The sequence below is a fragment of the Chryseobacterium polytrichastri genome (genome assembly GCF_900142445.1).
GTDB classification, from domain to species: Bacteria; Bacteroidota; Bacteroidia; order Flavobacteriales; family Weeksellaceae; genus Chryseobacterium; species Chryseobacterium polytrichastri.
The window spans coordinates 115,344-173,014 of the sequence record NZ_FRAV01000005.1; the positions used below are offsets into that span (position 1 = coordinate 115,344).

A 57,671-nucleotide genomic window follows, 5' to 3' on the forward strand; every position below is an offset into this window, starting at 1 on the left:
CAAGATTGGTTTGCGTTGTGGTCAGAAAGTGCAGGGGTTCCGGTTCCGTAATTTTGATCTTTTTTAAATTATTGAGAAATATAATTTGTCAATTTTATATTTAGCTATCAGCTAGTCCAAGTTTTCAAGCTTGTGTCTTAATCACACAATAGTAAGGACGCTCGTGCTAGCCTTTGTGGGTTTTTAAACTGAAAAGCAACATTCAAAAAAAACAACTATATTCATTCCACTTATTTTGTGTAGTTTAGTTCTCTTGAAACCGAACGAAACAAATATTTTCAACCCGGTAGAATTAAGAAAAACACCACCATGAAAATCCAGCGAGAAGATATTCACATAATAAGCCGCCACAGCAATCTGACAGAGCAGGCAATTGAAAGAGTACTGAAAGAAAATGTTTACAATGATAAAGAAATGTGGAAAAAATTCCTTCGACTGTTCTTTATCACTCTTGGTATTGGGTTTACTACTGCGGGAATTATTTTCTTTTTTGCGTATAATTGGGCAGATCTGAACAAATTTGCTAAACTCAGATTAACAGAAATGCTCATCATTGTAACTACCGTCGTTGTTTTACTCCCAAAAATAAAAAGCAGCACCCGAAATATTATCCTCACAGGTTCATCTTTTTTGGTCGGGGTTTTATTTGCGGTATTCGGACAAATTTATCAGACAGGCGCCAATGCCTATGATTTCTTTTTAGCCTGGACCCTTTTTATCACCTTATGGGTGGTTGTTTCCAACTTTGCCCCGTTGTGGTTATTGTATATTGTTTTAATCAACACCACATTTATTTTATATACAGAGCAAGTTGTCAAAGATTGGCCCCCTATATTGATCATTACGTTACTTTTTCTATTCAATACAGCAATACTTCTTATTTTCATTTTTCTGGAAATGGATAAAAAAATTGAAAACGTCCCCAAATGGTTTACCTATATTTTGGCATTAGGCTCTGTTACCTTTGCGACTGCGGGAGTGAGTTTCGGGCTTCTTGATGAAGATCAATCTATATTTCCTGTTTTAGCTTTAATTGTTATATTAATGTATGGTCTCGGAATCTGGTATGGAATCAAATCAAAAAGCGGATTTTATCTTTCTGTGATTCCATTGAGTATTATTATCATGATTTCAGCCTCAATCCTCAAAAAATCTGAAGGAGCAGAGATGCTTTTACCAGTAAGCCTTTTTATCATTGTAAGTGTTACGTTGGTCATTATGAAATTAGTTAACCTTCAAAAAAAATGGAAGAATGAGAAATAAAGAAGAAATAAAAGAACTTTTGAACCACTTTCAGACAGAAAATAAAGACGTGACATTTGATGAAAAAACCATCTTTTCCGCTTATCAAAAAAATGATGACCATCAATCTTTAGCAGTAAAAATCCTGTCTATTTTTGGTGGTGCTTTAGCGAGTCTTGCTTTTGTAGGTTTCCTTTTTATCACAGGATTATATGACTCTACCGCGGCTTTATTCATATTGGGCACCCTTCTAATTTTGGGAGGAATGTTCATCAACAAAATATATAATACAACCATTTTTGATACTGTAAGTGTTTCATCTTATACCATTGGGTTTATCATTTTAACACTCGCTTTGTTTAAGATGGAAATGACCGAAAACACAGTAAGCCTTATTTGTATTTTGATTGCAGCGGTTTCATTAATAATTGCTCGGAGCTATATCATTGCTTTTGCTTCTGTATTGATTATCAATGGGGCCATTATATCGCTGATCACATTAAATAAAAACTTGGATTTCATTCATGTATATCTTTCTTTGCTTGCCCTGATTGTCACTGCCGTCTTTGTGAAAGAAGCAAAAATAATATCTCTGCATCCCGTATATTCAAAATTATACAACCCAGTTCGTATCGGGTTAGTTATTTCATTTTTGGCAGCATTCGTTTTCATTTTCCTAGACCACGAATTTATTGAGGAATCCAGAGAATATATTTGGGTACCATCCGTCGTTATTATTCTGGCCATTCTATATGTGCTATCTCATCTTTTTCAAGTTTTACATATTTCTGAAATGAAACAAAAAATAGGAATTTATATCGTTAGTATGTTAGTATTGCTCCCCACTGTTTTATCTCCTGCTATTTCTGGAGCTATCTTAATTATTCTGTTGAGCTTTTTAGTGAATTATAAGACCAGTTTGGTGATTGGGATTATCGCATTCATTTATTTTGTTTCACAGTATTATTATGACCTTCATTTTACATTACTTACCAAATCAATCCTTTTATTTTCATCCGGTATATTATTTCTGGGACTCTATTTATTAACTCATAAAAAACTGACATCAAATGAAAAAATATAAGTGGATTATTATAGTATTGAATCTCATTATTTTGTTGGTGTATTTCAACTATTCCGTAATAAAAAAAGAAGAGCTTCTGAGAGAAGGACAACTGGTTCTTTTAAAGCTAGCTCCTGTTGATCCGCGTTCTTTAATGCAAGGTGATTACATGAATTTACGGTATGAAATATCAGAAGGCAGATATTCACAAAATATTCCGAAAAGAGGATATTGCATCGTTAAGCTTGATCATAATGGAGTTGCCCATAAAGTAAGATTTCAAAAAGAGACAACCCCTCTCAATAAAGGTGAATACGCTATTGAATACACATCACCAGACCAATGGAGTGTTAATATTGGTGCAGAATCTTTCTTTTTTCAGGAAGGGCAAGCCAAAAAGTATGAAAACGCTAGATATGGTGGGGTAAGAATTGATCAAAACGGAAACAGTCTGTTAGTTGGTCTTTATGATGATCAATTGAAAAATATAAAGTAAAAGAGCATCATCCCCAATTTATTTTATATTTTTAACTTTTAATATGCACACAGTAACATGAAAAAAGCCTTTGAATTCCTTAACAATTTAAAAGAAAACAACAATCGGGAATGGTTTGCTCAGCATAAGGCAGAATACGATTCGATTGTCAAAGAAAACAAAGTTTTTTTCAACAAAATTTACACCGAACTTCAGGAATACGATCATTTAAAAGGGATTCATATCTTCAGAATTTACAGAGATCTTCGTTTTTCCAAAGATCAGTCTACGCCTTATAAAACCAATTTCGGAGTTGGATATTCCCGTTCAAAACCAATGTTAAGAGGTGGATATTATATTCAGCTAGAACCCAACAATAGTTTTGTGGGAGGAGGATTTTGGGGTCCTGACACCAAAGATTTACTCCGCATCCGAAAAGAATTTGAACTCAATACAACAGCAATAGATAAAATCATATCCAACGAGACTTTCATACAATACTTCGGAAACATTGAAGGTGATGCTGTAAAAACGGCTCCCCGAGGTTTTGATAAAAATCATCCTGCTATAGATTTAATCCGAAAAAAGCAATATGTAGTCATGAGAAAATTTACTGATAAGGAAGTTTTATCCGAAAGTTTTCAAAAGGAAGTAGTTCTTACCTTATTAGCAATGCGTCCTTTTTTTGATTATATGAGTGAAGTACTGACAACCGATTTAAATGGAGAGTCTTTGTTTTAAAATTAAGATAGCCTGTTATCAAAAACTTTTCGATTTTGAGAATAGCTTTTTGTTATATTTATGCTCCTTAAAATAAACCAATGAATGCAACATTTGACACCCTAATTCTTTACGTTAAAAACGTTGAGTTACTTAAAAATTTCTATGTTGAAAACTTTAATCTAAAAGTGATTGAAGAAGATTCTATTTGGGTTCTTTTAAATGCAGGAAACGTACATATTGGCTTTCATAAAATTGGAGATCAGTATTTGGATAAAATAGAAGCTGGTCATACCTTCGATAATAATACAAAAATTGTTTTTACCATTGATGTAGATATAGAATTGGCAAGAAACGAATTCCTGTCAAAAAATATTCAGATGAGAGAGATCAAAACATTCGACAATTACGATTTTTGGCTGTGCGACGGAACCGATCCTGAAGGAAATGTTTTTCAATTAAAAAGTAGAAAATAATACCGATTGATCATAGCAAATCAATGAAAAAATAAAGTATCCAATGAGGTTCAAAATAGTCATTCTTCTATTCACTTTTTCGATCTTAAAAATTTTTGCGACAGGTCAGGAGCCTGATAAAATTATTATTAACAACAAGGAGTATGATTTGCTAAATAATCCTTTGGAAAAATATTTTCAGAACCATCCAGAATATCATCCCATCTACGGGCCCAAACTTTCCGAATTCCAAAAATATCGCAATGGAGAAAGAATGCTCTCTTTTTCTACCTCAAACTCTCGTGATTATATTGCAACATTTACCATTGAAAAAAATATTTTGAGTGTTGTTGATATTAAAATTCAGGATCTCAATTCAGAAAACGAAGACTATATTTCTGTATACAAGCAGCTTTTTGGAGATCAAAAAATAGTTCTTGATTATTCCGGAATACTGGTCATACCCACTGGTGATTTAATAGAAACTGCAAATTTTGGATATTCATATTTATTTACTCAGTATAAATTAATGACCATCAATAAAGACAACGTCGTGAAGGAAAAAGAATTAAATAAAGATGAATTTATGAAGTTCAGATTTACTCAATTCAGAGAATACAAAAAATCAGAAGACTACAAAATTGAGCTGAAAAATTATCTTAAAAATTGGGAAGCCGAAAAAAAATCAGAGCTATCACCAGAAAACATTAAAAAAATGTCAAAAAAAGAAATGGCTCAATTAAAAAAAGAATATGCACAACCTCCTACTGAAGATCATATTGATGGATATTTTTTCGTGTCCCAAAACCCAGATTTCATCATTGTAGATTATTAAAATATCTGATCTTTACTGCCTCAGAAGTTTCATAATTATTTCTATTAAAATATTTTAACACCCACTTTCTTTGTACGTATTCAAAAATAATATACATTTGCAATTATAATTAAATGAATATTCATTTAATTATAAACCACTCGTAATAAATCGAATATGCGAAATAGAGATCCACACAAAGAAAATATAATAAAACAAAAGGCCATTGAAATCATTGTAAAAGATGGATTGGATGGATTTACTATCAATAAATTAGCAAAAGCCTGTAATATTTCTGTCGGCACTCCTTATGTATATTATAAAGACAAGGATGACCTTATTGTTCAACTGGTTATTGAAGAAGGAAACAAAATGGAAGCGCTCATTAATGAAGGATTCGATCCAAACTCTTCATTGGAAGAAGGACTTCGCGTGCAATGGACCAACAGATATCATTATGCCATCAAAAATCCACTACTGATGCCTTTCTTTGAGCAAATTAATAATTCTCATTACAGTCAGCAATTTGTAAAAATGTTTAATGAAAAACCGGGATTGTTTATGAGTGAATTCAAGAATAATCTTTTAGAATTTATTTCCAATACCGTACAACGTGGAGAAATAGAAGAAACCCCATTTGAAATTTACTGGTCCATTGCGTTCGCTCCCTTAAATACGTTATTACGTTTTCATCAACAGGGAAAAAATGTAAACGGACTTCCTTTTGTTTTAACCGATGAAATACTATGGAGCACCTTCGCCAAGGTTTGTAAGGCATTAAAAAAGTAAAAATAGAATAATACGTAATACAATGATACATTCATTTTTAATGATCGGCCAATCTAATATGGCTGGTCGTGGCTTTCTACAGGAAGTTTCCCCTATTCATGACGAAAAGATAAAAATGCTGAGAAACGGAAGATGGCAAACAATGTCGGAACCCATTAATTGTGACCGATCTACTTCTGGAATTAGTCTGGCAGCATCTTTCGCTTCTTCATGGCGTTTGTTCCATAATCAGGAAGACGATATTGCCTTAATTCCGTGTGCTGATGGCGGAACAAGCTTAGACGATTGGAGTATTGAAGGTCCGTTATTTCATAATGCTGTTTTTCAAGCAAAAGCGGCACAAAAAATAAGTACACTAAGCGGAATTCTGTGGCATCAGGGAGAAAATGACAGCAATGGGAAAAAGCATCAATCCTACATAGAAAAGTTTGCCTTACTTATAAAAACTTTGAGAGAAGAACTTCATGTCCCGCATATTCCTCTGATCGTTGGTGGATTGGGTGATTTTTTACAATACGGAATGTATGGTCAATATTTTAATGAACATCATGAAGTCAGTAAAGTATTGTTAGAATTTGCCCAAAATCATGATAACTGCTACTTTGCTTCTGCTGAAGCTTTAACAGCTAATCCGGACAACATTCATTTTGATGCAGTTTCTCAGAGAAAATTTGGGATCAGATATTTTAAAGCATTTCAGCAAAAAGCTCATATCCTCGGAACAGTGAAGGATGAAGATAAAATCATAGAACAAATTAATAACCGTCCTTTAACCAAAAACGAAAAATCCGAACTGCTTCAATATCAATTTGCTATGGGAACGATAAGTGCAGATGAATTTCAGAATCAGTTTGCAGAAATTAATAAAGGATCATAAAGGAACTATATCGCAATTAAAATAACCAACATTTTACTAACATCTTATCAATACCCTATAAATTTTTATTAACAAGTTACTAACAATTCAATATCCATTATAAATACAGAATTATCTATCCTAGTTAAATAAAACACATAATATCATTAACTAAATAGAACATTTTGACACAACAAAAAAGTTATCCACAATTCTATAGAATTACTTCCAATTGTGGATAACTTTAATAAACACTAAAAACTTCCAAGTATTTCACTTACAAAGTTTCCTATTTTATATTCATTAATTTAACGACCTTTAAACACACCTTACATCAAGATCTATAATAATGAATAAAATATTTCTATTAACTTTCGTATTTGCTTATATTCAGTTTTTCGCCCAACATAAAATAGAGCTTTCTTATGCTAATCAATATGATGATTTTATTGAAATCAATTTATATATAGACAAGCCATCCAGTAAATTTGATCTGATTAATTTTGACACCTTAACGGTTACTGATAATACCCAGAAAGTACTTAAAGAAAATAAAGAATATCCAATTAATTACAACTATAATAATGGAGATACTAAGGTAAAACGCTATTACATTCCGGCTCATCAATTTAAGACCGTAGATATAAAAGGGGTCATGAAATATTTTAAGCCCTCAAAAGACAATGACTCCTATTTTGATTTGGGCACCCTCAATGAAATAAAGCGAAATACCAATCTTGTGGATAAAAAAATAAACGCAAAAAATCCTGAACTTTATTTTAGCATTGTAGATTCCACCACAATTAATAAAATTTTTCCAGACTTTAGCTATACAATAAGTGATGACGAAGAGTATAAAAAAATTGATTTCAAATCCTACGACCTCATCTACGCTTATCGATATAATGATAAACAAAAATTGATCTATTTCATCAATGACAATCCTGATCCCGGCTACAACAATTTATCAATAGGTGATAAAAAAACCGGAATCACCTACAAATTTATTAAACTAAAAAAAGGAATGACTCCAACCGAAAAAGACCAAATCCGAATTGAACTGATGATAGAAAATGAAAAATCTATTCAGAGAATTCCTTTTGAACTCAAAAACATTGTTATTGAAAAGAAATAAAATCTATGGCAAAAGAAATACAGATCCTCACTCAATTTATTGAAGGAAACCTTTCCCCAGAAGAATTTGAAGAACAACTTTTCACCAATCCAATTCTTGAAACATTTCTTTCATCATCGGTTATCAACTGGAAAGGAACCTACCTTGAAGGCACAACCGTATTCTTATATTTAGCCGAGCAAGATTACAATAGTCCGACAGGCATATTAAATGCTCAAGGTACCATAGAACTCTTTTTTAAAAAGTCAGGAATTGAAGTAACGCCTTCAAATAAATATGCAGAAGAGTATAATTTAATATCAATGCTAAGTCCAAAATACATTGATGCCGACTCTGAATTTATTGAGAAATATATTTTACCTTCAGATAAAACGCTATCAAAAACAGAACAAAAGCAATTGATTAAAAATCGATATTCAGAACTTTTTAAGTTTCAATCTAAACCTCCAAAGTGGATACAAAATCCGCAGTGGCCGATACAAAATGGCAAGCCTTTATTTTTTCTGACTCAAGTAGATATTAAAGATTGTGAGTTTTTCCATGATAACGGAAGTATTTACTTATTTCTAAATCCAGAAACCAAAGTAGTTGAAACAATACAGCAGTTTTATTAATATTGTTCCTAAAAGCACTTCTGCAAAAGGGTTCCCGTAAGGTCATCAAAACAATTCGTTTTACTTTTGATTCTCAATTTTTAGATAATTAAATATAAAACAATGAAAAAACTACTATTGGCTTTTACACTCTTTATTTTTGGAATTTCACTTTCTCAAACCCTTCCAAAATTTGAAAATGACACCTTAACGACCTCAACAGGTTTTAAAGTATATGAAGGTTTAGATTTGAAAATAGGAACCGGTTCTATGAACGATGGTGATTTTAAGTTTATCCGAACCAATGCCTCTTCCCTATTCAATTACAGTTCTACAACAGGTTATCAAGGTCTTGCCAATCAGGCTAACTCTTTCAGAAGAAGTAATTCAGGACTCACTTTTAAGGTGAAAAAAGTAATGCCCAGAGGAAATAAAAAGAATGGATACGTATATTATGTAAAAATCGGAAGTGGATTGATCAACTATGAAATGGACATTGAAAACGCCATAAAATATGGTGAAATTATTATTCCTGATGAGTTCATGCCCAAAGAAAAATCTCAGATTCAAAATTCTGAAACAAAATATGATAAACTGAAGAAGATAAAAGAACTGAAAGATGCGGGAGTTTTATCAGATGAAGAATTCCAAAAGGAAAAAGATAAAATCATGGATGAAAAATAATCAACACACAAATGCTCTATTCTATGGAGCATTTTTTATTTTTACATTAAAATAACCAACTTTTGAATGAAAAAAATATCATCACTGCTATTTTTCTTAGCCCTACTTTATATAAATGCCCAAAATATCACTAAAAAAGAAACATTCGAAAAATGTAGAGAAACATATTCACGAAAAATATGTAAAACAGATACAGACAAAGATGGTATTATAGATAAAGAGGATAAGTGCCCTGACATTCCTGGATTACATATATTCCAAGGTTGTCCTGATACAGATGGAGATAATATTCCAGATAAAGATGATAAATGTATAGAGGTAGCTGGACCTATTGAAAATAATGGCTGCCCTTGGCCTGACAAGGATGGTGACGGACTAAGAGATATTGATGATCAATGCCCAGATATAGCTGGCAATATTGAAAATAATGGCTGTCCATGGCCAGATCAAGACAATGACGGAATTCCTGATAAAGATGATCACTGTCCTAATAAAGAAGGAATATCAGAATATAACGGATGCCCACGCCCTATACAAATATTACATGTAGTCCCAAAGAAAAATATTTAAATATTATGAAAAAAAATGACTTCTGTACTATCGACAGAAGTCATTTTTTATTGAATCGATGCCTATTACAGAAATCGTTTAATTCTTTATTAATTTTACAGAATGTTGATTTCCTTTTTTAGTTTCAACCTGAATGATATAATTTCCTTTTATAAGGTTTCGAATATCTATGTGGTCGTTAAATCTTGAAGATCCAGTTTGAACAATTTTACCCGATAAATCAAAAATTTTAAAGTTAAAAGTTTCATTATCAGACTTCCCGTTTTGGATGGTAATACTATTACCTGCAGGGTTTGGATAAAGTGTCAATATATTATTTTGATCTTTATTTGATACAGAATCCGTACCTAAATATGAGGAATCAATAAACTTAGACAAATAGGACTTGCTACCATATGTCACACTATCACCACTATATGAAAGAACAAGTGAACCATTATTTAGATTAAATAGTTTTTTAATAAAATCAGCTCTCATTGAAGTATTTGGAGGAGTAGCCATAAATACCTGAAATCCAGTATTTGAAATGGTATAATCTATACTTCCATTGGGATTAAATCTCGTTACAAATAATTGTTGTAAAAAATTGGCAGTTCCGTTGAATAAATTAGTTATACTCCCCATTACTACTATTTTTGAATTAGGCAATACCGTTATCTGGCTCAAATCCAATTGATTTGCAGTCAAAAAGAAATAATTAGACGTTCTTCCGTTATTGGCAAAATTGGAGATCATTGCCCCGTCTGAAATTTGGATTTTTGACAAAAAGAAAGTATCAGAGGAAGAAGAAGACTGATGCAAAATTAAAATAGAATTGTCTGAATAATTATATTCAAAACTTTTAATTCTACTCCCTTGATTATTAGGCATCAATAAAGTTCCGCTATTACCGAATGTTGAATCATACGCTCCGTCAGGAAATCTTCTTTCTATATAAGACTCTTGCATGCTTGTTAATGGATTAACTCTGGATCCAGCCATTACTAATTTCCCATCATTCTGAATATAGAACTTATACAATGTGAAAGAAGGTAATGATAATTTCCCATTGGTACCAAAACTAGTATCAACCATTCCGTTGGAATTAATTTTTGTTAGATAATACCCAGCATTATACGCATACAGATAGCTATTGCCATTATTATCAACTACCATATCATATACTGATCCATTTTGACCCACTGATTGGGTGGTAAATCCATTTGTCCCAAAACTGGGATCCAGAGTTCCGTCAAGATTAATTCTTGTAATAAATAAATCGTATAAACTATGAGTAGGAGTAGCATTCACTCTTCCATAAATAATTATTTTATCATTATGCAAAACAATTTTTTTTACCGCTTCGCTTTTTTCCAATGAATTAGCCCCCATATCATGGTTTTTCGTACCAAAAGCAAGATCTATGTTCCCATTTTGATTTACTTTTCTAATGGTGATGGAACCTGTTGAAGTTGCAGTAATAAATTGACCATCGGGAAGCATTACAGCATCTGAAGTTTCGTAATAATTATCATAATTAGAATAACCACCTGTTCCAAATGACGAATCTAACGTAATGCTTTGTGCATTAAAAAAATGTATTAAAATCAAGAATAGTAAAAAATAAATTTTTCTCATTATATAATATTTTGAATTTCTTAAAATGCTGCAAATATACAACCCTTGCCTTTTAAATAGCACACCTATTTACTTTGACATAAGTGATTTTTCATATTCTTCAAAGAAACACATTCTCTTTCAATTGGCTTTTTGTAAATTGGTCCACCACTTTAAATCCATTATATGACAGACATTCTGAAAAATAAGGAAGAACTTTCCAGAAAAGAAAAGACTCACGAAATTCTCAAAAAAGAAGGTATCAAAATCAATGTTAATCTTCCTTACATTGAGTCGGAAGAGGAAACGACCCTTCGAACTCCTAAAGAAGTTGCAACAAGAGCGGCAATCTTGTCTATTACCAACTTAGTTTCTTTTGACAGTATAGATTCGGAAGAAGCCATCAGCTATCTTGAAGAGTGCAATCTTTGGGAACATACAACATCTGATGAAAAAGACTTTCTACAAAATCCTACCGAAGACAAAAAATTTCAGGAAACCTGGAAATCTGAATGCATCTGGGTTTTACTCTGGGCACTACAGCTTGTCGAAAATATTCCTTTTCCGAATGAATTATGTGATTTAAATGATATTGCTCTTGACAAATATCCTATTGGTGGAGATAACGATCCGAATGAGTTTATCAAAACCAACAATCAACTTCGTTCAAAAGCTGAAATACTAGATACGAATGATCTTTATTACAGATATCATTGGGCTTGTGTGGATGCCCGATTAAACAATTTGGAGATGACAACCATAGATTCAGGAATTCTATATGAAAGACAGTATGCACTCAATTGGCTTGTGAATTATATGGGGCAGGAATGGGATGATGTTTCTTGTGATACTTAATCTATTTCAGAGATGACACAGCAAGAACTTATTGACCAATTCATCAACCTGTCTGAAGGAAAACTCGTTGCCGAGGAATGGATAAGCTGGTTTACTACCCATAAAGATTCCGTAGAAAAAATATGTGGGAGAACGGCCTTTCTTAAAATAAAACCTAAAGACAGTTTCAGTGGGGTCAGGAATTTATACATCGGACAACTGGCAGCTTTTGACTGGCTCACATCTAAAGAAATAAAAGTCTCTTTATCTGATCTCTATAAAAAAGGATGGGAAAAAGAATTTGATGATTTCTGTAAAGCAGAGAAACAAAAAGAAAAATTACTCCAGAAGGAGGTGGAGAATAAATTCGGATATTTAAAAGATAATTATCCCAAATTTTTCAAACAATTAACCAAATCTTATAGTAATTCCGATGTTATTGAAGCAGGCGAAAAACAGGAGGCTATTCAAAATACAGAGAAAGAACTTTCCATACAACTTCCTGAAGATCTCGCAACATGGTATCAAAATGTATCAACCTTACGGCTTGAAGGGATAGACATTGATTTTAAAGAATTAACCACCGAAACGATTCAAAAGAAACAATATCTGATCCTAGGTGAATTTTGGTTGTATGGTGATGGAGATCAATTATTGTTTAATTTGGAAAATCAAAGCATCTATATTTTCGCCCACGAAAACCAACCTCCTAAAGCTATAAAAATAGCAAATTCATTCACCGATTTTGTGGAGAAAAAAATGGTAACTTATTTAAAAGAATACGAATCTTAAATTCTTTAAGCAACTTATAAAACCAATAACTACAATGCAACATATATATAAAATACTTTTTACAGTATTCTTAACAATTTTTGTAAACCAAAACTTTTATTCTCAAAATATAAATTTAGAAGAATATGAAATTTATATCGAAAACACTTTGATTGCTAAACAAGACTTTGCCAAAAATGGACAGAATTTAAATGAGGTTCAGGTAAAAACAATTGAATTCAAACCAATAACAAATGGGTTTAAAAAGGCCTATTACCTAAATGGAAAATTATATTCAAGCGGGAAGATTGAAAATCTAAAAGAAAATGGAATTTGGGAATACTGGCATCCAAATGGTCAGAAAGCCCGCAAAGGAGAATTTATAAATGGAAAACCAAATGGAACTCATGAATACTGGTATGAAAACGGAAAGATCCGTGGCATAGGAAACTGGAAAGATGGAGTCTACGATGGCAGATGGGAAATGTATAATGAGGATGGAAAAGAGAAAACAATTCAAAATTATAAAGCCGGAAAGCAAATTCTTTAAATTAGTACTTCTTAAAAATAAAACTTATCCGAATTCAACAAATAATAACTTAGAGAAAATCTAATAAATCCTATCAAAATTCATTTCCCAATTCAAAAAACTTCCCGAAATTAGCAGCCTGTGCGTTAGATAAAAAATTTATGAATTAAAAGAACAATTAAAACAAACATACAGTAAAACTTAACATAAGTTTTCTTCGGGGCAGGGCGCAATTCCCTACCGGCGGTTACAGTCCGCGACTCCTTTTTAACGAAAGGACTGATTTGGTGAAACTCCAAAACCGACAGTTACAGTCTGGATGAGAGAAGAAAATGAAACAATCAATAAGACTATTTTGATAGACTTGTTGTGTTGTCTTTCATTTCCATGTACCGAAGTGTATTTTAACTTTCAACAGTAAAATAACATGGAAAAATTATTAGAAAAATTCGGAGCTACCTCCCAAGAACGTGTAGAAAATGCACTTTTAAAATTACAAAAAGGAAAAGGCATCCTTTTAGTAGATGATGAAAACCGTGAAAACGAAGGCGACATCATCTTCCCTGCCTCCACCATTACAGAAAAAGACATGGCACTTTTGATCCGCGAATGCAGCGGCATCGTTTGTTTATGCATCTCGGAAGAAAAAAGTAAACATCTTAATCTTCGCCCAATGGTGGAAAGCAACAACTCAAAAAATCAAACAGCTTTTACCATTACCATTGAAGCCAAAGAAGGCGTAGAATCTGGTGTTTCAGCGAAAGACCGTGTAACAACAATCAAAACAGCGATTGCTGAAAATGCATTGGCAGAACACATTGCAAGTCCGGGACACGTTTTCCCTTTAATCGCCAGAAAAGATGGTGTTTTTGAAAGACGTGGACACACCGAAGGAAGTGTAGATTTGGTAAAACTAGCCAATCTTGGGGATGATGCTGTGCTTTGTGAATTAACGAACGAAGACGGTTCTATGGCAAGACTTCCAGAGATCGTAGATTTTGCAGCAAAAAGAGAAATGACCGTCGTTACGATTGAGGACATTTATTCTTACCGTAAAATGATGATCAGTCAGAACTAAATTTTTAAATAGATAACGCACATAAAATTTCCGCTTGAGTTTTACTTGAGCGGATTTTTATTGTTGAATTCATAAATATTATAGCTAAAGAATTTAACACTATTTCAGCTAAACTCTCAAAAGAAATACAGACTTAATTCATCAAACAATTCTCTTTTAAACATTTCATTAAAAATAAGTTACCCCTAAATAAAATATATTTTCGATAGGGCATTTTAATTATCTTTAAAGAAATTTTTAACTATGAAAACATCTGTACTTTTTTTGTTGGCAACCTTTAGTGTTTGTTCAGCACAAACAACCATTACCAAAGCATTTAATGATCCTATCATCGGTGACTTTGCAAATAATTATAATGTAATCGGAACGGTAGACAATTCTGTAACAGGCTCAAATGCTATCTTTTCTAACAGCAGTTTAACCCAAGGTTCTGCTGCCTCGGCTAATTATTCGGCACCTACTTCCGGTGAAATCAGTACCTATCCGGGAACAACGATTAAAATGGTGAATGGCAGCAATACGATATACTATAAAGCAACGGCTTCTAAATTGGAAATCACGGGTCTTATTACGCCAGATGCCACCTTGAATTTCACAACAAATAACGGAACATTTATTTCTTATCCTGCTGCTTTTGGATATTCAGAACCTGATACGGCATCCGGAACATTTACTTCCACCGCAGCCTCCGGAACATTTAGCGGAACGATCAATATTTCCGCCGATGCAAGTGGAACATTAATCGTAGGAGCAAAGACCTATACCAATGTATTAAGAATTAAATCTGTTCAGAATTTTAATTTGTCTGTAGCAGGAGTTCCGGTTCCTGTAGGAACAGTTACTAATACTGCTTACACCTATTACGACAGTTCTCATAAATTCCCTTTACTTTCTTCAACAACTGCAAATATAAACGTACCACTTTTAAGCATTAATCAAACTACGGTAGGCGCGCAGGCTTTAAATGAAGCTTTCCTAGCCGTAAATGATCATACAGTTAAAAAAGAAGCTCTTAAAATATATCCTAATCCAGCACAGGATTTTATTGAATTAAAAGGAGAAACAGGAAATTATTCAACCGTTTCTATCTATAGTCTGGACGGAAAACTGATCAAAACATCGGATCTAAAATCCGGAAAAGTGCAGATCTCTGAACTTCCTACAGCCAATTACTTCATACAAGCTTCCGGAAAAGATGCAAAGACAGAAATCGTGAAGTTTATCAAAAAATAAAAGTTTTAATGATTAATAATTGAATGATATAAACACAGCATTCATCATAACAAAAAAGCTCCAAAGCCTTTCGACTTTGGAGCTTACTTTATACAAGCAGACCTATTTCTGAATTTTAGAACAGTCTATTTCTTAATTATTTTAGCAAAAGTTGTATTACCTCTTAACAGATAATTCCCTGATGGAAACTCACTAAGATCAATACTATTATTTCCTTTACTTAAAGTCATATTTTTAATGATTCTTCCTGTGCTGTCATACAAATAAGCTGTTTCGTTGGCTGTAGATTCAACAGTTATTAATCCCGTTGTTGGGTTAGGATAAGCAGAAGTTTTTAATTTTGTTGAAGTTTCTAAAGTTGATAAACTTGCGCTGCAACTTGCATTATAAGTATCTCCAGTAATATTAAATCCTTTGTTTACCAATTGAGCTCTTGCCATAATTGCTTGTGGTGTAGAATAAGTTATTCCTGCTGCTTCTATGACTCCAATTGCAGATCCTAAGTTTGATAATGTAGGATTATTGCTGAGAGCAATTAGAAATTTATTATAATTAATACATGATAAACCAGAATTGTTAAATCCGAAATACACATAGGCCGAAGGAACATTTTGAAAGCTGATATTCCAGGTAGAAATATCCTGATCAAAAAGTGAAGCACCATTAAACATCCTAAAACTCTCAGCCCCCCAAACTTTACTAACATCCCAGTTTCCAATAGGCTGATTAAATGATGATGCATTGGTAAACATTTGACCAAAACTTATTACTTTACTGGTGTTCCAATTATTAAGAGGCTGATTAAAGGATGTAGCATTAGAGAACATATTACGGAAATTCGTTGCATTGCTTGTATTCCATGAATTTAATGGCTGGTTGAACGCTACCGCATCCTGAAACATTGAAATGAAATTGGTTCCGGACGAGGTATTCCAGGCAGAAATATTTTGATTAAAAGCTGATGCGTAAGAAAACATATCCCGAAAATCTGTTACTTTTGCTGTATTCCAAGTTCCAATAGGCTGATTAAACAACTTTGCTCTGCTAAACATACTGTTCATATTTGTAATGTTGCTTGTGTTCCAGTTAGCAAATGACGGATTACCAATCAAAGATGGGCAATGAATGAACATTTCAGATAAATTATTAATTTGTGTTAGATTAGGAGCATCTGTAGCGGTTACATCAAGGTTTGGACAGCTTGAAAATCCTTTATCAAATTGCTGAAGCCAAAGGATATCTCCCCATTGACTCACTTCGAAGAGTTTTGGATTTCCAGCAGCAATCATATTTGCGCTACCTCTAAATCCATAAAATAATCCACTCCCATTTGATGCTTTTACTCTGTAAGTTGCCTGAATAGGATTTGTATTTAAAGAAGTACCAAAAGAAATCACCGCAGGACTGCCGCTACTTGATGTTACAGAACTAAGTGCCCCATTATGCTGAGGATATCCTACTTCTTCCCAGGCAATGGTATAGCTGGTTCCGGTACCTCCAAAAGATATTGCATTATCAACGGTACCCGTGATATTAGGTTTCCATACCGTAATAAATTCATTCTGCGCATAAGAAATGAAAAATAGAAAAAGAAAAATGGTTACTAGTTGTTTTTTATACATAATTTCAAGGTTAAAATTTGATTTAATAAGATCATAACTTCCCGGGATTCTGTTTCTTATTTCTAATACAAAGATATAGACGCATAGCGACAGAACTTGTCGTATTAAAATTTAATTTGATTATTTTACAAATTTATTTTCTTCCTATAAATCAAATTCAAACGTCATTGAATACTATTTTTCTATGATCAGATTTATATTTTGAATGCTCAGATAATTTTTTCAATAACACAAAACCCTTTCGCTTAATAATGCCATATATCCAAAAAGTAAATCCGCTCAGAATATTTCTGAGCGGATTTTTTATTTAAGTTTAAACTCAATTTAAAAAGTAGCTGCCGGCGCTGTTGAGTTATTTAATTTCTTTTCTAGATCTGTTTTTTTACCTTTTGAGAAATCATAGCTTACTCCTAACACAAACATAGATTTATTATTCATAATTTGTCCTACTCGTGAATAATTAACCAAACTTTCTGGTAAACTTTTGGTTTTATATTGGGAAGGCATCCCGATCCAGTACATCCCTGTTGACAACGTCCATTCTTTCTTTTTATAACTTACAAATATATGGTTCTGATTCTCATTAAGGTTGAGAAATGCTCCACTCAATGTATACACCGGAATATTGATCTGATACTGCATCGAAAATGATTTATATTCAGACGATACTACAAAATTATTTCCTATATAATTATTCTTAATCAAAGCGCCACTGCTTGTTCTCACAGTTTCTGATGCAGGGGCAATCACTGCTTTTATAACAAGAAGGCTACTTCCAAAAGGTTTATAAGAACCTGTTAGCTGAACACCATACTGTTGAGAACTTTTTGCATTTTCATACGTAAGGGCATAATTACCCAACGCCTCATCTAAAACATAGAATTGATTGATCGTACGCTGCGTATTCCAGTAAAAAAGATTCGCGTTAAAATCAAAATGTTTATTATTAAAAGAATAGATTAAGTTATTTCCAAACGTCTGCTGAGAAGTAAGAAAAGGATTTCCACGCTGTACAATATTCGGTGCCAACTGAACAACGTTGCTACTTAAAGCCGAACTTCCCGGACTTTTTGGTTTATAACTGCTTGTAAAACGAAGGCTCTGATTATTTTTCAGTTGGTACCCCAAAACAAGCTTGGGAACAAAAGACCATTCATCAAAAGTATTTTCGGCACTTTTATTATGAATATTCATTAGCCCGGCCCCAATACGATAGCTGAATTTCTTTATTTTTCCGGCAAATTCAGAATACACATACTGCTCCAGATAATTAACACTGTATTCCGAAAAACCCGATAAATTCTGCAAATCATTAGAAATAGAAGTATTAGAAACACGATATCCTGATGAAAGTTTACCTACTTCGAAATCATGAGTATAAGCCAACTCTCCTACTACTCCGGTTTGTTTTGCTTTAAGATTCATATCATTATCAAAAACAGATTGCCCTGAAGAAATAATCCATTCTTTAGCAAACTCGGAAGTGTCAGTCGTAAAATGGTTAGCCACAACATTTAAACTCAACTCATCTTTTTTACTTATATTTTTTGAAAAATATAGATCTAATGTGGGCGTTACATATTCTGTACTACCATTTTTAAGTATTTGATGTTCCTCCGAAAAATTATCTTTTGTAAAAATACTTCCTCCGTTACCATTTACAAAACTGTTGAAAATATCCATATTCAGTTTTGCCTGAAAGGCATAATTATCGGGAACCTGACGCGTGTAACGTAAGGCTATGTTTTGAAAGGTATATCCAAAATGGTCTTTTTTGTTTTCATCCGAACGGTAATGCTCTCCGCCCAACTGATAATCATAAATACTCTGAACTCTTCTGTCATCATAATCCCTAAGATTGATAGAATATTCTAACCCGAAATTATTCTTTCCTTTGGTATAATTAGCATATGCCGAACCGTTTATAAAGCCTGTGGTAAAAGCACTCGTAAGATCAGCACCGAAAACATATCCTGTTTCTGCCGAACGGGTCAACAGGTTAATTACAGTATCTGCTCTTGTAGCCCATCTCGCAGGTGGAATATCATAATATTCTACTTTAATAACTTCACTTGGCTGAACACTTCGGATCTGCATATCCGTAGCTTCAATTCCATTGATCAAAAACAAGGTAGTTCCTCCTTTGATGCTTTTAAGCGTATTGGAAATAGGATCAAGCTGTAATTCCGGTAATGTTTTTAGAAGGTCTTTTGCATAACGGGCCTTTTCCAAAGCCTCCTTATCGAAAGTATACACTGCTTTGTCTGCAAATTGCTTTTTACGCTGAGCCTTCAGAATAACTTCTTGAATCTCTCCCGTCTTTGTATCGTTTATTGTATCATTTTTTGCATTTTCCTGTGAGAAGACAAAAACTCCACAAAGGAAAAATACAGAACATATAGCTTTTTTCATATATAAATCTAAGTAACATCTATAAAACAGCCGACAGCCGCAGTTTATTACATCACAAACTTAAGTTTTTTTATTATTCTATAAATTTATTCATTAAAAATATTTTCCCTTCTTATTTCCTTTGTCTATAGACTTTTTTTAGATAATTTAGTTTTTCAAAATCATTAGGAAATGAAGAGGTTTTTATTTTTTACAATTCTATTTTTATCTGTTAAAATGTGGGCATGTAAATGTGAAGCTCAAAACATACAACAATCATTTAAAAATGCTGATTTTGTTTTCATTGGAGATATACAATCTGTTAAACAAACGCCATCGGGCTTCAAAACATTACAAAATTTTATAAGCACCGTAAAAATTGAAAAAGTTTTTAAATCGGAAAACTATGATGGCTTTTATGTAGATCAGGCGACTCTTTTTACTTCACAAATTCGTTCTTGTGATTATCCCTTTATTGAAAAAGGGAGATATTTAATTTTTGGATATATTGATTCCGATACTGGATTTATATACTCCGAACATTGTTTGGCAACCAAAGAAATGAGTTTTGTAACTCAGGAAGATTTTAAATTACTTGAAAAATTAAATGCAGATTTCACGCAAGAATTAAAAGTAAAAAATGCAAAACCTCAAGAACTTATAGAATTATTAGATGAACCTAATACTCCTAATCAGAAAATCAACACCTTAGATAGAGAATTAAGTACCAGCCAATCAGAAAATAAGAATCTAAAAATTGTGATCATTGTTATTTCAATGGTCTTTATTTTAGTATTAGCTTTTTTAATTTTAAAGAAGAAGAAAAAATAACTCAGGTTTAAATTTTCTTATAAGAATCAATATTATATTACTATTTTTAACCAAAATTAAAAATTAAACTCACAGTTTATTGATTTTTTGCTCGCTTTTTGCTTCCGTTTCCATACACCAACTCACAGAATGTATAATCAAAATATAAAGTCATGAAAAAATACCTCATCGTTATTCTTTGCTTTCTTCTTTCGAAAGTGGAGGCACAAGAATCTGGCTCGGTTTCTTCAGACAAAATGAATATCATTAAAACCAACGTTACGGGATATGTGTTCAGAAACATTAATTTGTCTTATGAAAGATCAATTAACCAATGGTTTTCCATTAATGTAGGTTTTGGAACCATGCCTGAGGGAAAAGTTCCTTTCATCAATTCATTTTTAAATGATGAGGACGAAAAGAGATTTCAAAATTTAAGAGTAAAAGCAACCAATTTTACCATAGAGCCTCGCTTTTATATCGGAAAAGGTTTTGGAAAGGGATTCTATATTGCCCCCTATTATAGATATTCAAAAGTAACTTCCAATACTTTCGATTTTTATTATGATTATAACGCTGCCAATGCTGTGACGTTTCAAATTCCTCTTAAAGGATCAGGAAGTACCAACGGAAACAGCGGAGGTGTTATGGTGGGTGCTCAGTTTTTCCTTAATAAAAGTGAAAGTTTAGTCTTAGATTTTTGGATTGCAGGAGGCCATTATGGAAGCGGAAAAGGTGATTTCATTCTTACAAGTGATTATATCCTAACGCCAGAAATGCAGAACCAACTAAAAAAAGAAATTGAAAATTTAGATATTCCATTTGTAGATTACACCATAGAAACCAATGAAAGAGGCGCCAAAATAAAAGTAGACGGACCTTGGGCCGGTTTCAGAAGTGGATTGTCTTTGGGGTATAGGTTTTAAAAAATTACAGTCAACATTCCTGAGCAGATTTTTATATCTTTAAAAAGAATATACTATATTCGGATTAATAATTTGACATGAAAATCCTTATCATAGAAGACCATAAAGATCTTGCAACCAATATTACAGACTATCTGAAGAAAGAAGATTACGTTTGTGAGGTGGCTTCTAATACGCGAGAAGCTTTAGAAAAGATTGAACTTTTTGAATATGACTGTATTCTTCTAGACCTTATGCTTCCTGACGGAAATGGCTTAGAGATTTTACAACAGATCAAAAAAGATTCTCCATCAGCCAGCGTAATTATTGTTTCTGCAAAAAATTCTTTAGACACAAAATTAGCCGGATTAGATGATGGCGCAGATGATTATATCACAAAACCATTTTCTCTGCCCGAGCTTCATTCAAGAATTAAAGCGGTGGTAAGAAGAAAAACACCCGAAGCTAACCGCATCCTGAGTTTCAATGAAATTACAATTGATCTGCAATCTAAGGAATGTAAAATCAATGATCAATTGCTAAATCTTACCAAAAAAGAGCTCAACATACTGATCTATTTTATTAATAATCAAAACAGGATGCTTTCTAAACAAGCCATCGCAAGTCATCTTTGGGGAGACTACACCTATAGCATTGATAATGTAGACTTTGTATATCAACATCTTAAAAACTTAAGAAAGAAAATAATAGACGGAGGGGGAAAAGATTACCTACAAACTGTCTACGGATTGGGGTATAAATGGATCGACAAATAGAAATTACACTTCAGATTTACCTTGGAATAACATATGAAAATGCTAGTCTAATATCTTTAAAATGAATTTAAGCTTCCGTTTTGCAAGAGCATTTACCATTTTGGTATTTTTCGTCCTCATCACAGGCTTTACAATTTTGTATTTTGCTTTTGAAAGGGCGACCATGCGTTCTGCCATTGTAAAACTGGAAGATCTCAATACGTATATCACGCATAGGCTTGAAAAAGATTCTGCTTATGATTATCTTAAATTTCACCGTCAAACGCAGGTTAAAATTCTTCCACCCGACACCAAGATTACCAAGGAAAAAATAATTGAAGAAAAATACACCTGGAATAAAAGCATCCAGTCTTATATCAACCGAATTTCTGTAACCTCCTACCCTGTTATTCATCAAAAAAAATATTCCATTACAAGTATAAGGTATATCACCATTATTGAGAACCAATTTATCATGAGTATCATTATGGTCGTAGCCTGGATCATGGTTTTTCTTATCATCCTTACCATTATTGTGAGTGTTTTGGTATCAAAAAAAATTCTTAATCCTTTTTATCATGCAATGGAAGAGATCAAAAAGTTTAGCCTAAAGGACGATCGTTCCATGGATCTTATGAAAACAGAAACCGAAGAATTCAAATCATTGAATAAGTTTCTCCTGAAAATGTCTGAAAGCTCAAAGAAAGACTATCATCTATTGGAAGAACTCTCAGAAAATACCTCCCACGAATTGCAAACTCCATTAGCTTCTATTAAAGGAAAAATAGAATTATTAATGGACAGTGAACTTTCAGAAAATCAATTGATCACTCTTTCATCTATGAATGACGAGCTCGACAGGCTTTCGTCCATCAATCAATCTTTGATTCTTCTCGCAAAATTAGAACACTTTGAAAAAAATGAATCTCAACGGATTAATTTCTCTGAATTATTAAAAGAAAGACTCCAATATTTTGAAGATCTCTTTGAAATTCAAAACCTTAGTTTAGTTAAAGAAATTCATGAGGATGTGTATCTTAATTTTGATGAAAATCTCGCTTCTATTGTTATTAACAACCTTATTAATAACTCCAAAAGACATAATATAAAGAATGGAAAGATTCTGGTAACCCTTACAGAGAATTTTTTTCAGATCTCAAATACAGGAAATCCACCCTCAATCCCAACAGAAGAATTGTTCAAAAGATTCAAACGTGGAAACCCCAATCAAAATTCCATTGGCATCGGTTTGGCGCTCGTGAAGAAAATTTTGGAGATTTATGACTATGAAATTTCGTATCATTTTGAGGACAACTTGCATACCATAAGAATCAATTTAACAAAATAAAACACTGAAAATCAAAATATTAATATCAAAAACTTCATTTCTTTAAAAACTTCAGAATTTCTTCAGAATTTATGTATTGTTTAGGCACAAGTAAAAACGCCTATGAAAAAAATAGTTCTAATTTTAGCATTTACGACCTTCCAATATGCTTATAGCCAAGACAGCATAAGAGTCGAAAAAATAGAAGAAGTTCCAACTGAAAAAAATCCATTAGATATTGGAGATCTTAAAATCAACCTGAATAAAAAAGGCGATCAATGGTTAAAATTTGGTATTTCCAGTCAGATCTGGCTTCGCAGTATTGATAACAATCCTGGAACGGCAGTCAATGGTGTTGCTCAGAATCAAACATACGATGTAGGAATAAGAAGAATGAGATTGACCATTCAAAGCCAGCTCACCCCATTTTATTCTGTTTTTTTGCAGATGGGAATCAATAATCAAAATTTCATTTCCGGAGGTGGAACGGGAACAGGAAGTAATGGAGCAGGAAAAAAAGCACCTTTCTTTTTTCATGATGCTTATAATGAATTGGCAATTATCCCAAGAAATGATTTTCAGACAGGAAAACCCAATAAAAATAACCTTTACATAGGAGCGGGACTTCATTCATGGAATGGAGTAAGCCGGTTGACCAATACAAGTACAACCAAAATGCTTGCAGGTGATATTCCTATTTTTAATTTCCCTACGATTGAAATAGCTGATCAGTTTTCAAGACAGCTTGGTATTTTTGTTCATGGAGAATTTGATAGAGTTAATTATCGTTTCAGTGTTAATAAACCTTTTGCAACCAGTACAAAACCCACTGTTGGCGGGCCTGCTGTAGATAACAATCAAAGTGGAAAACTATCGTATGCAGGATATGCCTATTATCAATTTTTCAATAAAGAAGTTACCAGCACCTCATTTTTAGCCGGAAATAATTTAGCTGCAAAAAAAGTTTTGAACCTTGGAGCCGGTTTTTACACCAATAAAGACGCTGCCCAATCTCAACCTTCACAAAATGTTTTTGAATCTCACGATGTCAATATTCTCGGAGCAGATGTATATTCTGAACTTCCATTAGGTGATAAAAGTAAAGAAATGGGACTTACGCTTTATTCTGTTTTCTACAACTATAACTACGGCCCAAATTACCTGAGAGTAAGCGGGATCATGAACCCCGGAACTGTGGATGCCGGATTCACAGGCGAAAGAGCGTTGGAAGGCGCAGGAAATAATAGGGTTTTAATGGGAACCGGAAATATTTGGTTTTCACAGTTAGGCTTTGTCCTTCCAAAATTCAGTAAGATCGTGAAAGTACAACCCTTCTTTAATTATGCTCTTAAAGATATGAAAGCATTAAACCAAAGCGGAAGCTATTACGACATCGGGGCCAATCTTTTTTTATACGGTCAAAATGCAAGAATTGTCGCCCAATACAGCAGCAGACCTTTATATGATACAGCTTCAAAAAGAATTTTTGACAGAAAAGGAGAATTTTTACTGTCTCTTCAAATTGTACTTTAAAAAATTTAATATCTTACCCATATGAATACTAATACTACTCAAATTACAACTGCCCAACGAATAAAAGCCATCATTGGAGGTTCCATAGGAAATCTCGTAGAATGGTACGATTGGTATGCGTACGCTGCCTTCGCTATTTATTTTTCCAATTCGTTTTTTCCGGATTCAGATCTTAATGCACAATTAATGAATACGGCAGGAATTTTTGCCGTTGGCTTTTTAATGCGTCCCATCGGAGGATGGATGTTCGGAAGTATCGCCGATAAAATCGGAAGAAAAAGAGCAATGACGCTTTCTGTTTTACTGATGTCATTTGGTTCTTTACTTATTGCATTAACGCCAACGTATAAAACGATAGGTATTTTAGCGCCTGCCCTCCTTCTTATCGCAAGGCTATTACAAGGATTAAGTGTTGGAGGAGAATACGGTGTTTCTGCAACCTACCTCAGCGAAATGGCAACAGAAGACCGAAGAGGGTTTTATTCAAGTTTCCAATATGTAACGTTGATTGGAGGTCAATTAATTGCTTTAGGAATTCAGTTGATTTTACAAAAATTATTATTAACAGAAGCTCAACTCGAAGATTGGGGCTGGAGAATCCCTTTCGTTATTGGAGCTATTTTATCCGTAATTGCTTTATATCTAAGAGCTAATCTTCATGAAACTGAAGCTTTTGAAAATAAAAAGGAGGTTAACGATAAGAAAAAAGGAAGTATCACAGAACTTTTAAAACATCCAAAAGCTTTATTAACGGTTGTAGGACTAACACTAGGTGGAACATTAGCATTTTATACGTACACCACTTACATGCAAAAGTTCTTGATCAATACTGTTCATCTTACCAAAGAACAATCTACGCTCATTTCATTTGTTTCCTTGTTTATATTTGCTTGTCTGCAACCTGTTTTTGGAGGATTATCTGATAGAATCGGAAGAAGACCTTTGCTTCTAGGTTTTGGAATTTTGGGAACAATATGTACTGTACCATTACTAACAGCTTTAAGTCATACAACTTCTATGTGGACCGCTTTTTTTCTTATTATGGCTGCTCTGATTATTGTAAGCGGATACACTTCTATTAATGCAATTGTAAAGGCTGAACTTTTCCCTTCTGAAGTACGTGCTTTAGGTGTGGGATTACCGTACGCTTTAACAGTAGCGATATTTGGAGGAAGTGCAGAATATATTGCACTATGGCTGAAAAAATTAGGAATAGAGCATTACTTCTATTGGTATATTACTGCGTGTATACTCTTCTCTTTATTGGTATATGTAAGAATGAAAGACACCAAAGAAACTTCAAAATTAAATGAGGACTAAGAAACATTGAACCTCTTATAAAGAAAAACGCGTTTCAGAAATCCTGAACCGCGTTTTATATTTTTTAGGCATATGCCTGTCTGAATTTTACAATAAGCTCATCCAGGTGGTGACGTTGTACATAAATAGTTTTCACATCCTCATATCTTGGGGATTTATAGAAAACTTCATGAAAGTCCATACTACCATTACCTACTTTTACAACTTTCTGTACTTCGATATTCAATTTTTTCAACTCGTCTCTAAAGACCTGAAATTCTTCTTGGATATTATTCATCTATATTTTTGGATTTAATTAAAAAATTATAACTTTATATTAAACATCCCCTACTTTTTAAAGGATAAGTTTAAATATTTAATAAATTTAGTGAATATTTCAATACAAACGTTAGGTATTCACCATTTTTTTATTAATTTCAATAGGATGCAAAAACTATACCTAACTATCTAGTTATTAATTAATTGTTAACGAATTATTAATTAATAGTGAACAAATTGATTCGAAAACATTTTTTCTAAGGAAATAAAATTCTTCTTTAAAAGAGAATTTATTAGGATACAATTATTATTAATTCTACTTTATTCAAGTAAAAAAATCTACATAATCTTTAAAAAATACTAAAACGCTGAAACACTGAACCATTGAAAACAAATCACTTACGCCAAATATTTAACTAAAAAATAATCTAAATAATTTTTAAGTTTCATAAGTTTCATTACATTTGCGCAAACCTAATTGATGAAAAAAATCATTTATTATTTAACTTTCCTTTTCACATTCACTTTATTTTCAGCGCAAGATTCTTTACAGTCAAAAAAAATAATTACAAAAGACACTAAATTCGGACTTGCATTAAGCGGAGGTGGGGCAAAAGGCTTTGCTCATATAGGAATTCTAAAAGTAATAGATTCTTTAGGTATAAAAGTAGATTATATTACCGGAACCAGTATGGGAGGTATTTTAGGAGGTCTATATGCCATGGGATATAGCGGAGACAGCCTAAAAGAAGTTGTATATAATACAAAATGGAAAAGAGTTTTAAGCAATAAAATTCCTTACAACAAAGTAAACATCAGTGAAAAAGATGAATACAACAAATACATTATAGAGTTCCCAATGACAAATGGATTACCGTCCTTGCCAGGCTCTTATATAGAAGGACAATATATGTCTGAAGTATTGAACACCCTTACCTTTCCGGCTAAACACATCAATGATTTCAGCAAGCTTCCTATCCCGGTTGAACTTACCTCATCGGATATTATCAACGGAGGACTTATTATGCAGAAAAAAGGATCTTTAGCTTTGGCAATACGTGCTACTCTTGCTATACCTGCTGCTTTTGCACCGGTGTATATAGACGGAAACTTGCTCGTAGATGGAGGACTCGACAGGAATTTCCCAGTAAAAGAAGTAAAAGACATGGGAGCAGACTATATTATGGGTGGTTATACAGGATTTAGGCTTTTCACAAAAAAAGAGATTGAAAACCCTATGAAAATGATTTATCAGACACATGCCTTTCGCTCTGTTCAGGATTTTAATGAACAAAAAAAAATGTCTGATATCTTAGTAGACTTCGTAACTCCTCTTAATAAGTACACAACAAAAGATTTTAAAAACTATAAAGAAATCATTAAAATAGGTGAAGATGAAGCCAAGAAACATCTTCCCGAATTCATTGCTTTAGCCAATGAACAGCGTAGATTAGGAATTGTGTATGAGCACAAAATGATTCAAGAAGTAAAAAAGCCAACCATACAATTTACTTACAGTGAAGATAATGGAACTCCTTTAACCAACCCTTCAGAAATCCAAAGTATCAGAGACCTTATGAGATTAAAAGAAGGTGAATACTACGACGCAAAAAGTGCCAATGAAGCCATTGACAGGATTTTTGGTATGAGACAATATGAAAAAGTATATTATACTTATACCGATGCAGGGGAAGGACTTATCATGAACATCTTCATCAAAAGAGTAAAAAATAGCGCACTTAAGCTTGCACTCCATTATGATACGGAACAATCAGTAGGTATTATTGTGAATTATACATACAGAAGTATTGAGCATAAATTTCGGGCCTTAGCAACGGTGGATATTTCTGAACGATTCAAAGGGCGTATTCAGTTTCAAAAATTCCTGGACAATGATTTTCGCTGGTGGATCAGTGCAGAAGCAAGCACGTCTCATCTGAAGAGTAATGACTTCATCCTCCGATTAACGAATGATTATAATGAATTAGATAACGCTCGTATCTCAGATTATATTTACAGAAATTCTAACATAAATACGGCCATCAACTACACCCTTGCCCCTAATGCTATGGCCTCAATGGGAATTGAGTATAATACGGAAAGAATTAATCGTTCAATAGACAGAATAGGCCAAATAATATCGGGTACTAATGACAGAAAGGTATATCAGCATAATAATTTTGATATGTTTTTTAAATTCAACCAAAATAGTTTAAACGAAAAATATTATCCAACTTCTGGTAATAATCTACAAATATTATCTACCTATTATTTTGGACATCAGTATAATCTATATGATTTACAAAAAGTGCAACCCGCATTATACGATTATTTGAATCCAAGTGACCCTGCTTATTTCAGACCAAAAAATATGATAAGCTTGGTGATCAATGAAAATTTCGTATTCCCTGTTAATAAAAGACTTTCTGTAAAAGCTAATGCATTTTTAGGTACGTTTTTCTCATCCAGAAATACGGGTGAAGATCAGGAGCAGATTCCTTATCTTTTTTTCAATCAAAAATATAATCTTGGAGGCAGTGAATATAATTTCAGTGGCCTCAACCCTGAGTTTAACGGATTCAGACAAAAAGAATTCCCTGTAAATTCTTTTGCTAAGCTAGGTCTAGATGTACAATATAAGTTGTATAAACACCTTTATCTTACTCCTTCTTTTCATTATGGTAGAGTAAGTGATGAACTTTCTTCTTTTAAAAATGGAGCTGATATCTTAGGCTATGGCCTTAACCTTGGATACGAATCAATCTTAGGTCCCATTAATATTAATGTATCTAAAAATGATGCGATTAATTTTTGGAGAGTTTATTTTAGTATAGGTTTTAAATTCTAACATAAACATCGTTAATCATCAACAGTTTATTTTATCACCTAATATATTTTAAATAAATAACATAAATAATCCCTAATATTTCATTCAACTCATTTTTTGAATCAATTTGCTGAATCTGTTATTGTATACAAAATTCAATTTTACACTCTTCTTTATACATGATAAAAAAATATAAAATAAGTTTTCTTTTTACTTTTCTAGTTCTCTTTTTCCATGCCCAGACGAAAATCAAAGAAACAGGTAATGATGATCGAAAAACAAAGCAAAAAGATTTACAGGAAATTAAAATCACAGGAAAGCCAAGAAAAAGCTTATCAAAAAAAGACAATCCTGCTTATAAAGTATTACAGGGCATCTGGAAAAATAAAGAAAGGAATAACATTCAGTCTTTAGACTATTATGATTACAGAAGATATACCTCCGTTAACATAGGAATAAATAACGTAGACAGCGTTATTGCTAAAAAAATCTTAGGAAATGATTATGCAGCACTGCGTAAAGCATCGATAGAAGGAGATCAGTCAGAAGAAAAAATTACCATTCCTATATTCCTCAATGAACTTAGTGAAAGGATTTATGGGCACAAAAACGAGGAAAAAACAGATATAGAAGGAGAAAGAAAATCAGGTTTAAATGAAGTAGGAAGAGGTTTTGGTGTAGAAAGATTCAGTCAAACTTTCACAACGATCAATCCGTACGAAGATGACATTCAAATTTTAGACAAAACCTTTGTAAGTCCGCTTTCAACAAGAGGCTATGGCGTATACAATTATATATTAAAAGATTCTATCACCGAAGCAGATCAAAAAATTTATATCATCCATTTTTTTCCAAAAAACCCGGAAGATCTTTTATTCCAAGGGCATTTTAACGTTGCAGATAAAGCATTTGCCATTACTGAGATTCTGATGAAAACAACCAAGCAGATCAATATGAGTCTGGTTCGTGATCTGTCTATTGAAAAATATTATTCGGAAACAAATGATGGAATTTACCTTCCCGAAAAAAGTATATATGAAGGAAATTTCACCCTAATTTCCAAGAGAAAAGATGAAATGGGAGCCTATGTAAAAAAAGAGGTCAATGAATACGAATACCAGCTCAATCAACCTAAAGAAGCATCTTTTTATAAAGAAAAAACAGTGCAAACCCGTTCAGGTCAATTCGAAAAGAATGATGAATACTGGCAAAAATCTTTAGGACTAAGCAAAAACACACAGGAAACGTTGCAACTCATAAGAGGATTAAAATCAAATGCAAGAGTACATGGTATCACCAGTGTAGTGAATGTTTTTTCTACAGGATATCTAGATCTTTTTAAAGGATTACAGGCTGGATCAATATGGAATACAGTATCTAATAATGATGTTGAAGGCCTAAGGTTGCGCATGGGTTTCAGGACTTTTATTACCGAGGATGATAAATTCAGATTAACTTTTTACGGAGCATACGGAAATAGAGATCATAAATTTAAATATGGTGCAGAGGGAATTTATCTACTAAGCTCGCAACCAAGAATTGTTATCGGTGCTTCCCATCTTAGAGATAACTTACAGTTATCAGGTAAATTACTGGATCCAAATGACCTGTTGCCAAGAAACAAAACTTCATTTATTACCCGTGGTAAAAATTACGATCTTTCGAATGTGATGAGAAATACCGTTAATGTTGATTTAGCCTTCGATAAAAATTTACATTTAAATATTTCCGGAGTGCATCAACAAATACAGTCGGCAGATCCTCATGCATTTTCTATGGATTATGTTCTTCCCAATACCTCTGAGATTCACAATAAACTTACTGATTTCACAACGAATGTAACCCTAATTTATACGCCGGGCAGAAATGTATACGGATATGGAGCAGAGCAAAAATTTGGAAAACTACCTTATACCACAATCTTGCTGAAATATACCAAAGGATATAAAGGCATATTAAATAGTGATTTTGATTACAATAAACTTCAATTCTCCGTTGAGAAAAACTTCTTTTTAAGCAATTTCGGTCGTTTAACCGCATCTGTAGAAATGGGGAAAACATTTAATACGGTACCTATTTCTCTCTTAAGTCCGGTTCCGGCCAATCAAAGTATATCCGTAGTTTCTAAAACTTTTTCACTGCTTAACTACTATAATTTTGTTACAGACTCTTATATTATGGGAAATCTGGAACATCATTTTAACGGATTTATTTTGAATAGAATTCCTTTACTTAATAAACTAAAATTAAGAAGCTTTATTTTTTACCGATTTGCCTATGGAAGTATCTCACAAAATAATATAGATATCAACAGATCTTCCATAATTTATGCTGCTCCTAATAAAATGTATAGTGAATACGGTTTTGGAATTGAAAATATCGGCTATGGAAACCTACGTCCGTTTAGAGTAGATTTTATCTGGAGAAGTAAAATTGGCGAGGTGTTTGGTATCACGCCGCCGAACTTTGGAGTGAGATTTGGTTTTTCACCTGGATTCTAAATAAACTTTAAACGTCTATTTTTACTAATCATATTTTTTACCACAAAAGGTAACAAAAGATTTTTGACACTTTAGCTATTTTAAGTTTAATACAAAACTGCTGATAAGAACACATAAGTTAAAAAATGTCATGATAATGAGCGAAGTAGAAATAGTACCCTTTTGCAAACTTTGTTTTCAAAATGTCCAAACTTTAAAGGCTTAAACAATAGCTTTCGCTCCTTTTGTGGTTAAATTTTTAATTATTTTAAACACAGGCTCATATTTAACTTTATCTCTATTTCCCCATCTATTATAGAAATAAAGCCAATGAAAAACTCAAAATTATTTCTTTTATTGATCATGGTATCTATTTCTGGAGTATGCTTTGCACAGAAAAACGATGAGGTAAAAGTGACGATTAAAGACAAGAATGGAAAAAGGTCAGCAGAAATTCTTCCTCATTTTATTCAGTTCGGAATCATGTCTAAAAACCACCAAGACTTCCGAAAAAAATATAACGTAGATGTGGTCTATCAAAACTGCGTGATCAGCCCTACACTTTCAAAACAGGCAGAAAAAAATAATTTAGCCTTAGCAAAAGAGCTAACCCAGAAATATGGTGAAGCCTGGAAAAAAGACTTAGGAATTATCCCTTATGGATTATAAAATCAATTTGTTCATCAACTATTTAGCATAAAAAAGATACTTTTTAAAAGTATCTTTTTTATTTTTTAAACAATCAATTATTTTAGTTTAATTATTTTGAACCGTCTCACTCTCCTCTACTTCATGTCTTAGTTGAGCTTTATAAAGGGTAGAATAATATCCGTTTTGATCTAATAATTCAAGGTGCTTGCCTTCCTCCACAATCTTACCATGTTCCATCACAATAATTTTATCTGCTTTTTCAATGGTTGATAATCTGTGGGCAATAATAATAGAGGTTCTGTTTTTAGTAATTTTCTCGGTTGCTCTCTGAATCAATTTTTCACTTTCGTGGTCAATAGAAGAGGTTGCTTCATCAAGAATTAAAATTTTAGGATCAGATAAATACGCTCTTAAGAAAGATAACAATTGTCTTTGTCCTAAGGAAATAGACGAGCCTCTTTCGCTCACCACATATTCGTATCCTCCAGGAAGGCTTTCAATAAAATCATCCACTTCAATTTCTTTGGCGCCTGCTTTTATTTTTTCTAATGTAATGCTATCATCTCCAAAAGCAAGGTTTTCAAAAATACTTCCGTGGAATAAGAAAACATCCTGCAACACCACTCCGATATGACTTCTTAAATTATATAATTCATAATCTTTAAGTTCCACATCATCAATAAAGATCTCTCCGGAATTAATATCATACAATCTTGTGATCAAGCTGATAATCGTAGATTTCCCCGCTCCGGTGGCTCCAACAATGGCTACCGTCTCTCCCGGATTTACTTTAAAATCAATTCCTTTAAGAACTTCCTGTTTTTCATCGTAGGCAAAACGAACTTCTTTGAATTCAATTTTACCATCAAAATGATCTTTTTCTACTTTTCCGTTGTTCGGCATGGCATAGTCTTCATCCATCAAGCCCAATACTCTTTCAGCCCCTACAATTCCACGCTGGATATTGTTGAAACGGTCTGCGATTTGTCTCAAAGGACGAATCAACATCGAAATATATTGAATAAAAGCGATAACTACCCCGGCACTAATCGTGATATACCCTCCATAAAACAGAATAAACCCAATGAAAAGTGAGGAAATAAGTTCAACCACAGGAAAGAATAATGAGAAAATAAAAACAGTTCTCAACAACGCTCCTTTCAGGGTAATATTAATATCATCAAACTTTTTATATTCAGCCTTCTGTCTGTTAAACACTTGAATAATAGGCATTCCCGCCAGCCTTTCCTGCACAAAAGAGTTTTGATTCGAAGTCCAATTTCTTTCATCGCCAAACGCTTTCTTTAATCTTTTTTGGAAGAATCTTGTAATGAAAACCATTAAAGGTAAAATAGCCAGCGTGATGTAACTCAAATGAACATTGGTACTGAACATCATCACCAAGACAAAAACGATTCTCAAAATATCTCCGAAAACCATCAGGAAACCATCTGTATAAACAGTTGCAATAGTTTCCACATCTCCAACAGCGCGGGTTACGAGTTGTCCGATTGGGGTTTTATCAAAAAACGAAGTTCTGAAATAGATCAGTTTAGCATATAATCTTTCTCTGATATCTCTGATAACGTTCTGAGAAATATAATTGGAGAAATAGACTAAGAAGAAGTTTAAAACTGTTTCGGCAAAAACCAAACCTACCAAAATATAGATATGCTTCATCATCAAAGCCTTATCGTGAAGTTTGGTAATATCGTTATCTACCACCTGCATGGTAAGGTATGGCCTATAAGTAGAAACGATAGAAAGAAATATAGAAATCACCAACGTTATGATAAACCACGAACGGAATTTCATCCCGATGAAGAATAATCTTTTGATAATTTCCCAGGTATCTTGTTTTTTCATTGTACGAATTGAAGAAAGGAATTAAATAAAATTCTTTTGCAAAAATAAGACTTTAAAATTTCTCTGCCTTTACAACTTCATCAAATACTCATAGAAAATATCAGATACCTGTTATTTATGTTATGAATATTAATGATCTCTTTTCAACGAGTTAAAAAATAAATGATTGTCTTTTATCAATGAATTTTGTCTCAGATAATAGGCTGTATGATATTGGACTATTTAATCAAATTCATACCCCACGTCAACCAAAAACAAGCCTTGTGCAGGCGCCGAAGTTCCGGCGGAATTTCGGTTTTTATTTTCTATAACCTTGCGCAGATCTTCAGGTTTTATCTTTCCTGAACCTACTTCAACCATGGTTCCAACAATAGCACGTACCATATTTCGAAGAAAACGATTGGCAGAAACGGTGAATTTCAATTCCGTTCCGTTCTGCTCCCACTCTGCTTTGTACATTTTACAAAGATTGGTTTTATTGTCGGTATGGAGTTTTGCAAAACTGGTGAAGTCTTCATACTCAAATAAGATCTTGCAGGCTTCATTCATTTTATCAATATCTAAAGGCTTTCTCCAATGTTGCCAAGCAGAATCTTGGGTAAACGGATTCTTCTCCATCGATATATAATATTCATACGTTCTGAAAGTAGCATCAAAACGTGCATGAAAATCGTCTCTTACCTCAAAAATTCTTTTGATGGAAATATCCGCCGGAAGAAAACCATTAAGTCTGTGACAAAGCTGGTCACTAATTACCTGCTCTGTATCAAAATGCGCATAGATTTTCTTGGCATGAACGCCTGTATCTGTTCGCCCTGCGCCAGTAGTTTTAATTTTTTCTCTTAAAATCGTGGAAAGTGCTTTTTCCAATTCTTCTTGCACCGATATAGCATTTGGTTGGATCTGATAACCAAAATAATTTTTACCGCTATAGGAAAACTCTATAAAATACCTCAATGTAATAAAATAACGATACAAAAATACTTTAAATTATAATAATCATAAGCTCATTTTTCAAAATAAATATTGAAAAATCATTGTTAATAATAAGCCAATTAATTCTGAAAATTCCTATTTTTGTAGGCGTATGAAAAGATGGTACCTCTATCCTTTTTCCCTCGGCTATCATATGGTAACGGGTATCCGAAACACAATGTATGATCTGGGAATTTTAAAATCTACGAAATTCAAAACTCCGATAATTAATGTCGGCAACCTCTCTGTGGGCGGAAGCGGAAAATCACCCATGGTGATGTATCTTGCGCAATATCTGTCTAAACATTACAGAACGGGTGTGCTTTCACGTGGTTACGGAAGACTCACAAAAGGCTATGACGTAACGAATTACGAAAGTAATTATAAAACGGTAGGTGATGAAGCGATGCAATTATTTGAACGTTTCAAAAACCGTTTTGTAATCGCTGTTTCTGAAGAAAGAGTGCCCGGAGCCAAGAAAGTTATTGAAGATATGGATCTGGACGTGTTAGTATTGGATGATGCCTTTCAACACAGAGCCATCAAAGCTGGATTTAATATTCTAATGACCGATTTTAATGATCCTTTCTTTAGAGATCATTTGCTTCCTGCAGGAGATTTAAGAGAATCAAGAATCGGTTATAAAAGAGCAGACATCATTATGGTCAGCAAATGCCCTGATGAACTCACGGAAGAAACCAAGCAATATTACATTTCCAGAATCAGACCGGATCGTACCCAGAAAGTATTCTTTTCATCCATTGGGTATGACGAAAATGTGTACGGAAAAGAAAAAATGCTTCCTGACAACAACCTGAATTATTATGATATTCTGTTAATTACAGGAATTGCCAATCCAAAACCTTTGTTAGAACATTTAGCTAAATTCTCACAAAGAGTAAAGCATTTAAAATTCAGAGATCATCATAACTTTACAGATGATGATATTAAAAAAATTGTTGCTGAATATAAAAAATTAGGTGAATACAAATTGATCTTAACTACTGAGAAAGATTATGTTCGTTTGAAATCCTTTGATTATCTTAGAGACATCGTTTACTACTGGCCTATTAATGTAGTGATCGACAAGAAAGAGGAATTCAACCAAATCATCTTAGATTATGTTAGAAAAAATTAAGCAAACTGCTGATTTCATTAAAACTACGATTCAGGATATTCCTGATTTTGCGATTGTTTTAGGATCTGGATTGGGAAACCTTCAAGACGAGGTAGAAGCTATTCATGTATTAGAATACAAAGACATTCCTAATTTTCCTCAAACCACTGTTGTGGGTCACGGTGGAAAATTAATCTACGGAATTCTGGAAGGCAAAAAAGTATTGATGATGAGCGGCCGTTTTCATTATTATGAAGGTCATGCTATTGAAACCGTTACTTTTCCTATCCGAATTTTTCATTTATTAGGCATTAAAAATTTAATTCTTTCGAACGCTTGTGGTGGAGTAAATCCTAATTTCAGCGTTGCAGATGTGGTGATTGTAAAAGATCATATCAATATGATGCCTGAACATCCGCTTCGTGGTAAGAATATTGATTCTTTTGGTCCTCGTTTCGTTGATATGAGCGAGCCTTACAATAAAAGCATGATCGCTCTTGCCGAGAAAGTATGTATTGAAAACAACATAAAATTTCAACAGGGAGTTTACGTTGCGTTACAAGGTCCTACTTTTGAGACTCCTGCAGAATACGGAATGATCAAAGCCATCGGAGGTGATATGGTCGGAATGAGTACTGTTCCCGAAGTGATTGTTGCCAAACACATGGGAATGGATGTTTTCTGTGTTTCCATTATTACCGATCTTGGCGGACCGGATATTGCTTTAGCCGTTTCTCACGAAGAAGTACTGAATGCTGCCAATAAAGCAATCCCAAATGTGATCACGGTTGTAAAAGGTTTAGTGAAAACTTACTAATAAGCATTTATAGAAATTCTCAATCTCTTAAATTTTTACTAATTAATAAGAAACCAATCTCCAATTGCGTTTCATTGTTTAGATTTGCATTAAATGTAATTGAAAAATGAAAAAGTTATTACTATTACTAATGATCAGTATTTTCGGATTAGGATATTCTCAAAAAATCCCAACCGTTCTTAAAACTAAATTTTCTAAAGAAGCTTTACAACAGAAAGTAGAAAATGAAGAAGGCAAAAGCGTTACCATTCAACAGATTCTTAATCAGCACAAAGGAAAAGTTTTGGTGATTGATTTCTGGGCCGGATGGTGTAGAGACTGTTTAAATGCCCTTCCCAAAGCTAAAGAATTAGAAGAAAAAAACAAGAATACTATTGATTTTGTTTTCCTTTCATTAGACCGATCAAAAGAAGGGTTTGATAAAAGTCTGGAAAGATTCGAAATGAAAGACAAAGAAAACTACTGGTTCTCTTCTGGCTGGAAAAATGATTTCAATAATTACATCGATCTAAACTGGATTCCAAGATACATGGTAATTGATCAAAAATCTGCAATCGCAAAATATTATGCTATTTCTCCTGAAGATCCTGAAATTCAGAAAACCATAGACAAGCTTTTAAAATAGATAAATGATGATTGTAAGAGAAGCCATAGAACAGGATTTAGAAATACTTTTAGAGTTTGAGCAAGGTATTGTTTCTTCAGAAAGACCTTTTAATGAAACTTTAAAAGAGGGTGAAATTCACTACTACGATTTACATGCTCTTATTCTTTCCCCAAACACCCATTTAGTGGTGGTTGAGGAAAATAATGAAATTATCGCATCAGGATATGCTTTGATTAAGCAGTCTGAAAAAGATTATAATAGCTTTAAAGAATATGGTTATCTCGGCTTTATGTTTGTAAAACCCGAACATCGAGGAAAAGGAGTCAATCAATTAATTGTAGATGCACTCATTGCTTGGGTAAAAGATAAAGGTATTTCAGAAATCAGACTGGATGTTTATGATCAAAATGAATCTGCCGTAAAAGCTTATGAAAAAGCAGGTTTTGAACCACTACTTCTTACGATGCGATTGAAAGCGTAATAATTCGATTATTAAAAATAAATGAATCCATATCTTTGTGATATGGATTTTCCTTTTCCCCTTCGCAAAATTATTCATGTTGATATGGATGCATTCTATGCTTCCGTGGAGCAATATGATAATCCTGCTTTAAGAGGAAAACCTATTGCCGTAGGAGGTGAACATCGTGGTGTGGTTTCTGCTGCCAGCTATGAAGCCAGGAAATTTGGCGTACGTTCTGCTATGCCCAGTAAAACGGCAAAAGAAAAATGTCCGCATCTGATTTTCGTTCCGCCTCATTTTGCGCGGTATAAAGAAGTTTCAAAAAAAATTCGGGAAATATTTCATGAGTATACCGATCTGGTTGAACCTTTGTCTTTAGATGAAGCCTATCTTGACGTCACCGAAAACAAAAAAGGAATAGAATCAGCAAATCAGATTGCGAAAGAGATTCGTCAGAAAATATTTGAAGAAACGGGACTCACCGCTTCTGCCGGAATTTCTATTAATAAATTTTTAGCAAAAGTTGCTTCGGACATTAATAAACCAAACGGACAAAAAACCATTCACCCCGATAAAATCGAAGGTTTTCTGGAAGAATTACCTGTTGAAAAATTCTACGGCGTAGGAAAAGTTACCGCCAATAAAATGTTTACGCTAGGGATTTTTAAAGGCAAAGACTTAAAGAAAAAAACCTTGCAGGAACTTGTAAGTTTATTCGGAAAATCAGGAGGCTATTATTACAATGTTGTCCGTGGAATCCATACTTCTGAAGTGAAACCTCATCGCATTCAGAAAAGCGTTGCCGTAGAAAGAACATTTTTTGAAGATCTATTTGATGAACAGCAAATCAATGAAAAGTTAGAAAGTTTAAGTGCAGAACTTCATCAGAGATTACAGAAAAATAATATTCTCGGAAGATCTTTAACCTTAAAAATTAAATATAAAGATTTCTCATTATTTACAAGAAGTATCACGAAAGAAGAATACTTCAGTTCTCCCGAAGAATATTTTAAAACCTCTAAAAAACTTTGGGAACTTCGCCCATTTGATAAAGCCGTTCGATTATTAGGATTATCTCTTTCTCACCTTAATACAGAGGAAAAAAAGCAGGTCTCTATTCAACTAAAAATACCGTTTGAAGAATTTGAAAATTAATAGTGAATAAATTTCACTACATTGTATAAACCAAATTACAATACATGAACCAAACGATTATTCAATTTTTTCACTGGTACTCTGAAGGAGACGGAAAACTATGGAAAGAAGCAGAGAAACAAGCGAACTATTTATCTGAATTAGGAATTACATCCGTTTGGCTCCCTCCCGCTTATAAAGGAACAAATGGTGGCTATTCGGTCGGTTATGATGCATACGATCTTTTTGATCTAGGTGAATTTGATCAGAAAGGAACCACCAAAACAAAATACGGAACGAAGGACGAATACACAAAAGCGATTAAAGCTTTGAAAAAACAAAACATCCAGATCATTGTTGATATTGTCTTGGGACATAAAGCCGGCGGTGATGAATTGGAAAAATTCAAAGCCGTAAAAGTGGATGAAAACAACAGAGAAAAAATAATTTCTGATGTTATTGAAATAGAATCGTATACCAAATTTACATTTCCGGGAAGAAGGAAAAAGTATTCTGATTTTGAATGGAACTTCACCTGCTTCAGCGGCGTAGATTATGCTGAAGGAATGGATTCTCATATTTTCAAAATACAGTCTGAATACGGAAACGACTGGGAAGAAATGATTGATGATGAAAAAGGTAATTACGATTATCTCATGTATAATGATATAGAACATCGTAATCCTCACGTTCGTGAAGAGCTCAACAATTGGGCAAAATGGTATTTTGATCAAACTGATTTTGATGGCGTACGACTGGACGCCTTAAAACATATTTCTTTTGATTTTTATAAAGAATGGCTCACCTTACTCCGCTCCAATTCCGGAAAAAACATCTTTGCGGTTGGTGAGTATTGGGCCCCGGGATATTTGGCCTTGCTTCAAAAATACATTGAAGTTACAGAAGGTGCCATGAGTTTATTCGACAGCTCATTGCAAAATAATTTTCACACGGCATCCAAAGAAGGTGGCGATTACGATTTGAGAAGAATCTTTGATGAAACGCTTACTCAGGCTGATCCGCTGCATTCTGTAAGTCTTGTTGATAATCATGACACGCAGCCTTTACAGGATTTGGAAGCTCCCGTTGATGAATGGTTCAAGCCTCTCGCCTATGCTTTAATCTTGTTGAGAGAAAACGGATATCCCTGTATTTTTTATCCCGATCTATTTGGTGCTCATTACATCGATAAAGATAAAGAAGGAAATGATCAGGAAATATTTTTAAATAAGATTGATGGTATTGAAGAATTATTGAAAGCCCGAAAAAACAATGCATACGGTACTCAAAAAGATTATTTTGAAGATGCCAACTGTTTGGGTTGGGTGCGTGAAGGTGATGATGAACATCAAGGTTGTGCTGTCGTTTTAAGCAATAAAGAAGCCTACAACAAACCAATGGAAATGGGTGAAAAATATATTGGACAAAACTTTTACGATGTTCTCGGAAGGTTTGAAGATAAAGTAACCATTGATGAAAATGGATTTGGAAACTTCCTTGTCCCTGCGGGGAATGTGAGTGTTTGGATTCCTGAATGAAATATTTACGACTTATTTAAATTTTGGTAAATAATTAATGAAAGTTATAGATTAAGAAATTTTTAAACCATTAAGAATATGGAAGAAGTTAAGTATAATTAAGAAAAATCAAATAGATTTTTAAGTCTTCAAGCGAAGCTAAACTTAATATTCTTCACTTCTAAATAAGATCTTAATGGTAAAAATTCAAGGATAACTACAATAAATTTGTGTTATTCGTGTTTAAATTCAAAAACTAAACTTTTCGGAGTTCCAGCATAGAAGGCATTTCAGAAGATTCTGAAATGTTTCCGTTTCGGGCAAATTCTGCCCAAAGACCTCTTAGTATTTGTCCGTTCTCATGAATATATTTCCACGGAACATCTTTTAATAATCCTGAAGATTTCCATGCATTTTCATTTCCAAATAACAGAGGAAGGTCAAATGCATGTGCTGCCCCAAAAAAGTTGTTGATCAATCGGGAATGAATTCTGAATAGATAAATATTTCCACCCGCTTCCGCAAAGCTTTCAGCAAAAGACTGAGTAGGCTTTCCATAAATAATTTCTGTTGTTGTCCGAATGGTTTTACTGATGATTTTTTTACCAAAACCATGGTCAAGATATTTATTCATCGAGTCTGAAGCTTTTATATAAAATGAGGTCTCATCTTCATTAATACCTATTAAAACATCATATTTTTTAGCGCTTTGTTTCCATTTCTCTATAGATTCTTCTTCCTTACACAAAGGAGGAAAACCATATTGAGCACCAAAAGGCATGGCAGCTTTTAGTCCATATTTAAAGAAGGATGGTACAAAATTTTTATAGTTTTCTACAATTTCTAAAAGATCCGTATCTGCTGTGAATTTTTCTGTTTTTGCTAAAAATTCAGTGAGCATTTTCTGACGGTTATTTCGAAGCCCTAATGGTGCACTTTGAATAATTACTCTATGAAATAAGTTTTCAACCTCATCAGAAATCATCAGATGAGCAATAGCATCACCGCCTGAAGACTGTCCTAAAAGGGTAATATTTTCAGGATCACCACCGAAATCATTGATGTAAGTTTTGATCCATTTCAACGCTTCAATGATATCAAACAATCCCAAATTAGCAGGTCTTTTTTCACTTCCACCCAAGAAACCGAAAAATCCTAATCGATAAGAAACTGTGACCACAATAATATTTTGTTCTTTTACCCAATCGGTAGGATCAGCAGTTGATAAATCACCACAGCCTATTTCATAAGATCCACCATGAATCCATACAACAACAGGTAATTTTTCATTTTGCCCAATATTTTCAGGTCGATAAATTGATAAATATTGTGTTGATTCTTCCACCTCAAAAAGATCGAGATCTATTTTCCCAATCATTTTTTCTAATAACGGACTTATATTTTGTGGACAAACAGGTGTTCTATCCATAAAAACGATTTCCGACGATGACGGTTTTTCAGGAACAGGTTTCTGAAACCTTTCAGAATGGGCGTAACGAATACTTTTTGCTTTTAAAATACCATTTTCTTTTAAGGCTAAAATTTTCCCAAAAGAGGAATGAAAGGTGTGGGTTCCGATATTTTGTTGTGTTGTCATTTGATGTGGGCTTTAAGTAGTAAGCAATAGACTTTAAGCTGTTTTTCAAATACAATTTACAAATTTTGTTATTTAGTTAAACACAAATACCACAAATTTTTAAGCACGAATTTTCATTAATGAGAATTTATGCTTAAAAAGCTTTTATTTGAATGTATTTTTATTTTTAACACAAGGATTTTAAACAACTAACTGTTTTAAGTTCTCAAAGGCGTTTCACTTAGCGAAGAGCTCAAAGTTTTAAATTATAGATTGTAGATTCGTGTTATTTGTGAAAAATATTAGTGAAATTAGTGTTTAAAAAAACTTAATTCAACATCTTATATTCACTTGGAGAAACACCAACTTTAGTTTTGAATAAGCGAGTGAAATGTTGTGGATATTTAAATCCAAGATCATAAGAGATCTCGCTAATCGACTTTTCAGGATTGAAAATCTGTTCTTTCGCAACATCAATCAATTTATTATGGATAAACTCCTGAGCAGAAATTCCCAATTCTTTTTTAATAATATCTCCGAAGTAGTTTGCCGAAAGATTAAGCTGCTCTGCAAAATAATTAACCATAGGAAAACCCAAATTTTTAGGCTTGTCAGATTTTAAATATTCATCTAAAAGGTTTTCAAACTTGCCAATAACTCCCTGATTGATATGATCTCTCGTAATAAACTGACGATCATAAAAACGCATGCAGTAATTTAAAAACAATTCAATATTATTAACAATTAAAGACTTGCTGTGTTTATCAATTGACTGGTCGAGCTCTAGCTTGATATTTTTAAAACATTCTAAAATAATTTCTCTTTCCTTTTCAGAAAGATGTAACGCTTCATGTACATCGTATGAGAAAAATGAATATTCTTTGATGTTCTTTCCTAAATTGGTTCCTTTGATAAGATCCGGATGAAATAGTAAAGCAAAACCTGCCGGCTGAATTTGTTTTCCTTTATTGTAAATTCCATACGTCTGACCGGGAGCAATGAAAACCAATGTTCCTTCCTGATAGTCGTAACTATTTTTACCGTACAACATATCTCCGCACATTACATCCTTCAAAAAAACAGTATAAAAACCAAATGTTCTTTTATGCTGGCTAATAGGATCAGATTTTGAAAAATCTATCACACTTACCATCGGATGTAAGGTTTCCTGATTCGCCATTTTATTATATTCCGAAACGCTATTATAAATTTCAACTTCTTGATTTTCCATGAATTTCATTTTAATCTTATTCAAAATTACCACTTTCTTTCGTACCTTTTAGATTGTCGGTAAAATTGGTACATCATTCAGTAATTTATATAAGTATTGTTCTTTTAAAAGTATCGACTTTTGCACTGTTATGGAAACATTTAATACTTCTATTTTTCCTAAGGGAGAAAAGGCACCCTCTGAATATTTTTCAGGTGGAACCGCTTGGGTACAAATTTTAAAACCCAACGCAGATGAACTTAACTGCCAGATCGGGAATGTAATTTTCGAACCGCGCTGTAGAAATAACTGGCATTCTCATGGCAGTGGACAAATCTTAATCGTAACCTCGGGAACTGGATTTTATCAGGAAAAAGGAAAGCCTGCTCAGGTTTTAACCCCTGGAGATATTGTTAACATCCTTCCTAATATCGTTCATTGGCATGGAGCTGGTCCTGATAGTGAATTCACCCATATTGCCATCAATCCTAATACTCAAAACGGGATTGTAGAATGGATGGAACCGGTGACTGACGAAGAATACAACAATTTATAAACTAAACTTAAATAAAAAAATCAAATGAGCACATTCACCGTAAAAGCGTTCGCAGCAGAGTCTACGACGGCAGATTTAAAAGAAATGAATATTGAAAGAAGAGATACAACTCCTAACGATGTAGAAATTGAAATTCTATATTGTGGCGTTTGTCACTCTGATCTTCATACGGCAAGAAACGACTGGGGCGGAACCATGTATCCGGCAGTTCCGGGACACGAAATTGTAGGAAGAATTACAAAAGTAGGAAGCGATGTTTCTAAATTTAAAGTAGGAGATTTAGCAGGTGTAGGATGTATCGTAGATTCTTGCGGACATTGCGACAGCTGTAAACAAGATCTTGAACAATACTGTTTAAACGGTTTCACAGGAACCTATAACGGAAAAGATAAACATTTGGGAGGTCATACTTTCGGAGGATATTCTCAAAAAGTGGTTGTAGATGCTAATCATGTTTTAAAAGTACCTGAAAACTTAGATCTTGCGGCAGTTGCTCCCCTTCTTTGCGCAGGAATCACAACTTGGTCTCCATTAAAGCACTGGAACGTTGGTCCGGGTTCTAAAGTGGCTGTTGTAGGTCTTGGAGGATTGGGTCACATGGCTATTAAACTGGCAAAAGGTTTAGGTGCTGAAGTTACTTTATTCTCAAGAACTCCTGGCAAAACGGAGGATGCTAAACAATTAGGCGCTGATCATGTGGTAATTTCTACTGATGATACTCAAATGGATTCTGTAAAAGGAAAATTTGATGTGATTATCGATACCGTTCCTTATGTACACGATGTTAACCCTTATGTTACGACTTTAAATATCAGCGGAACACTTGTTTTGGTTGGATATTTAGGAGGTTTGGAGCCTATTTTGAACACCGTTCCAATGATTTTAGGAAGAAAATCTGTAGCAGGTTCTGTAATTGGTGGTATTGCTGAAACTCAGGAAATGCTTGATTTCTGTGGCGAACACAATATCGTATCTGAAATTGAAATGATCAACATGCAAGATATCAACGGAGCATACGAAAGAATGTTGAAAAGCGACGTGAGGTACCGTTTCGTGATTGATATGAAATCTTTGTAATTCTTTTTTTAAACATTTTAATAAAACAGGCTCTTACATTGGGAGCCTGTTTTACATCGTATAACCTCGTAGACTGTAAGTAAAAACACCCCTTAGAATTAAATTTCCTGAAAGGGGTGATTAAAGATTACAATAATACTTTATGAGCAAGTATTAGATTACAGTTTAAGAGAGGGCTTAACAAACTCTTATTTTGTTCATTTTTTCATCCGCTTATCTCTATCCATTTATAATTTTCGATTCCCTACTTTTTTAGTAATGACTATTATCTATAACGTTTGGATTCCATTATAGAAATTGGAATATTACCACTCCCTGTATTTCGGGCAAATATTGAACCATTCTGATAGAAAAAGACAAGATTAGCACCAGAAGGAAAGCTAAAAGTAATATCTGCCGTATAAGAAGCAACCGAGCTATTGTTATTACTTGTTGTGGTAACAGTCATAGGATATCGTGTACTACCAGATCCACTCCCCGCTATAGCATTAGAATAAGAAAAACCTGTATTAATACCAAAGTTTACAGTAGCCAAAATATTACTTCCAACTCCAGCAGTCCCGAAAACTAATGCTGAACTCACTTTAAAGGTAGCAAGACCAAAAGCAGGCATGTCTACAATGCTAATACCAGCAGTGCTATTAGGGGTAACATAGACTCCGTCAAAATTCGATGCAGTTACGGTGTTAGAAAAAGGATCATAAGCTTTCACCACATGTCCATTTACATCAATATAAGCAGGAGACAAATGGTTATAATCTACTCCGGGCCTTGCAACACCGGCGCGCTGGTTTTGAGTAGAAGGAACATTATCTAGTTTCAGATTTGAACGATCTGTCCTACCATAAAGATTCACCAATGCATCATTTGTCACATCAGGAGTAATATTATCTGATTTTCCGATATAACTCCTACTATCTTCATACACGGTGATATTATTAGCATTTGAAGCGTTGCTGTTCTGAATATTTAAAATTTTATTTGTGGGAACAGCTGTTGATGAAACAACATCAAGAGTCGCTGTGGGTGTTGGGGTATTTATACCAACCTGCGCAGATAAACATACGCAATAGAATAAAGAAATAACGATTAGCTTTTTTTTCATAATGTTTTTTTTAAAATTGTATTAAATTATTTTTTCATAAGCGTGAGTGAAACAAGACTATTGGTAACGTTTGGATTCCATTATAACAATTGAAATGCTACCACTCCCTGTATTTCGGACAAATATTGAACCATTCTGATAGAAAAATACAAGATTGGGACCAGAAGGAAAGCTAAAAGTAATATCTGCCGTATAAGAAGCAATCGAATTGCTGTTATTACTTGTTGTAGTAACAGTCATAGGATAACGGGTACCATCAGATCCACTCCCTGACATAGCATCAGAATAAGAGAAACCTGTATTGACATCAAAGTTTACAGTAGCCAAAATATTATTTCCAACCCCTAGAGTACCGAAAACTAATCCTGAGCCCACTTTAAAGGTGACCAGACCAAAACTGTCTACCGTTACAATACTAATACCAGCAGTGCTATTAGGGGTTACATAGATTCCATCAAAATTCGATGCAGTTACGGTGTTAGAAAAAGGATCATAAGCTTTCACCACATGTCCGTTTATATCAATATAAGCAGGAGATAAATGGTTATAATCTACTCCCGGCCTTGCAAAACCTGCACGTTGGTTTTGAGTAGAAGGAACATTATCTAGTTTCAGATTTGAACGACCTGTCCAACCATAAAGATTCACCAATGCATCATTTGTCACATCAGGAGTAATATTATCAGGTCTTCCAACATAGCTCCTACTGTCTTCATATATGGTGATATTATTCGCATTTGAAGTCCTACTGTTCTGAATATTTAAAATTTTATTTGCGGGGGCTGCTGTTGATGAAACAACATCAAGAGTCGCCGTGGGCATTCGTGTATTTATGCCAACCTGTGCAGATAAGCATACGCAATAAAATAAAGAAGCAACAATTATTTTTCTTTTCATAATGTTTTTTTAAAATTGTGTAAAATTATTTTTTTTAGGCAAAATTTAAAAATAGATTTGTGATCTTAGATAACAGCCAAGTACTTAAACCTAAATTAACCTATCCACTTATTTACATATATCTAAATAAATAATACAAACAAATTAGGAGCGTGTACTTAATAATTCAGTTTGGCTGGACTAGCTTACTTAATCCTGCAATACATATAAACATATTGAAACTAATTTAAGGATTGTGTTTTTTATTTTTCTAGAATGAAATTGCGGATAAATATACAAAATAATACTTTATCAATAATAACACTGTAAAAAACTGATTATCAAAAAGTTAAGATTTAGTCTATTTATGTACAAAAATCTACAAAATAGTAGGTCAAATAAAAGTATTTCATTTAGGGCAGCAATATCATTATATTTTAATTTTTGGGATAAAGCCAGATGGATGGTTTTAATTTTAAAAATTGATTACAGCCCATTCCTAATTAATAGATTTTAAAAATGCTGATGTTACTTTCTTTTCAATTATTCACTTTTATATTCACCATCCATATCTTTAAAAGCCCATTCTGCCATTTGATGGATAACGGGAATTAATCCTTTACCCGCTTTACTTAATTCATAGGTAACATGAGGAGGAACTACAGGTTTTGCAATTCTGATCACTAAACCATCTGCTTCCAATTGTTTAAGATGCTGAATGAGTACTTTTTCTGTCACAGCTGGAATCGCCCGTTTCAAAACACTGTATCTTTTATCACCGTTCGAGAGTTGGTATAAAATAATCGGTTTCCAATGCCCTCCAATCTTTTCCATTACATAGGTAACAGGGCATTTGTCTAATGCATATTTTTTATTCTGCTGAATCGTAGAGCTTTCTTTAATGGCTGTCATGATACATACTTTAGGGTAAGTACTTGTATAAAAGTAAGTACAAATATACCTTTGTTATCAGAAATAAAAAAATATTACTTATGGAAATTATTATCACAGGTTCGTTAGGAAATGTAGCGAAACCACTAGCTCAACAACTTATTGCAGAAGGTCATCATATCACTGTAATCAGCAGTAATGAATCTAAAAAAAGTGAAATTGAATCTTTAGGAGCAAAAGCTGCCATCGGTTCTATTACAGATGTAGATTTCTTAGTTACCACTTTTGAAAATGCAGATGCAGCTTTCTTGATGACGCCTCCCAACATGGGTGGAGTGGATATTGTAGAAAACACCATTAATGCAGGAAAAAATTATGCTGAAGCCATTTCGAAAACAGGCGTTAAAAAAGTAGTTATGCTCAGCAGCATCGGTGCTGAATCTCCTGTAGAAACAGGTCCAATAAAAGGACTTCATCATATTGAAAAATTATACTCCGATCTAGAAAATACCGATGTAACTTTCTTGAGAGCAGGATATTTCTACATTAATTTCTTTAATGACATTCCTTTAATTCAAAATGCTGGAATCATTGGTGCTAATTATCCTGAAAGTGCAAGTGTTCCATTAGTTCATCCAATTGATATTGCAAAGGCTGCTGCAGAAGAATTAGTAAAAGATTCTGAAGGCAAGACTATAAAATATATTGTAAGTGATGTTCGTCCAGCCTCTGATTTTGCAAAAGTTTTCGGTACTGCCATCGGAAAGCCAGAACTTCCTTGGGTTGAATTCAAAGATCAAGATTCTCTAAACGGAATGTTACAAGCCGGACTTCCTAAGGAAATGGCTGAATTATATACTGAAATGGGAAGAGGCGTTAGAACAGGAATTGTTCAAAAAGATTTTCTGGAGCATGGTTCGCCTGTTGAAGGAGAAACTAAATTAGAGGAGTTTGCTAAAGAGTTTGCATTAAAATTCTAATGATTATTTTTCCTATGTCGTTTTATAAACAATTTTCGGCGAGCCTTTGGCTCGCCGAAAATTGTTATTTATACTAAACTTTAGTTATAATTTCAATCTAAAAATTATTTTTTATCTTCCAAAGTCTCTTTCAGTACTTTAAATTTTCCATCGATGGGTTGGGTAATTTTCAATCCTAAAATTTTAGCTACTAGAGGATAAACATTTACGTTCGAAAATTCATCAATCACAACATTGCTTTTAAATTCAGGTCCCCAAGCAAAGAAAGTCGCTTTCATTTCAGGAACAAGCCTTGGATTATATCCATGTTTTCCAACCGATGTTTTCTTCCCTTTTTCTAAAAATATCTTTGGAGCTTTTGGAATTAGAAGTATTTGTCCGATTCTGTTGTATCGATCATCTTTACTTCCAAAATGAAGATATTTCGGCAGCTTTTTATCTAAATAAACTTCATAATCATTCGTTTTATGAGATTCCAATTCTTTATATACTGATTTTACTTCGGAAGGATTCTTCACTACCACTCTCAATAAGGTTTGAGAATTATAATAATCAAATCTGTTTTTATCTAAAAGCAACGCAGGAATTTCAAGTGGTGTTCCTCCATCCACTTTAATCATTCCATGATCTGAAACAAAGACGAAGTTGACGTTTTTCAAACCTAAATCATTAACCTTTTGAACCAATTCTCCAATTGCTTTATCAATTAAATGAACAGCATCTTCCGTTTCTTTAGCTTCTGGGCCAAAGTGATGTCCGCTTCCATCCACTTCAGGAAAGTATAATGAAATAAAGTGTGGTCTTTTATCCATTGGTAATTTTAACCAGTTAATCACTTTATCCACTTTTTCAGAAGGCGTAAATTTTTCGTGGTAAGGATAATAATAAGTCGGTCTTTTTCCGCCTGCATCAGTTGCAGACCCAACCCACATTAAAGAAGCTGAAATCATTCCTTGTTTTTCAGCCAATCCCCAAAGCGGTGTACCGCCGTACCAACTTCCGTCTTCTGCATTTTTCTTATCGCTCATGGCATACGTCTCCTTTCTTTTATAATCGTAAAAAAAGTTATCGATCAAACCATGATGAGCAGGATATAATCCAGTAATCAAACTCCAGTGATTGGGAAAAGTAATGCTCGGATAACTCGGGATCATTGCTTTTGCCTGAACGCCTTCATTTGAATATTTCAAAAGATTTTCAGCATTATACTTTTTAGCATAATCATATCGAAAACCATCTGTAGAGATCATAATCACATAAGGTTTTGTTTGCGCCTCCACCGTATTATACCGATTAGGAATAACTATCTGAGCAGTATCAACAGGCGCTTTTTGAGCAACAACCGCTAATGACATCAAAAGCATTAAAAAATGTAATCCACGCTTCATTATAAAAATTTTCAGCAAAGGTACTCTCCATACATTACACAAAAAAGTTTCTAAAGTTAAAAAAACATTAAAAGCATTTTTTAAATTAGTGCGAAAGAATCACTTTTACCGAATACTTTAAAAAGATGAATTTCCTACTTGGTTTTATCATCTATTATCAATAAGATTAATCTATCTGAAAATATAATGTTTTAATTTCCATAAAAAAAGCCACTGAATAGTGGCTTTTTAGATCAATCTGTATGTTTTATTATTGCTTTGTCAAAATATAATCATATTTTATTTTTACATTTTCTGCCACTTTTTTAGTAACCATTTTAGGAACTGTAACTTTATAATCTACCGGCTTAACTGAAAAAGCTCCCTGCATAAGTATTTTACCATCTTTGGTATATATATTTGCAATAGATGAGACTTCTTTATTTACACCATGAAAATTTAATATCCCATTTACTGTATATTTTTGAGGTGTTGCTGAAAGTTTATTCTTATCAAAGTTTTGAATTTTTCCTTTAAAACTTGTCTTTGGATATTTTTCAGATTCAGCATAACTTTCATTAAAATGCTCCTCCATTAATTTTACTTTAAACTTAAAGTTTTTCACAACAGATAATGTTGCTAATTCTCCAGTATCAGTATTTAACACAGCAACATTTGTTTTATCTAAAGCATATACATCTTCAAAAAGTGGTACAGACGCTTCAAAACTCACTTTTCCTTCTTTTGAAAGATATTTTTGGGCAAAAGTTAGATTTACCATAAATATCAATGTCGCTATAATAATTTTTTTCATACATTTTATTATTAATATAATTAATTTTCTAAAAGACCATCTGATTTCCATTGAATAAATGTATTGATTTGGCTAGGAGATAAAGCCCCTCCCGGAGGCATTCTTCCAGGCGCACCATTTGGCCTTTGTATTCTATCAATAATATTATCAATATGTTCTTTTACTTGATTGTAATTGGTAAAAGGGCGGAAAGCTGCAGGACCACCTGGAGAATGGCACCCAAGGCATCTCTCCTTAATAATAGGTTCCACTTCTACCGTGTATTTTACTATATCATTAATTGGTGTTGTATCAGATATTTGTTCAAAAGTTCTACTATCACATGATATTAAGAACACAGAAAACAATACAATATTTATTACTTTTTTCATATTAAAAAACTCTATAAAGATTAAACCCAAAATAAATATTCCCTTTCCCCCAATTTCCAACTACATTTGTTAAATAGCCAATATCAGAATTAAGACGAGAATTACTAAAAACAAGTTGGAAAATATGCCCGCCAGTTTCAACGTCCATACCTAATGACAGTGGATTTTTATAAAAACTATGATTATCATAATTTACAAAATACTCCGCATTTACAGATACTCTTTTTGAAATCTTATAGCGACCACCCAAACCTGTTAAAAATTGATTTTTTCCTTCTATAGTTGGTTCATATAAGTTCTTATGAACATAGGAAGGTGTTAACTGCACTGAAAATTGATCACTTACTCTTCTCGATATTAATACTTGAGAGAGGTAGGAAAGTCTATCACTAAATCTAAGATTAGGGTAAGTATCTTTACTAAATTGTGTATTAGCTGCTATAACATTATAGCCAACAACATCTACAGGAAAGTGATCACTTTGTTGGAGAAGTCTGTATTTAGCACCCAACTCAAATGTTTTCATATTGGTTTCTCTAGATAGGCTTACAGAAATACCATCGGTAACACCATAAATGGCTCCCAATTTAGTTGAAGCAGCATCTAAACCAAAGAAATCTTTAAACCCCGTACTTACATCACCAAATCGATGGGCAATAACAATGTACCATTCATTTTTTGAAACAAGTTTAGTAGATTGCCCCGTTACGATCTGTAAGGCTTTAAATGCAGGAGGCGAAATCTCTACACTCTTCTTACTTTGTACTGTATCAATTTCTTTCAATAGGTCTTCTTGACCGAACGACCAACTTGAAAAAAACAATATTGTATAAAAGTACTTTTTTTTCATTATCATTTTTTGTTTTAAGTTTAAAACAATGATATTAAAAAAAATTATTTGAGAAAACACACTTAGTGTATATGCTTGATTTTAAGAATAAAAAAAAACAATACTCAATAACAAAATACTATGAAATAATTTTACTAAAGAAAAAAATCATCAATAGAAGATAAAAATTACAGAGCATAAATAAATGCAAACTTAATATTTTACGCTTAATGGAAATAATTAATGAATATTATAGTAAAAATAATATCCATTAATTATTTATAAAAAAATAGAGCAATATTAGGTGTAACCATTGAAATTTAACCATAAAAAACACATAAACAATTATTAACAATAAAAAGTCACAATATTAATCTCTTATTTGTAACTATTCATAAGAAAATACACATTCCCTTATTGAAAACATTTTTCTTAAAAAGACAATATTAGAACATTCTCTTTTTAAATTATTATAAATGAAAAATCCCCAAAAGATTTAACTTTTAGGGATAAAAATAATATATTATTAAAATTATTCTTTAATTAATTTCTGGTAAGATACACTTCCATCTTTTAATTTAACTTCAAAATAATAGCTTCCGGATTGTAGATCAGAAACACTGATATTTTCTCCGTTCACCTGAACCGATTTTACCTTCCTTCCTGTTGCTTCATAAATATCAATAGATTTTATTTTATCTGCATTTTTGAAATTCACAGTTTCTTTTGCAGGATTCGGATAAAGAACAACTTTTTTACTTTCAGCTAACAGATCATTAGTTCCTAATGTTCCCGTCATACTTAGCGTGGTATATCCTCTATTTCCACCACCGTGATAGCCACTTGACAAAGCAGTTCCAGGCCCTTTAGCAAAAAAGATATTTACACTTCCCGCAGCGTTTGCAATGGCCGTATCTCCCGCTCCTCCTGATAATGATCTTGTAGCAACTACTGTTCTTATTCCTCCAGCAGTTGTATTTGAAGTTTGAGTCCAGTCTTGGGAGGCATCTGCTGTAGGTGTTACCCCAATTCCACCAAAAGTATAATCCCTATTTGCAGAGGCATTGTAAATAAATCCATCTGCTCCGTTTGACATTCCTGAGCCTACATTTCCGAAGCCGATTCCTAAATAAGAAGTATCAGCACCCGTAAGTGTTATTGTTGCTAAGGTTGAAGAAGTATCCAACTTTACCGTCATACCAGTTGACCCCAAGCTTACCGTACCAGAGGAAAACTGTGCTCCTACAGTGCTTGCAAGAGCTAAACTTAATGTGAGTAAAACTTTTTTCATATATTAATTTTTTAAGAGATTAATAATTTCTTTATTGTTTGTTTGTAAGGCATATTCAAAAGGAGTCATTCCCATTGAATCTTTTTTTAGTTTATCGGCTTTATATTTTACCAATAATTCTATTAATTCTTTATTCCCAAATTTTACAGCCCAGAAAAGAGGTGTAGATCCTGTAGCATCTGCAATATTAGGATCTGCATTTTTGCTTAATAAATACATCACCAAATCTTTATTATACTTTACCGAAAGTCCGGCCAATGCAGTTCCTTCCTGGCTTTTATAATTAAGATCTTTTACATGATCCATTAAAAACTTAGCAACCTCTGTGTTTCCTCTGTAGCAAGCTAAAATAAGAGGAGAAAAACCACTTTCGTTGGTTTCATTGATGCTGTTTGGATCTTTCTTCATCAATTCTTTAACCTCAGCCACACTCCCATTTCTCGCAATATCAAAAATAGATTTTGTTTTTTCCTGAGCAATCGCAAGTGAGAATCCCAGAAAAACACTTAGTATTAAGATTAATTTTTTCATTATTTTGAAAGAATATAATCATACTTGACGTTCACATTTTCTGCCACTTTTTTAGATACCATTTTAGGAATGGTTACATTATAATCTGCAGGTCTGGCAACAAAACCTCCTTGCATATAAATCTTCCCATCCTTGGCATATATTGTTGCAGAGGATGTAACCGCCTTGTCTACCCCATGAAAATTAAGTTTCCCTTGTAGCGTATATTTTTGTGGTGATGCAGTAAGCTTCGCTTTATCAAAATTGGCAAGCTTTCCTGTAAAAGTTGCTTTAGGATATTTTGCTGATTCCGCATAATTTTCATTGAAATGCTCTTCCATTAGTTTCACGGTAAATCTATAATTCTTCACCATAGAAACAGAAGCTATTTCACCAGTATCAGCATTTAGAATAACCAAATTATTACTATCCTTGGCACTGATATCTTCAAATAACAGAACTGATGCTTCAAAGCTTACCTGTCCTGTTTTAGAACTATATTTCTGAGCCAATGCAAGATTACCACATAGTAACGATGCAACAATTAATACTACATTTTTCATTTTTCTCTTTTTTAATTTTCTATAGAACCATCAGCTTTCCACTTAATGAAAAAATTGATCTGACTTTGTGATAATGATGTACCTGGAGGCATTCTTCCCACAGCTCCGACTGGCCTTTGTATTCTGTCTACAATATTGTCTATTTCTGCTTTTACCAAATTATAATTTGTTAACGGGTAAGCAGAAGCAGGACCTCCGGGTGAGTGGCATCCAATACAATTGGTTTCAATAATAGGTTTTATATCCGTCTCATATTTTACAATTCCGGTGATGGGTGTATTATCTGAAATTTCTTCATAGGTTCTGCTTTCACAAGCCATTAATACAACCGCTGATGATAGTAAGTATAGTATCTTTTTCATATTAAAAAACTCTATAAAGGTTAAACCCAAAGAAAATCTGTCCTTTATCCCATTTTCCGGTAGCGTTTGTAAGATATCCTATATCTGAATTAAGCTGAGAATTACTGAATACAAGCTGGAAAACGTGTCCGCCAGTTTCAATATCCATCCCTAATGATAAAGGGTTTTTATAAAAACTGTGGTTATCAAAATTCACAAAATATTCTGCGTTGATGGAAATCCTTTTAGAAATCTTATATCTCCCTCCCAGCCCTGTTAGGAACTGATTTTTATCTTCAATATTTGGTTCATAAAGATTCTTGTGTACATAAGAAGGTGTTAGCTGTAAAGAAAGCTTGTCATTAAACCTTCTTGAGATCAAAGCCTGAGTAAGATAAGAAAGCTTGTCATTGAATTGAAGATGTGGATAATTATCTTTGTTAATATCTGTTCTCAGTGCCATCACATTATAACCAACAATATCTACAGGAAAATTATCATTCTGTTTTAGGAGACTGTATTTGGCTCCTAATTCAAAGGTTTTCCCATTCGTTTCTCTAGAAAGACTTAAAGAAAGGCCGTCTGTAACACCATAAATAGCTCCCAACTTTGTAGAAGCCTGATCAAGGCCAAAGAAATTTTTAAAACCTGTGCTGATATCTCCAAAACGATGGGCAACTACGATGTACCATTCATTTTTTGCAGTAAGTTTGGTAGATTGTGCTGTGACAACCTGTAAGCCTTTGAAGGCAGGCTGCGAAATATCTGTGTTTGTTTTAATGGTGTCAATATCTTTCAACAAATCTTCCTGAGAAAAGGCAAGACTTGATGAAAGTATCGACAAAAATAATAGAGTTTTTGTCATATCCAATTTTTGATAAATATTAATATGACAAACTTATAGAGTTATGAATTCAAAAGTGTGTGATAAAAGTCACCGACTAGATAGTTTTTATCAATCACAGTAATAAAACATTATTTATTAGACTGGGCTAACATTTTCTTTTACAGGGATTTTGATTCCTTCTTTGCTCTGAACGATTTCTCCTTCGTTTTCAATTTTTTTCAAAACTCTGCTTACCACTTCTCTGGAAGTTCCTAAACTACTAGCAATTTCCCTATGCGTTAATTTTATCGGATGATTGCCCGTGATAGAGATTTGTTGTTTAATATAGCTTAAAACTCTTCTGTCAAGTCTATGAAAAACCGCTTCATTCACCATATTCATTACATCAGAAAAGCGCTTGTCATATTCACTGTAAAATACTCTGTTGATTTCCGGAAATTTGATGAGCCACTCATGCACCACAGATACGGGGATTAGCAAAACTTCTGAATCTTCTTCCGCAATAGCATAAACACGACTTATATAGTCACTAAAAATAGATGAAAAAGTCATGAGGCAGCTGTCGTTAGGTCGAATATAATAGTAGATTAATTCTCTTCCGTCATTTAATGAAAAAACCTTTATAGACCCCTTAACCAAGAAAGGGACATATTTATTCTTTTGTCCTTCCTGAATAATTTCTGTTTTTGCCTTTATGGTAGCTACAATTGCATTTTTTTGGATTTCATTTGAAAAACCAGCTCCCAGAAACCCAAATTTATTAAGAATAAACTGATTATTTATCACATCCATTATATAAAATTTAACAGCAAATATATACAATTGAATAATCCATATGGCAATTTTTTATTATTTTAAAACTTATTAACAATAAGTAATGAACTTGAAATTATTTAAGTGAATAGTGAATTTAAAAAAATGAATTTTTGAATATCGTCTGCTAGGTTTATATGAAAATAAATCTCCAATATATATATATAGCAAAAAAAATGCCCCAATAAATTGGGGCATTCTTATGTATGTTAAGAAAATCTTACGCTTGTACGTTGTTTCCACCTAATACGAAAGGCTCAACTTCTTTAATCTCTCCGAATTGTTGCTCGTAGTTAGTGATGTTTTGTTGAAGAGCAGTTAATACTCTCTTAGCGTGAAGTGGAGCAAGAATAACTCTTGAACGCACGTTAGCTTGTTGAACACCCGGCATTAATTGGATAAAATCTACAACAAACTCAGATGGAGAATGGTTTACTAGAGCAAGGTTACAATATACCCCTGAAGCTACCATTTCGTTAAGTTGGATGTTGATGTTGTTTGGATCTTGATTTTGATTTTGATTGTCCATGTTTTCTTTAAATATTTTTTGTTTAAAAAGTTTCAGTCCTCTAATTTAAAATTTAAACTTGAATTCTGAAACTTTTCTTCACTTTTTAGTTAATATCTTCGAATTCTTTTTTAGAACCTACGATAACATTCTGATACTCTTTAAGACCCGTACCTGCAGGGATTCTGTGTCCTACAATTACGTTTTCTTTAAGACCTGTTAAGTAATCTACCTTACCAGCAACTGCTGCTTCGTTAAGAACCTTAGTTGTTTCCTGGAATGATGCTGCAGACATGAATGACTTAGTCTGAAGAGCTGCTCTTGTAATACCTTG

General features: G+C 33.3%; 58 protein-coding genes, 1 pseudogene and 1 riboswitch (2 of these 60 cut by a window edge). Of the genes and pseudogenes, 36 read left to right on the forward strand and 23 right to left on the reverse strand.

The window, feature by feature from the left end; translation table 11 throughout:
* From BUB80_RS04485 to BUB80_RS04545, 13 genes and pseudogenes are all read left to right on the forward strand, one after another.
* Nucleotides 1-51, forward strand: partial view of an aldo/keto reductase gene (locus BUB80_RS04485; RefSeq protein ID WP_073291329.1) — the final stretch only. It extends 822 nt beyond the left edge of the window; only the last 51 of its 873 coding nucleotides appear in the window; the start codon falls outside the window, past its left edge; it ends in the stop codon at nucleotides 49-51.
* Nucleotides 52-309: 258 nt separating this feature from the next.
* Nucleotides 310-1,263, forward strand: a complete 954-nt coding sequence (locus tag BUB80_RS04490; RefSeq protein ID WP_073291331.1) for a DUF2157 domain-containing protein — start codon at nucleotides 310-312, stop codon at nucleotides 1,261-1,263.
* Nucleotides 1,253-2,326, forward strand: coding sequence for a DUF4401 domain-containing protein (locus BUB80_RS04495; protein WP_073291333.1), 1,074 nt, complete (start codon nucleotides 1,253-1,255; stop codon nucleotides 2,324-2,326). Before BUB80_RS04490 ends, BUB80_RS04495 begins: the two co-directional genes overlap by 11 nt.
* Nucleotides 2,313-2,801: a GDYXXLXY domain-containing protein gene (locus tag BUB80_RS04500; protein ID WP_073291334.1), complete on the forward strand. Its 489-nt coding sequence runs from the start codon at nucleotides 2,313-2,315 to the stop codon at nucleotides 2,799-2,801. Before BUB80_RS04495 ends, BUB80_RS04500 begins: the two co-directional genes overlap by 14 nt.
* 57 nt (nucleotides 2,802-2,858) lie before the next feature.
* The gene (locus tag BUB80_RS04505) at nucleotides 2,859-3,521 is read left to right on the forward strand and encodes a DUF2461 domain-containing protein (RefSeq protein WP_073291336.1); all 663 of its coding nucleotides are present in this window, start codon (nucleotides 2,859-2,861) and stop codon (nucleotides 3,519-3,521) included.
* 80 nt (nucleotides 3,522-3,601) lie between these two features.
* Nucleotides 3,602-3,976 carry a VOC family protein gene (locus BUB80_RS04510; protein ID WP_073291338.1) on the forward strand — a complete coding sequence of 125 codons (375 nt, stop codon included), beginning with the start codon at nucleotides 3,602-3,604 and terminating at the stop codon, nucleotides 3,974-3,976.
* Nucleotides 3,977-4,019: 43 nt separating this feature from the next.
* On the forward strand, nucleotides 4,020-4,790 hold the full coding sequence (locus BUB80_RS04515; RefSeq protein WP_073291340.1) for a hypothetical protein: 771 nt from the start codon (nucleotides 4,020-4,022) through the stop codon (nucleotides 4,788-4,790).
* Nucleotides 4,791-4,946: 156 nt separating this feature from the next.
* A complete protein-coding gene (locus tag BUB80_RS04520) occupies nucleotides 4,947-5,558 on the forward strand; it encodes a TetR/AcrR family transcriptional regulator (RefSeq protein ID WP_073291342.1) in 612 nt (203 codons plus the stop codon).
* 22 nt (nucleotides 5,559-5,580) lie between these two features.
* Nucleotides 5,581-6,435, forward strand: coding sequence for a sialate O-acetylesterase (locus BUB80_RS04525; RefSeq protein WP_073291344.1), 855 nt, complete (start codon nucleotides 5,581-5,583; stop codon nucleotides 6,433-6,435).
* A 328-nt stretch (nucleotides 6,436-6,763) separates the two neighbouring features.
* The gene (locus BUB80_RS04530; protein WP_073291345.1) at nucleotides 6,764-7,549 is read left to right on the forward strand and encodes a hypothetical protein; all 786 of its coding nucleotides are present in this window, start codon (nucleotides 6,764-6,766) and stop codon (nucleotides 7,547-7,549) included.
* Between the two features lie 5 nt (nucleotides 7,550-7,554).
* The gene (locus BUB80_RS04535) at nucleotides 7,555-8,163 is read left to right on the forward strand and encodes a hypothetical protein (RefSeq protein ID WP_073291347.1); all 609 of its coding nucleotides are present in this window, start codon (nucleotides 7,555-7,557) and stop codon (nucleotides 8,161-8,163) included.
* A gap of 102 nt (nucleotides 8,164-8,265) precedes the next feature.
* Nucleotides 8,266-8,826, forward strand: a complete 561-nt coding sequence (locus BUB80_RS04540) for an SHOCT domain-containing protein (protein WP_073291348.1) — start codon at nucleotides 8,266-8,268, stop codon at nucleotides 8,824-8,826.
* A gap of 66 nt (nucleotides 8,827-8,892) precedes the next feature.
* Nucleotides 8,893-9,357, forward strand: a pseudogene (locus tag BUB80_RS04545) (thrombospondin type 3 repeat-containing protein); the annotation flags it as partial.
* Nucleotides 9,358-9,474: 117 nt separating this feature from the next.
* On the opposite strand, the gene BUB80_RS04550 reads toward BUB80_RS04545, so the two are convergent.
* Entirely contained in the window at nucleotides 9,475-11,013 is a 1,539-nt protein-coding gene (locus BUB80_RS04550) for a T9SS type A sorting domain-containing protein (RefSeq protein ID WP_073291350.1), read from the reverse strand.
* Between the two features lie 165 nt (nucleotides 11,014-11,178).
* Between BUB80_RS04550 and BUB80_RS04555 the strand changes: the two genes are divergently transcribed.
* From BUB80_RS04555 to BUB80_RS04575, 5 genes are all read left to right on the forward strand, one after another.
* A complete protein-coding gene (locus BUB80_RS04555) occupies nucleotides 11,179-11,847 on the forward strand; it encodes a DUF4272 domain-containing protein (RefSeq protein ID WP_073291352.1) in 669 nt (222 codons plus the stop codon).
* 12 nt (nucleotides 11,848-11,859) lie between these two features.
* On the forward strand, nucleotides 11,860-12,618 hold the full coding sequence (locus BUB80_RS04560) for an SMI1/KNR4 family protein (RefSeq protein ID WP_073291354.1): 759 nt from the start codon (nucleotides 11,860-11,862) through the stop codon (nucleotides 12,616-12,618).
* 34 nt (nucleotides 12,619-12,652) lie between these two features.
* Entirely contained in the window at nucleotides 12,653-13,147 is a 495-nt protein-coding gene (locus tag BUB80_RS04565; RefSeq protein ID WP_073291355.1) for a toxin-antitoxin system YwqK family antitoxin, read from the forward strand.
* Nucleotides 13,148-13,335: 188 nt separating this feature from the next.
* Nucleotides 13,336-13,461, forward strand: a riboswitch (FMN riboswitch).
* A 92-nt stretch (nucleotides 13,462-13,553) separates the two neighbouring features.
* On the forward strand, nucleotides 13,554-14,204 hold the full coding sequence (ribB, locus tag BUB80_RS04570; protein WP_073291357.1) for a 3,4-dihydroxy-2-butanone-4-phosphate synthase: 651 nt from the start codon (nucleotides 13,554-13,556) through the stop codon (nucleotides 14,202-14,204).
* A gap of 243 nt (nucleotides 14,205-14,447) precedes the next feature.
* Complete coding sequence (locus BUB80_RS04575; protein ID WP_073291359.1) at nucleotides 14,448-15,437, forward strand: T9SS type A sorting domain-containing protein; 990 nt, start codon at nucleotides 14,448-14,450, stop codon at nucleotides 15,435-15,437.
* A gap of 125 nt (nucleotides 15,438-15,562) precedes the next feature.
* On the opposite strand, the gene BUB80_RS04580 is transcribed toward BUB80_RS04575, so the two are convergent.
* Both BUB80_RS04580 and BUB80_RS04585 read right to left on the reverse strand, forming a co-directional pair.
* Nucleotides 15,563-17,059: a BspA family leucine-rich repeat surface protein gene (locus BUB80_RS04580; RefSeq protein WP_073291360.1), complete on the reverse strand. Its 1,497-nt coding sequence runs from the start codon at nucleotides 17,057-17,059 to the stop codon at nucleotides 15,563-15,565.
* Nucleotides 17,060-17,383: 324 nt separating this feature from the next.
* Complete coding sequence (locus BUB80_RS04585) at nucleotides 17,384-19,471, reverse strand: outer membrane beta-barrel protein (protein WP_073291362.1); 2,088 nt, start codon at nucleotides 19,469-19,471, stop codon at nucleotides 17,384-17,386.
* 171 nt (nucleotides 19,472-19,642) lie between these two features.
* On the opposite strand from BUB80_RS04585, the gene BUB80_RS04590 reads away from it, so the two are divergent.
* The 6 genes from BUB80_RS04590 (at nucleotide 19,643) to BUB80_RS04615 (ending at nucleotide 26,100) form a co-directional block, all read left to right on the forward strand.
* Complete coding sequence (locus BUB80_RS04590) at nucleotides 19,643-20,281, forward strand: hypothetical protein (RefSeq protein ID WP_139262533.1); 639 nt, start codon at nucleotides 19,643-19,645, stop codon at nucleotides 20,279-20,281.
* A 152-nt stretch (nucleotides 20,282-20,433) separates the two neighbouring features.
* A complete protein-coding gene (locus BUB80_RS04595; RefSeq protein ID WP_073291365.1) occupies nucleotides 20,434-21,186 on the forward strand; it encodes a DUF3575 domain-containing protein in 753 nt (250 codons plus the stop codon).
* A 77-nt stretch (nucleotides 21,187-21,263) separates the two neighbouring features.
* Nucleotides 21,264-21,941 (forward strand): response regulator transcription factor, encoded by a 678-nt coding sequence (locus BUB80_RS04600; protein ID WP_073291367.1) that lies wholly within the window; start codon nucleotides 21,264-21,266, stop codon nucleotides 21,939-21,941.
* Nucleotides 21,942-22,002: 61 nt separating this feature from the next.
* Nucleotides 22,003-23,268, forward strand: a complete 1,266-nt coding sequence (locus BUB80_RS04605; RefSeq protein ID WP_083547045.1) for a sensor histidine kinase — start codon at nucleotides 22,003-22,005, stop codon at nucleotides 23,266-23,268.
* Nucleotides 23,269-23,370: 102 nt separating this feature from the next.
* A complete protein-coding gene (locus BUB80_RS04610) occupies nucleotides 23,371-24,780 on the forward strand; it encodes a hypothetical protein (RefSeq protein ID WP_083547047.1) in 1,410 nt (469 codons plus the stop codon).
* Nucleotides 24,781-24,801: 21 nt separating this feature from the next.
* Complete coding sequence (locus BUB80_RS04615) at nucleotides 24,802-26,100, forward strand: MFS transporter (RefSeq protein WP_073291371.1); 1,299 nt, start codon at nucleotides 24,802-24,804, stop codon at nucleotides 26,098-26,100.
* Nucleotides 26,101-26,164: 64 nt separating this feature from the next.
* On the opposite strand, the gene BUB80_RS04620 is transcribed toward BUB80_RS04615, so the two are convergent.
* The gene (locus BUB80_RS04620) at nucleotides 26,165-26,377 is read right to left on the reverse strand and encodes a hypothetical protein (RefSeq protein WP_073291373.1); all 213 of its coding nucleotides are present in this window, start codon (nucleotides 26,375-26,377) and stop codon (nucleotides 26,165-26,167) included.
* A gap of 462 nt (nucleotides 26,378-26,839) precedes the next feature.
* Between BUB80_RS04620 and BUB80_RS04625 the strand changes: the two genes are divergently transcribed.
* The 3 genes from BUB80_RS04625 to BUB80_RS04635 all read left to right on the forward strand — a co-directional run bounded on the left by BUB80_RS04625 (nucleotide 26,840) and on the right by BUB80_RS04635 (nucleotide 32,334).
* Nucleotides 26,840-29,206, forward strand: a complete 2,367-nt coding sequence (locus BUB80_RS04625; protein ID WP_073291375.1) for a patatin-like phospholipase family protein — start codon at nucleotides 26,840-26,842, stop codon at nucleotides 29,204-29,206.
* Nucleotides 29,207-29,364: 158 nt separating this feature from the next.
* The gene (locus BUB80_RS04630; RefSeq protein ID WP_073291376.1) at nucleotides 29,365-31,686 is read left to right on the forward strand and encodes a DUF5686 family protein; all 2,322 of its coding nucleotides are present in this window, start codon (nucleotides 29,365-29,367) and stop codon (nucleotides 31,684-31,686) included.
* 309 nt (nucleotides 31,687-31,995) lie between these two features.
* On the forward strand, nucleotides 31,996-32,334 hold the full coding sequence (locus BUB80_RS04635) for an FEKKY domain-containing protein (RefSeq protein WP_073291378.1): 339 nt from the start codon (nucleotides 31,996-31,998) through the stop codon (nucleotides 32,332-32,334).
* A gap of 87 nt (nucleotides 32,335-32,421) precedes the next feature.
* Here the strand turns inward: BUB80_RS04635 and BUB80_RS04640 are convergent, their stop codons facing one another.
* Both BUB80_RS04640 and truA read right to left on the reverse strand, forming a co-directional pair.
* Nucleotides 32,422-34,182 (reverse strand): ABC transporter ATP-binding protein, encoded by a 1,761-nt coding sequence (locus BUB80_RS04640; RefSeq protein WP_073291380.1) that lies wholly within the window; start codon nucleotides 34,180-34,182, stop codon nucleotides 32,422-32,424.
* Nucleotides 34,183-34,404: 222 nt separating this feature from the next.
* Complete coding sequence (truA, locus tag BUB80_RS04645) at nucleotides 34,405-35,139, reverse strand: tRNA pseudouridine(38-40) synthase TruA (protein ID WP_073291382.1); 735 nt, start codon at nucleotides 35,137-35,139, stop codon at nucleotides 34,405-34,407.
* Nucleotides 35,140-35,269: 130 nt separating this feature from the next.
* Between truA and lpxK the strand changes: the two genes are divergently transcribed.
* The 6 genes from lpxK to BUB80_RS04675 all read left to right on the forward strand — a co-directional run bounded on the left by lpxK (nucleotide 35,270) and on the right by BUB80_RS04675 (nucleotide 40,833).
* Complete coding sequence (lpxK, locus tag BUB80_RS04650; protein ID WP_073291384.1) at nucleotides 35,270-36,295, forward strand: tetraacyldisaccharide 4'-kinase; 1,026 nt, start codon at nucleotides 35,270-35,272, stop codon at nucleotides 36,293-36,295.
* Entirely contained in the window at nucleotides 36,279-37,091 is an 813-nt protein-coding gene (locus tag BUB80_RS04655) for a purine-nucleoside phosphorylase (protein WP_073291386.1), read from the forward strand. Before lpxK ends, BUB80_RS04655 begins: the two co-directional genes overlap by 17 nt.
* A gap of 106 nt (nucleotides 37,092-37,197) precedes the next feature.
* A complete protein-coding gene (locus tag BUB80_RS04660; protein ID WP_073291388.1) occupies nucleotides 37,198-37,716 on the forward strand; it encodes a TlpA family protein disulfide reductase in 519 nt (172 codons plus the stop codon).
* Between the two features lie 4 nt (nucleotides 37,717-37,720).
* On the forward strand, nucleotides 37,721-38,179 hold the full coding sequence (locus BUB80_RS04665) for a GNAT family N-acetyltransferase (protein WP_073291390.1): 459 nt from the start codon (nucleotides 37,721-37,723) through the stop codon (nucleotides 38,177-38,179).
* A 42-nt stretch (nucleotides 38,180-38,221) separates the two neighbouring features.
* On the forward strand, nucleotides 38,222-39,316 hold the full coding sequence (gene dinB, locus BUB80_RS04670) for a DNA polymerase IV (RefSeq protein ID WP_073291392.1): 1,095 nt from the start codon (nucleotides 38,222-38,224) through the stop codon (nucleotides 39,314-39,316).
* A 44-nt stretch (nucleotides 39,317-39,360) separates the two neighbouring features.
* Entirely contained in the window at nucleotides 39,361-40,833 is a 1,473-nt protein-coding gene (locus BUB80_RS04675; protein WP_073291394.1) for an alpha-amylase, read from the forward strand.
* A 235-nt stretch (nucleotides 40,834-41,068) separates the two neighbouring features.
* On the opposite strand, the gene BUB80_RS04680 is transcribed toward BUB80_RS04675, so the two are convergent.
* Together BUB80_RS04680 and BUB80_RS04685 are read right to left on the reverse strand one after the other, a co-directional pair.
* Nucleotides 41,069-42,409 (reverse strand): carboxylesterase family protein, encoded by a 1,341-nt coding sequence (locus BUB80_RS04680; RefSeq protein ID WP_073291396.1) that lies wholly within the window; start codon nucleotides 42,407-42,409, stop codon nucleotides 41,069-41,071.
* A 307-nt stretch (nucleotides 42,410-42,716) separates the two neighbouring features.
* Nucleotides 42,717-43,619: a helix-turn-helix domain-containing protein gene (locus BUB80_RS04685; protein WP_073291461.1), complete on the reverse strand. Its 903-nt coding sequence runs from the start codon at nucleotides 43,617-43,619 to the stop codon at nucleotides 42,717-42,719.
* A 130-nt stretch (nucleotides 43,620-43,749) separates the two neighbouring features.
* On the opposite strand from BUB80_RS04685, the gene BUB80_RS04690 reads away from it, so the two are divergent.
* Complete coding sequence (locus tag BUB80_RS04690; RefSeq protein WP_073291398.1) at nucleotides 43,750-44,154, forward strand: cupin domain-containing protein; 405 nt, start codon at nucleotides 43,750-43,752, stop codon at nucleotides 44,152-44,154.
* A gap of 24 nt (nucleotides 44,155-44,178) precedes the next feature.
* The gene (locus tag BUB80_RS04695) at nucleotides 44,179-45,231 is read left to right on the forward strand and encodes an NAD(P)-dependent alcohol dehydrogenase (protein WP_073291399.1); all 1,053 of its coding nucleotides are present in this window, start codon (nucleotides 44,179-44,181) and stop codon (nucleotides 45,229-45,231) included.
* 265 nt (nucleotides 45,232-45,496) lie between these two features.
* Here BUB80_RS04695 and BUB80_RS04700 read toward each other — a convergent pair whose 3' ends face one another.
* The 3 genes from BUB80_RS04700 to BUB80_RS04710 form a co-directional block, all read right to left on the reverse strand.
* A complete protein-coding gene (locus tag BUB80_RS04700; protein WP_073291401.1) occupies nucleotides 45,497-46,336 on the reverse strand; it encodes a hypothetical protein in 840 nt (279 codons plus the stop codon).
* A 57-nt stretch (nucleotides 46,337-46,393) separates the two neighbouring features.
* Nucleotides 46,394-47,233, reverse strand: coding sequence for a hypothetical protein (locus BUB80_RS04705; protein WP_073291403.1), 840 nt, complete (start codon nucleotides 47,231-47,233; stop codon nucleotides 46,394-46,396).
* A 522-nt stretch (nucleotides 47,234-47,755) separates the two neighbouring features.
* Nucleotides 47,756-48,124 carry a winged helix-turn-helix transcriptional regulator gene (locus BUB80_RS04710; RefSeq protein ID WP_073291405.1) on the reverse strand — a complete coding sequence of 123 codons (369 nt, stop codon included), beginning with the start codon at nucleotides 48,122-48,124 and terminating at the stop codon, nucleotides 47,756-47,758.
* A gap of 80 nt (nucleotides 48,125-48,204) precedes the next feature.
* Between BUB80_RS04710 and BUB80_RS04715 the strand changes: the two genes are divergently transcribed.
* Nucleotides 48,205-49,083 carry an NAD(P)H-binding protein gene (locus BUB80_RS04715; protein WP_073291406.1) on the forward strand — a complete coding sequence of 293 codons (879 nt, stop codon included), beginning with the start codon at nucleotides 48,205-48,207 and terminating at the stop codon, nucleotides 49,081-49,083.
* 104 nt (nucleotides 49,084-49,187) lie between these two features.
* On the opposite strand, the gene BUB80_RS04720 is transcribed toward BUB80_RS04715, so the two are convergent.
* The 12 genes from BUB80_RS04720 to rpoC form a co-directional block, all read right to left on the reverse strand.
* Nucleotides 49,188-50,471, reverse strand: a complete 1,284-nt coding sequence (locus BUB80_RS04720) for an alkaline phosphatase family protein (protein ID WP_073291408.1) — start codon at nucleotides 50,469-50,471, stop codon at nucleotides 49,188-49,190.
* 250 nt (nucleotides 50,472-50,721) lie between these two features.
* Nucleotides 50,722-51,264, reverse strand: a complete 543-nt coding sequence (locus tag BUB80_RS04725) for a YceI family protein (protein ID WP_073291410.1) — start codon at nucleotides 51,262-51,264, stop codon at nucleotides 50,722-50,724.
* 20 nt (nucleotides 51,265-51,284) lie between these two features.
* On the reverse strand, nucleotides 51,285-51,635 hold the full coding sequence (locus tag BUB80_RS04730) for a cytochrome c (RefSeq protein ID WP_073291412.1): 351 nt from the start codon (nucleotides 51,633-51,635) through the stop codon (nucleotides 51,285-51,287).
* Nucleotide 51,636: 1 nt separating this feature from the next.
* Entirely contained in the window at nucleotides 51,637-52,485 is an 849-nt protein-coding gene (locus tag BUB80_RS04735; protein ID WP_073291463.1) for a DUF5777 family beta-barrel protein, read from the reverse strand.
* 511 nt (nucleotides 52,486-52,996) lie between these two features.
* Entirely contained in the window at nucleotides 52,997-53,755 is a 759-nt protein-coding gene (locus BUB80_RS04740) for a T9SS type A sorting domain-containing protein (protein WP_073291414.1), read from the reverse strand.
* Nucleotides 53,756-53,758: 3 nt separating this feature from the next.
* Nucleotides 53,759-54,286 (reverse strand): ankyrin repeat domain-containing protein, encoded by a 528-nt coding sequence (locus BUB80_RS04745; RefSeq protein ID WP_073291416.1) that lies wholly within the window; start codon nucleotides 54,284-54,286, stop codon nucleotides 53,759-53,761.
* Nucleotides 54,286-54,828 (reverse strand): YceI family protein, encoded by a 543-nt coding sequence (locus tag BUB80_RS04750; RefSeq protein ID WP_073291418.1) that lies wholly within the window; start codon nucleotides 54,826-54,828, stop codon nucleotides 54,286-54,288. Before BUB80_RS04750 ends, BUB80_RS04745 begins: the two co-directional genes overlap by 1 nt.
* 11 nt (nucleotides 54,829-54,839) lie before the next feature.
* Entirely contained in the window at nucleotides 54,840-55,190 is a 351-nt protein-coding gene (locus BUB80_RS04755; protein WP_073291420.1) for a c-type cytochrome, read from the reverse strand.
* Between the two features lies 1 nt (nucleotide 55,191).
* On the reverse strand, nucleotides 55,192-56,034 hold the full coding sequence (locus tag BUB80_RS04760) for a DUF5777 family beta-barrel protein (protein WP_073291422.1): 843 nt from the start codon (nucleotides 56,032-56,034) through the stop codon (nucleotides 55,192-55,194).
* A 117-nt stretch (nucleotides 56,035-56,151) separates the two neighbouring features.
* Nucleotides 56,152-56,808: a Crp/Fnr family transcriptional regulator gene (locus BUB80_RS04765; protein ID WP_073291424.1), complete on the reverse strand. Its 657-nt coding sequence runs from the start codon at nucleotides 56,806-56,808 to the stop codon at nucleotides 56,152-56,154.
* A gap of 241 nt (nucleotides 56,809-57,049) precedes the next feature.
* On the reverse strand, nucleotides 57,050-57,358 hold the full coding sequence (locus tag BUB80_RS04770) for a DUF3467 domain-containing protein (RefSeq protein WP_073291426.1): 309 nt from the start codon (nucleotides 57,356-57,358) through the stop codon (nucleotides 57,050-57,052).
* Between the two features lie 85 nt (nucleotides 57,359-57,443).
* Nucleotides 57,444-57,671, reverse strand: partial view of a DNA-directed RNA polymerase subunit beta' gene (gene rpoC / locus BUB80_RS04775; protein ID WP_073291427.1) — the final stretch only. 4,038 nt of this gene lie beyond the right edge of the window; only the last 228 of its 4,266 coding nucleotides appear in the window; the start codon falls outside the window, past its right edge; the stop codon is at nucleotides 57,444-57,446.

Bases quoted from the DNA above. Each gene is read 5' to 3' on its own strand.
- BUB80_RS04490 (WP_073291331.1), top strand. From the start codon at position 310: ATGAAAATCCAGCGAGAAGATATTCACATAATAAGCCGCCACAGCAAT.
- BUB80_RS04495 (WP_073291333.1), top strand. From the start codon at position 1,253: ATGAGAAATAAAGAAGAAATAAAAGAACTTTTGAACCACTTTCAGACA.
- BUB80_RS04500 (WP_073291334.1), top strand. From the start codon at position 2,313: ATGAAAAAATATAAGTGGATTATTATAGTATTGAATCTCATTATTTTG.
- BUB80_RS04505 (WP_073291336.1), top strand. From the start codon at position 2,859: ATGAAAAAAGCCTTTGAATTCCTTAACAATTTAAAAGAAAACAACAAT.
- BUB80_RS04510 (WP_073291338.1), top strand. From the start codon at position 3,602: ATGAATGCAACATTTGACACCCTAATTCTTTACGTTAAAAACGTTGAG.
- BUB80_RS04515 (WP_073291340.1), top strand. From the start codon at position 4,020: ATGAGGTTCAAAATAGTCATTCTTCTATTCACTTTTTCGATCTTAAAA.
- BUB80_RS04520 (WP_073291342.1), top strand. From the start codon at position 4,947: ATGCGAAATAGAGATCCACACAAAGAAAATATAATAAAACAAAAGGCC.
- BUB80_RS04525 (WP_073291344.1), top strand. From the start codon at position 5,581: ATGATACATTCATTTTTAATGATCGGCCAATCTAATATGGCTGGTCGT.
- BUB80_RS04530 (WP_073291345.1), top strand. From the start codon at position 6,764: ATGAATAAAATATTTCTATTAACTTTCGTATTTGCTTATATTCAGTTT.
- BUB80_RS04535 (WP_073291347.1), top strand. From the start codon at position 7,555: ATGGCAAAAGAAATACAGATCCTCACTCAATTTATTGAAGGAAACCTT.
- BUB80_RS04540 (WP_073291348.1), top strand. From the start codon at position 8,266: ATGAAAAAACTACTATTGGCTTTTACACTCTTTATTTTTGGAATTTCA.
- BUB80_RS04550 (WP_073291350.1), bottom strand. From the start codon at position 11,013: ATGAGAAAAATTTATTTTTTACTATTCTTGATTTTAATACATTTTTTT.
- BUB80_RS04555 (WP_073291352.1), top strand. From the start codon at position 11,179: ATGACAGACATTCTGAAAAATAAGGAAGAACTTTCCAGAAAAGAAAAG.
- BUB80_RS04560 (WP_073291354.1), top strand. From the start codon at position 11,860: ATGACACAGCAAGAACTTATTGACCAATTCATCAACCTGTCTGAAGGA.
- BUB80_RS04565 (WP_073291355.1), top strand. From the start codon at position 12,653: ATGCAACATATATATAAAATACTTTTTACAGTATTCTTAACAATTTTT.
- ribB (WP_073291357.1), top strand. From the start codon at position 13,554: ATGGAAAAATTATTAGAAAAATTCGGAGCTACCTCCCAAGAACGTGTA.
- BUB80_RS04575 (WP_073291359.1), top strand. From the start codon at position 14,448: ATGAAAACATCTGTACTTTTTTTGTTGGCAACCTTTAGTGTTTGTTCA.
- BUB80_RS04580 (WP_073291360.1), bottom strand. From the start codon at position 17,059: ATGTATAAAAAACAACTAGTAACCATTTTTCTTTTTCTATTTTTCATT.
- BUB80_RS04585 (WP_073291362.1), bottom strand. From the start codon at position 19,471: ATGAAAAAAGCTATATGTTCTGTATTTTTCCTTTGTGGAGTTTTTGTC.
- BUB80_RS04590 (WP_139262533.1), top strand. From the start codon at position 19,643: ATGAAGAGGTTTTTATTTTTTACAATTCTATTTTTATCTGTTAAAATG.
- BUB80_RS04595 (WP_073291365.1), top strand. From the start codon at position 20,434: ATGAAAAAATACCTCATCGTTATTCTTTGCTTTCTTCTTTCGAAAGTG.
- BUB80_RS04600 (WP_073291367.1), top strand. From the start codon at position 21,264: ATGAAAATCCTTATCATAGAAGACCATAAAGATCTTGCAACCAATATT.
- BUB80_RS04605 (WP_083547045.1), top strand. From the start codon at position 22,003: ATGAATTTAAGCTTCCGTTTTGCAAGAGCATTTACCATTTTGGTATTT.
- BUB80_RS04610 (WP_083547047.1), top strand. From the start codon at position 23,371: ATGAAAAAAATAGTTCTAATTTTAGCATTTACGACCTTCCAATATGCT.
- BUB80_RS04615 (WP_073291371.1), top strand. From the start codon at position 24,802: ATGAATACTAATACTACTCAAATTACAACTGCCCAACGAATAAAAGCC.
- BUB80_RS04620 (WP_073291373.1), bottom strand. From the start codon at position 26,377: ATGAATAATATCCAAGAAGAATTTCAGGTCTTTAGAGACGAGTTGAAA.
- BUB80_RS04625 (WP_073291375.1), top strand. From the start codon at position 26,840: ATGAAAAAAATCATTTATTATTTAACTTTCCTTTTCACATTCACTTTA.
- BUB80_RS04630 (WP_073291376.1), top strand. From the start codon at position 29,365: ATGATAAAAAAATATAAAATAAGTTTTCTTTTTACTTTTCTAGTTCTC.
- BUB80_RS04635 (WP_073291378.1), top strand. From the start codon at position 31,996: ATGAAAAACTCAAAATTATTTCTTTTATTGATCATGGTATCTATTTCT.
- BUB80_RS04640 (WP_073291380.1), bottom strand. From the start codon at position 34,182: ATGAAAAAACAAGATACCTGGGAAATTATCAAAAGATTATTCTTCATC.
- lpxK (WP_073291384.1), top strand. From the start codon at position 35,270: ATGAAAAGATGGTACCTCTATCCTTTTTCCCTCGGCTATCATATGGTA.
- BUB80_RS04655 (WP_073291386.1), top strand. From the start codon at position 36,279: ATGTTAGAAAAAATTAAGCAAACTGCTGATTTCATTAAAACTACGATT.
- BUB80_RS04660 (WP_073291388.1), top strand. From the start codon at position 37,198: ATGAAAAAGTTATTACTATTACTAATGATCAGTATTTTCGGATTAGGA.
- BUB80_RS04665 (WP_073291390.1), top strand. From the start codon at position 37,721: ATGATGATTGTAAGAGAAGCCATAGAACAGGATTTAGAAATACTTTTA.
- dinB (WP_073291392.1), top strand. From the start codon at position 38,222: ATGGATTTTCCTTTTCCCCTTCGCAAAATTATTCATGTTGATATGGAT.
- BUB80_RS04675 (WP_073291394.1), top strand. From the start codon at position 39,361: ATGAACCAAACGATTATTCAATTTTTTCACTGGTACTCTGAAGGAGAC.
- BUB80_RS04680 (WP_073291396.1), bottom strand. From the start codon at position 42,409: ATGACAACACAACAAAATATCGGAACCCACACCTTTCATTCCTCTTTT.
- BUB80_RS04685 (WP_073291461.1), bottom strand. From the start codon at position 43,619: ATGGAAAATCAAGAAGTTGAAATTTATAATAGCGTTTCGGAATATAAT.
- BUB80_RS04690 (WP_073291398.1), top strand. From the start codon at position 43,750: ATGGAAACATTTAATACTTCTATTTTTCCTAAGGGAGAAAAGGCACCC.
- BUB80_RS04695 (WP_073291399.1), top strand. From the start codon at position 44,179: ATGAGCACATTCACCGTAAAAGCGTTCGCAGCAGAGTCTACGACGGCA.
- BUB80_RS04700 (WP_073291401.1), bottom strand. From the start codon at position 46,336: ATGAAAAAAAAGCTAATCGTTATTTCTTTATTCTATTGCGTATGTTTA.
- BUB80_RS04705 (WP_073291403.1), bottom strand. From the start codon at position 47,233: ATGAAAAGAAAAATAATTGTTGCTTCTTTATTTTATTGCGTATGCTTA.
- BUB80_RS04710 (WP_073291405.1), bottom strand. From the start codon at position 48,124: ATGACAGCCATTAAAGAAAGCTCTACGATTCAGCAGAATAAAAAATAT.
- BUB80_RS04715 (WP_073291406.1), top strand. From the start codon at position 48,205: ATGGAAATTATTATCACAGGTTCGTTAGGAAATGTAGCGAAACCACTA.
- BUB80_RS04720 (WP_073291408.1), bottom strand. From the start codon at position 50,471: ATGAAGCGTGGATTACATTTTTTAATGCTTTTGATGTCATTAGCGGTT.
- BUB80_RS04725 (WP_073291410.1), bottom strand. From the start codon at position 51,264: ATGAAAAAAATTATTATAGCGACATTGATATTTATGGTAAATCTAACT.
- BUB80_RS04730 (WP_073291412.1), bottom strand. From the start codon at position 51,635: ATGAAAAAAGTAATAAATATTGTATTGTTTTCTGTGTTCTTAATATCA.
- BUB80_RS04735 (WP_073291463.1), bottom strand. From the start codon at position 52,485: ATGAAAAAAAAGTACTTTTATACAATATTGTTTTTTTCAAGTTGGTCG.
- BUB80_RS04740 (WP_073291414.1), bottom strand. From the start codon at position 53,755: ATGAAAAAAGTTTTACTCACATTAAGTTTAGCTCTTGCAAGCACTGTA.
- BUB80_RS04745 (WP_073291416.1), bottom strand. From the start codon at position 54,286: ATGAAAAAATTAATCTTAATACTAAGTGTTTTTCTGGGATTCTCACTT.
- BUB80_RS04750 (WP_073291418.1), bottom strand. From the start codon at position 54,828: ATGAAAAATGTAGTATTAATTGTTGCATCGTTACTATGTGGTAATCTT.
- BUB80_RS04755 (WP_073291420.1), bottom strand. From the start codon at position 55,190: ATGAAAAAGATACTATACTTACTATCATCAGCGGTTGTATTAATGGCT.
- BUB80_RS04760 (WP_073291422.1), bottom strand. From the start codon at position 56,034: ATGACAAAAACTCTATTATTTTTGTCGATACTTTCATCAAGTCTTGCC.
- BUB80_RS04765 (WP_073291424.1), bottom strand. From the start codon at position 56,808: ATGGATGTGATAAATAATCAGTTTATTCTTAATAAATTTGGGTTTCTG.
- BUB80_RS04770 (WP_073291426.1), bottom strand. From the start codon at position 57,358: ATGGACAATCAAAATCAAAATCAAGATCCAAACAACATCAACATCCAA.